The sequence below is a fragment of the Candidatus Clostridium helianthi genome, from assembly GCF_045310795.1.
Classification (GTDB): domain Bacteria; phylum Bacillota; class Clostridia; order Clostridiales; family Clostridiaceae; genus Clostridium; species Clostridium helianthi.
Map to the genome: position 1 here is coordinate 1 of NZ_JBJIAB010000009.1, position 57671 is coordinate 57671.

The 57671-nt window shown below is 29.7% G+C and carries 63 protein-coding genes, 1 tRNA gene, 1 pseudogene and 1 riboswitch (1 of these 66 running past the window's edge); of the genes and pseudogenes, 59 read left to right on the forward strand and 6 right to left on the reverse strand.

Translation table 11 applies throughout. From position 1 onward, the window contains the following. Nucleotides 1-186: 186 nt before the first annotated feature. The 7 genes from ACJDTP_RS09090 (at nucleotide 187) to ACJDTP_RS09120 (ending at nucleotide 8073) form a co-directional block, all read left to right on the forward strand. Nucleotides 187-963 (forward strand): sulfite exporter TauE/SafE family protein, encoded by a 777-nt coding sequence (locus ACJDTP_RS09090; protein ID WP_406760965.1) that lies wholly within the window; start codon nucleotides 187-189, stop codon nucleotides 961-963. A 35-nt stretch (nucleotides 964-998) separates the two neighbouring features. Then, nucleotides 999-1165, forward strand: a riboswitch (Lysine riboswitch). Between the two features lie 145 nt (nucleotides 1166-1310). Continuing rightward, on the forward strand, nucleotides 1311-2180 hold the full coding sequence (gene dapA / locus ACJDTP_RS09095) for a 4-hydroxy-tetrahydrodipicolinate synthase (protein ID WP_017212343.1): 870 nt from the start codon (nucleotides 1311-1313) through the stop codon (nucleotides 2178-2180). Nucleotides 2181-2378: 198 nt separating this feature from the next. Beyond that, nucleotides 2379-4034: a SulP family inorganic anion transporter gene (locus ACJDTP_RS09100; protein ID WP_406760966.1), complete on the forward strand. Its 1656-nt coding sequence runs from the start codon at nucleotides 2379-2381 to the stop codon at nucleotides 4032-4034. Nucleotides 4035-4197: 163 nt separating this feature from the next. Next, the gene (locus tag ACJDTP_RS09105) at nucleotides 4198-5157 is read left to right on the forward strand and encodes a phosphotransferase family protein (RefSeq protein ID WP_406760967.1); all 960 of its coding nucleotides are present in this window, start codon (nucleotides 4198-4200) and stop codon (nucleotides 5155-5157) included. Between the two features lie 294 nt (nucleotides 5158-5451). Beyond that, nucleotides 5452-6696: an ammonium transporter gene (locus ACJDTP_RS09110; protein WP_406760968.1), complete on the forward strand. Its 1245-nt coding sequence runs from the start codon at nucleotides 5452-5454 to the stop codon at nucleotides 6694-6696. A gap of 152 nt (nucleotides 6697-6848) precedes the next feature. Continuing rightward, a complete protein-coding gene (locus ACJDTP_RS09115; protein WP_077838511.1) occupies nucleotides 6849-7187 on the forward strand; it encodes a P-II family nitrogen regulator in 339 nt (112 codons plus the stop codon). Between the two features lie 253 nt (nucleotides 7188-7440). After that, the gene (locus tag ACJDTP_RS09120; protein WP_406760969.1) at nucleotides 7441-8073 is read left to right on the forward strand and encodes an HDIG domain-containing metalloprotein; all 633 of its coding nucleotides are present in this window, start codon (nucleotides 7441-7443) and stop codon (nucleotides 8071-8073) included. Between the two features lie 490 nt (nucleotides 8074-8563). On the opposite strand, the gene ACJDTP_RS09125 is transcribed toward ACJDTP_RS09120, so the two are convergent. Next, entirely contained in the window at nucleotides 8564-10690 is a 2127-nt protein-coding gene (locus ACJDTP_RS09125; protein ID WP_406760970.1) for a sigma-54-dependent transcriptional regulator, read from the reverse strand. 272 nt (nucleotides 10691-10962) lie between these two features. On the opposite strand from ACJDTP_RS09125, the gene ACJDTP_RS09130 reads away from it, so the two are divergent. Next, entirely contained in the window at nucleotides 10963-11475 is a 513-nt protein-coding gene (locus ACJDTP_RS09130) for an Hsp20/alpha crystallin family protein (protein WP_406760971.1), read from the forward strand. Between the two features lie 147 nt (nucleotides 11476-11622). Here ACJDTP_RS09130 and ACJDTP_RS09135 read toward each other — a convergent pair whose 3' ends face one another. Both ACJDTP_RS09135 and ACJDTP_RS09140 read right to left on the reverse strand, forming a co-directional pair. Next, a complete protein-coding gene (locus ACJDTP_RS09135; protein ID WP_264646490.1) occupies nucleotides 11623-13200 on the reverse strand; it encodes a DEAD/DEAH box helicase in 1578 nt (525 codons plus the stop codon). A 223-nt stretch (nucleotides 13201-13423) separates the two neighbouring features. After that, nucleotides 13424-14146 (reverse strand): lysophospholipid acyltransferase family protein, encoded by a 723-nt coding sequence (locus ACJDTP_RS09140; RefSeq protein WP_103698986.1) that lies wholly within the window; start codon nucleotides 14144-14146, stop codon nucleotides 13424-13426. A gap of 230 nt (nucleotides 14147-14376) precedes the next feature. Here ACJDTP_RS09140 and ACJDTP_RS09145 point away from each other — a divergent pair, with 230 nt between their 5' ends. Both ACJDTP_RS09145 and ACJDTP_RS09150 read left to right on the forward strand, forming a co-directional pair. Continuing rightward, nucleotides 14377-16767: a cation-translocating P-type ATPase gene (locus ACJDTP_RS09145; protein WP_406760972.1), complete on the forward strand. Its 2391-nt coding sequence runs from the start codon at nucleotides 14377-14379 to the stop codon at nucleotides 16765-16767. A gap of 303 nt (nucleotides 16768-17070) precedes the next feature. Then, a tRNA-Arg gene (locus ACJDTP_RS09150) sits at nucleotides 17071-17145 on the forward strand. 125 nt (nucleotides 17146-17270) lie between these two features. Here ACJDTP_RS09150 and ACJDTP_RS09155 read toward each other — a convergent pair. Together ACJDTP_RS09155 and ACJDTP_RS09160 are read right to left on the reverse strand one after the other, a co-directional pair. Then, nucleotides 17271-18443, reverse strand: coding sequence for a tyrosine-type recombinase/integrase (locus tag ACJDTP_RS09155; protein WP_406760973.1), 1173 nt, complete (start codon nucleotides 18441-18443; stop codon nucleotides 17271-17273). A gap of 252 nt (nucleotides 18444-18695) precedes the next feature. Further along, nucleotides 18696-19583, reverse strand: a complete 888-nt coding sequence (locus ACJDTP_RS09160; protein WP_406760974.1) for a helix-turn-helix domain-containing protein — start codon at nucleotides 19581-19583, stop codon at nucleotides 18696-18698. 142 nt (nucleotides 19584-19725) lie between these two features. On the opposite strand from ACJDTP_RS09160, the gene ACJDTP_RS09165 reads away from it, so the two are divergent. The 26 genes and pseudogenes from ACJDTP_RS09165 to ACJDTP_RS09290 all read left to right on the forward strand — a co-directional run bounded on the left by ACJDTP_RS09165 (nucleotide 19726) and on the right by ACJDTP_RS09290 (nucleotide 36089). After that, entirely contained in the window at nucleotides 19726-19929 is a 204-nt protein-coding gene (locus tag ACJDTP_RS09165; protein WP_406760975.1) for a helix-turn-helix transcriptional regulator, read from the forward strand. Nucleotides 19930-20169: 240 nt separating this feature from the next. Beyond that, complete coding sequence (locus ACJDTP_RS09170; RefSeq protein WP_406760976.1) at nucleotides 20170-20463, forward strand: helix-turn-helix domain-containing protein; 294 nt, start codon at nucleotides 20170-20172, stop codon at nucleotides 20461-20463. A gap of 129 nt (nucleotides 20464-20592) precedes the next feature. Next, nucleotides 20593-21372, forward strand: coding sequence for a hypothetical protein (locus ACJDTP_RS09175; RefSeq protein ID WP_406760977.1), 780 nt, complete (start codon nucleotides 20593-20595; stop codon nucleotides 21370-21372). 8 nt (nucleotides 21373-21380) lie between these two features. Then, nucleotides 21381-22751: a replicative DNA helicase gene (locus tag ACJDTP_RS09180; protein ID WP_406760978.1), complete on the forward strand. Its 1371-nt coding sequence runs from the start codon at nucleotides 21381-21383 to the stop codon at nucleotides 22749-22751. Nucleotides 22752-22763: 12 nt separating this feature from the next. Then, nucleotides 22764-22970 (forward strand): hypothetical protein, encoded by a 207-nt coding sequence (locus tag ACJDTP_RS09185; protein WP_406760979.1) that lies wholly within the window; start codon nucleotides 22764-22766, stop codon nucleotides 22968-22970. Continuing rightward, nucleotides 22967-23101 carry a hypothetical protein gene (locus ACJDTP_RS09190; protein ID WP_406760980.1) on the forward strand — a complete coding sequence of 45 codons (135 nt, stop codon included), beginning with the start codon at nucleotides 22967-22969 and terminating at the stop codon, nucleotides 23099-23101. The genes ACJDTP_RS09185 and ACJDTP_RS09190 overlap by 4 nt, the downstream gene beginning before the upstream one ends. A gap of 108 nt (nucleotides 23102-23209) precedes the next feature. After that, complete coding sequence (locus tag ACJDTP_RS09195; RefSeq protein WP_406760981.1) at nucleotides 23210-23521, forward strand: hypothetical protein; 312 nt, start codon at nucleotides 23210-23212, stop codon at nucleotides 23519-23521. A 28-nt stretch (nucleotides 23522-23549) separates the two neighbouring features. Then, nucleotides 23550-23693, forward strand: a complete 144-nt coding sequence (locus ACJDTP_RS09200) for a hypothetical protein (RefSeq protein WP_406760982.1) — start codon at nucleotides 23550-23552, stop codon at nucleotides 23691-23693. A 70-nt stretch (nucleotides 23694-23763) separates the two neighbouring features. Next, on the forward strand, nucleotides 23764-24690 hold the full coding sequence (locus tag ACJDTP_RS09205) for a hypothetical protein (protein ID WP_406760983.1): 927 nt from the start codon (nucleotides 23764-23766) through the stop codon (nucleotides 24688-24690). A 121-nt stretch (nucleotides 24691-24811) separates the two neighbouring features. Beyond that, nucleotides 24812-24976 (forward strand): hypothetical protein, encoded by a 165-nt coding sequence (locus ACJDTP_RS09210; RefSeq protein ID WP_406760984.1) that lies wholly within the window; start codon nucleotides 24812-24814, stop codon nucleotides 24974-24976. Between the two features lie 63 nt (nucleotides 24977-25039). Continuing rightward, nucleotides 25040-25180: a hypothetical protein gene (locus tag ACJDTP_RS09215; RefSeq protein ID WP_406760985.1), complete on the forward strand. Its 141-nt coding sequence runs from the start codon at nucleotides 25040-25042 to the stop codon at nucleotides 25178-25180. 167 nt (nucleotides 25181-25347) lie between these two features. Next, a complete protein-coding gene (locus ACJDTP_RS09220) occupies nucleotides 25348-25500 on the forward strand; it encodes a hypothetical protein (RefSeq protein WP_406760986.1) in 153 nt (50 codons plus the stop codon). 71 nt (nucleotides 25501-25571) lie between these two features. Continuing rightward, nucleotides 25572-25736, forward strand: a complete 165-nt coding sequence (locus tag ACJDTP_RS09225) for a hypothetical protein (RefSeq protein WP_406760987.1) — start codon at nucleotides 25572-25574, stop codon at nucleotides 25734-25736. A 25-nt stretch (nucleotides 25737-25761) separates the two neighbouring features. Continuing rightward, nucleotides 25762-25920 (forward strand): annotated as a pseudogene (locus ACJDTP_RS09230) (antA/AntB antirepressor family protein); the annotation flags it as partial. 503 nt (nucleotides 25921-26423) lie between these two features. Further along, a complete protein-coding gene (locus ACJDTP_RS09235; protein WP_406760988.1) occupies nucleotides 26424-26873 on the forward strand; it encodes a hypothetical protein in 450 nt (149 codons plus the stop codon). 228 nt (nucleotides 26874-27101) lie between these two features. Further along, nucleotides 27102-27746: a recombinase family protein gene (locus ACJDTP_RS09240; RefSeq protein WP_406760989.1), complete on the forward strand. Its 645-nt coding sequence runs from the start codon at nucleotides 27102-27104 to the stop codon at nucleotides 27744-27746. Nucleotides 27747-27935: 189 nt separating this feature from the next. Further along, nucleotides 27936-28085 (forward strand): hypothetical protein, encoded by a 150-nt coding sequence (locus ACJDTP_RS09245; protein ID WP_406760990.1) that lies wholly within the window; start codon nucleotides 27936-27938, stop codon nucleotides 28083-28085. Next, complete coding sequence (locus tag ACJDTP_RS09250) at nucleotides 28082-30046, forward strand: phage protein (RefSeq protein WP_406760991.1); 1965 nt, start codon at nucleotides 28082-28084, stop codon at nucleotides 30044-30046. The genes ACJDTP_RS09245 and ACJDTP_RS09250 overlap by 4 nt, the downstream gene beginning before the upstream one ends. A gap of 18 nt (nucleotides 30047-30064) precedes the next feature. Next, the gene (locus tag ACJDTP_RS09255) at nucleotides 30065-30550 is read left to right on the forward strand and encodes a transposase (RefSeq protein ID WP_406760992.1); all 486 of its coding nucleotides are present in this window, start codon (nucleotides 30065-30067) and stop codon (nucleotides 30548-30550) included. 8 nt (nucleotides 30551-30558) lie between these two features. Next, nucleotides 30559-32007 carry a phage terminase large subunit gene (gene terL, locus ACJDTP_RS09260; protein ID WP_406760993.1) on the forward strand — a complete coding sequence of 483 codons (1449 nt, stop codon included), beginning with the start codon at nucleotides 30559-30561 and terminating at the stop codon, nucleotides 32005-32007. Between the two features lie 22 nt (nucleotides 32008-32029). Further along, entirely contained in the window at nucleotides 32030-32305 is a 276-nt protein-coding gene (locus ACJDTP_RS09265; RefSeq protein WP_406760994.1) for a hypothetical protein, read from the forward strand. A 13-nt stretch (nucleotides 32306-32318) separates the two neighbouring features. Beyond that, on the forward strand, nucleotides 32319-32543 hold the full coding sequence (locus tag ACJDTP_RS09270) for a hypothetical protein (RefSeq protein WP_406761053.1): 225 nt from the start codon (nucleotides 32319-32321) through the stop codon (nucleotides 32541-32543). A 291-nt stretch (nucleotides 32544-32834) separates the two neighbouring features. After that, complete coding sequence (locus tag ACJDTP_RS09275; protein ID WP_406760995.1) at nucleotides 32835-33491, forward strand: hypothetical protein; 657 nt, start codon at nucleotides 32835-32837, stop codon at nucleotides 33489-33491. Then, nucleotides 33484-34713 carry an FYVE zinc finger domain-containing protein gene (locus ACJDTP_RS09280; protein ID WP_406760996.1) on the forward strand — a complete coding sequence of 410 codons (1230 nt, stop codon included), beginning with the start codon at nucleotides 33484-33486 and terminating at the stop codon, nucleotides 34711-34713. Before ACJDTP_RS09275 ends, ACJDTP_RS09280 begins: the two co-directional genes overlap by 8 nt. Before the next feature lie 21 nt (nucleotides 34714-34734). Further along, nucleotides 34735-35505 (forward strand): TatD family hydrolase, encoded by a 771-nt coding sequence (locus tag ACJDTP_RS09285; RefSeq protein ID WP_406760997.1) that lies wholly within the window; start codon nucleotides 34735-34737, stop codon nucleotides 35503-35505. 269 nt (nucleotides 35506-35774) lie between these two features. After that, on the forward strand, nucleotides 35775-36089 hold the full coding sequence (locus tag ACJDTP_RS09290; RefSeq protein WP_406760998.1) for a hypothetical protein: 315 nt from the start codon (nucleotides 35775-35777) through the stop codon (nucleotides 36087-36089). A gap of 458 nt (nucleotides 36090-36547) precedes the next feature. On the opposite strand, the gene ACJDTP_RS09295 is transcribed toward ACJDTP_RS09290, so the two are convergent. Then, nucleotides 36548-36889: a winged helix-turn-helix transcriptional regulator gene (locus ACJDTP_RS09295; RefSeq protein ID WP_406760999.1), complete on the reverse strand. Its 342-nt coding sequence runs from the start codon at nucleotides 36887-36889 to the stop codon at nucleotides 36548-36550. Between the two features lie 112 nt (nucleotides 36890-37001). On the opposite strand from ACJDTP_RS09295, the gene ACJDTP_RS09300 reads away from it, so the two are divergent. The 23 genes from ACJDTP_RS09300 to ACJDTP_RS09410 form a co-directional block, all read left to right on the forward strand. Then, nucleotides 37002-38129, forward strand: a complete 1128-nt coding sequence (locus ACJDTP_RS09300) for an NADH:flavin oxidoreductase (RefSeq protein WP_406761000.1) — start codon at nucleotides 37002-37004, stop codon at nucleotides 38127-38129. Nucleotides 38130-38535: 406 nt separating this feature from the next. Further along, on the forward strand, nucleotides 38536-39000 hold the full coding sequence (locus ACJDTP_RS09305) for a DUF3888 domain-containing protein (RefSeq protein ID WP_406761001.1): 465 nt from the start codon (nucleotides 38536-38538) through the stop codon (nucleotides 38998-39000). 82 nt (nucleotides 39001-39082) lie between these two features. After that, on the forward strand, nucleotides 39083-39541 hold the full coding sequence (locus tag ACJDTP_RS09310; RefSeq protein WP_406761002.1) for a DUF3888 domain-containing protein: 459 nt from the start codon (nucleotides 39083-39085) through the stop codon (nucleotides 39539-39541). A 215-nt stretch (nucleotides 39542-39756) separates the two neighbouring features. Beyond that, entirely contained in the window at nucleotides 39757-39957 is a 201-nt protein-coding gene (locus ACJDTP_RS09315) for a helix-turn-helix transcriptional regulator (protein ID WP_406761003.1), read from the forward strand. Between the two features lie 194 nt (nucleotides 39958-40151). Next, nucleotides 40152-40325, forward strand: a complete 174-nt coding sequence (locus ACJDTP_RS09320) for a hypothetical protein (RefSeq protein ID WP_406761004.1) — start codon at nucleotides 40152-40154, stop codon at nucleotides 40323-40325. After that, entirely contained in the window at nucleotides 40315-41253 is a 939-nt protein-coding gene (locus tag ACJDTP_RS09325) for a hypothetical protein (RefSeq protein ID WP_406761005.1), read from the forward strand. Before ACJDTP_RS09320 ends, ACJDTP_RS09325 begins: the two co-directional genes overlap by 11 nt. 478 nt (nucleotides 41254-41731) lie before the next feature. Continuing rightward, on the forward strand, nucleotides 41732-42565 hold the full coding sequence (locus tag ACJDTP_RS09330) for a rolling circle replication-associated protein (RefSeq protein WP_406761006.1): 834 nt from the start codon (nucleotides 41732-41734) through the stop codon (nucleotides 42563-42565). After that, a complete protein-coding gene (locus ACJDTP_RS09335) occupies nucleotides 42562-42810 on the forward strand; it encodes a hypothetical protein (RefSeq protein ID WP_168982669.1) in 249 nt (82 codons plus the stop codon). Before ACJDTP_RS09330 ends, ACJDTP_RS09335 begins: the two co-directional genes overlap by 4 nt. Before the next feature lie 475 nt (nucleotides 42811-43285). Next, nucleotides 43286-43834 (forward strand): hypothetical protein, encoded by a 549-nt coding sequence (locus ACJDTP_RS09340; RefSeq protein WP_264646459.1) that lies wholly within the window; start codon nucleotides 43286-43288, stop codon nucleotides 43832-43834. A 601-nt stretch (nucleotides 43835-44435) separates the two neighbouring features. After that, a complete protein-coding gene (locus tag ACJDTP_RS09345; protein ID WP_406761007.1) occupies nucleotides 44436-44639 on the forward strand; it encodes a hypothetical protein in 204 nt (67 codons plus the stop codon). Between the two features lie 62 nt (nucleotides 44640-44701). Further along, the gene (locus tag ACJDTP_RS09350; RefSeq protein ID WP_406761008.1) at nucleotides 44702-45262 is read left to right on the forward strand and encodes a hypothetical protein; all 561 of its coding nucleotides are present in this window, start codon (nucleotides 44702-44704) and stop codon (nucleotides 45260-45262) included. Nucleotides 45263-45476: 214 nt separating this feature from the next. After that, nucleotides 45477-46190 (forward strand): hypothetical protein, encoded by a 714-nt coding sequence (locus tag ACJDTP_RS09355; protein WP_406761009.1) that lies wholly within the window; start codon nucleotides 45477-45479, stop codon nucleotides 46188-46190. Nucleotides 46191-47202: 1012 nt separating this feature from the next. After that, a complete protein-coding gene (locus tag ACJDTP_RS09360; RefSeq protein WP_023974945.1) occupies nucleotides 47203-47895 on the forward strand; it encodes a response regulator transcription factor in 693 nt (230 codons plus the stop codon). 4 nt (nucleotides 47896-47899) lie between these two features. Next, on the forward strand, nucleotides 47900-48952 hold the full coding sequence (locus ACJDTP_RS09365; protein ID WP_406761010.1) for a HAMP domain-containing sensor histidine kinase: 1053 nt from the start codon (nucleotides 47900-47902) through the stop codon (nucleotides 48950-48952). Between the two features lie 203 nt (nucleotides 48953-49155). Next, nucleotides 49156-49290: a transcriptional regulator gene (locus tag ACJDTP_RS09370; RefSeq protein ID WP_168981389.1), complete on the forward strand. Its 135-nt coding sequence runs from the start codon at nucleotides 49156-49158 to the stop codon at nucleotides 49288-49290. Further along, a complete protein-coding gene (locus ACJDTP_RS09375) occupies nucleotides 49280-50446 on the forward strand; it encodes an alpha/beta hydrolase family protein (RefSeq protein ID WP_087702648.1) in 1167 nt (388 codons plus the stop codon). The genes ACJDTP_RS09370 and ACJDTP_RS09375 overlap by 11 nt, the downstream gene beginning before the upstream one ends. A gap of 175 nt (nucleotides 50447-50621) precedes the next feature. Beyond that, the gene (locus ACJDTP_RS09380) at nucleotides 50622-50894 is read left to right on the forward strand and encodes a DUF2326 domain-containing protein (RefSeq protein WP_406761011.1); all 273 of its coding nucleotides are present in this window, start codon (nucleotides 50622-50624) and stop codon (nucleotides 50892-50894) included. A gap of 1251 nt (nucleotides 50895-52145) precedes the next feature. After that, complete coding sequence (locus tag ACJDTP_RS09385; RefSeq protein WP_406761012.1) at nucleotides 52146-52625, forward strand: hypothetical protein; 480 nt, start codon at nucleotides 52146-52148, stop codon at nucleotides 52623-52625. A 16-nt stretch (nucleotides 52626-52641) separates the two neighbouring features. Then, on the forward strand, nucleotides 52642-54369 hold the full coding sequence (locus ACJDTP_RS09390; RefSeq protein ID WP_406761013.1) for a hypothetical protein: 1728 nt from the start codon (nucleotides 52642-52644) through the stop codon (nucleotides 54367-54369). A gap of 19 nt (nucleotides 54370-54388) precedes the next feature. Then, a complete protein-coding gene (locus tag ACJDTP_RS09395; RefSeq protein ID WP_406761014.1) occupies nucleotides 54389-54562 on the forward strand; it encodes a hypothetical protein in 174 nt (57 codons plus the stop codon). After that, on the forward strand, nucleotides 54559-55014 hold the full coding sequence (locus ACJDTP_RS09400; protein WP_406761015.1) for a hypothetical protein: 456 nt from the start codon (nucleotides 54559-54561) through the stop codon (nucleotides 55012-55014). Before ACJDTP_RS09395 ends, ACJDTP_RS09400 begins: the two co-directional genes overlap by 4 nt. Nucleotide 55015: 1 nt before the next feature. Then, nucleotides 55016-56572, forward strand: coding sequence for an AAA family ATPase (locus ACJDTP_RS09405; RefSeq protein WP_406761016.1), 1557 nt, complete (start codon nucleotides 55016-55018; stop codon nucleotides 56570-56572). A gap of 748 nt (nucleotides 56573-57320) precedes the next feature. Then, a protein-coding gene (locus ACJDTP_RS09410; RefSeq protein ID WP_406761017.1) for a DUF4179 domain-containing protein crosses the window boundary here: on the forward strand, nucleotides 57321-57671 show its beginning. It continues 600 nt past the right edge of the window; only the first 351 of its 951 coding nucleotides appear in the window; it begins with the start codon at nucleotides 57321-57323; its stop codon lies beyond the right edge, outside the window.

Below are 57671 nucleotides of genomic sequence, written 5' to 3' on the forward strand. Positions count from 1 at the left end.
ACAGGAAAGTTAAGGTCTATAGCGCCGATGGTACTGCATGGGAGACTGTGTGGCAGAGTAGGACGTTGCGAGGTAAGCAAAAGATAGTTGTAATAACTATCTTTTTTATTTTAGTTTTATTAAGGTCGTAATAAGTTAATTATTTTTATAGAAGATATAATTAACTTATTGTCGTTAGGAGAGGTTATGTATTCATATAATATAACATTGCTCATCATATGCCCATTAGTATTTTGCGCAGGTTTCGTGGATGCTGTTGCAGGTGGAGGGGGAATAATCTCTTTGCCAGCATATATTTTTGCTGGAATGCCAATACATATGGCATATGGAACCAATAAGTTTGCAAATGGTATTGGAACATTTGCGGCTTCCATAAAATTTTTAAGTAGTGGTAATATAAAAATTAAACCAGCATTAATTTCAGCTATAGGTGCTATTATAGGATCTTGGTTTGGAACGCAATTAGTATTGTTACTGGATGAAAAGTATTTGCAATACTGTCTTATTATCATTTTACCTATTGTTGCAATTTTTCTTTTGTTTAACAGAAGAATTGGAGTAGAAAATAACGAAAAGAAAGTAGAATATAGGAAGTTTTATTTAGTGGCAGGAATAATAGGTTTACTAATAGGAGCTTATGATGGATTTTTTGGTCCGGGAACAGGAACATTTTTAGTTTTAGCTTTCACATCGTTTTTAGGATTCAATCTTATAACTGCGTCTGGTAATGCTAAGATAGTGAATTTGGCATCTAATTTTGCAGCACTAATAGCTTATATATTAAATGGCAAGGTTTTATTTATGATAGGTATACCTGCAGCTATATGTGCTAGTTTAGGAAATTATTTAGGGGCACATTTTGCAATTAAAAGTGGAGCGAAGATTATAAAGCCGATAATAATATTAGTAATAATTATGTTATTTGGCAAAGTGATAGATGCTATTTTATTTACAAGTAGTTAATTAAATGATATAATTTTAATAATATAATAACGAAAACCTAAGGTAGAGGTGCTATTAATAAAGAGTATTTATTATGAGTTGGCAAACGTTGACTAATAAAGAAAGGTATTATAGCCGAAGATTTAGATTATGCAAAAATTTATTTCTGGGTATGCATAAAATATATGCATAACTGTCACGAAAGTGGAGAGCTACAAGGATTTGGTGAAGCTATAGATAATAATGTTATAGTTATGATATTATTATGTTTTAGTTTTGTACAAGTTTTATGCGGTTAACTCTACCCGTTGGTATATATGCTAACGGGTTTTCTTATTTAATAAAATAGATTTGAGGAGTTGGAGAAGTTGGCAAAGGTTGAAGGAGTTCTAGTACCATTATTAACACCATTTAAAGATGGAAAGGTAGATTTTAAATCTTACGAAAGAATGATTAATCATTACGTAGAAGAAGGAGTAAATGGAATTATACCACTTGCAACTACAGGAGAATCACCTACAATACTAGAGAATGAATATGAAGAAATTTTAGAAAAAACTGTTGAATATAATAAGAATAGAGTTCCAGTATACGTAGGATTAGGCGGCAATAATACAAGTGAAGTAATTAAAAAGCTAAAATTAGTAGAAAAGCATAAAGTGAATGGAATACTATCAGTTACACCATATTATTCGAGACCAGATCAAAGAGGTATTTATGAGCACTTTAAAAGTATATCAGAATCAACTGATTTGGATATAGTACTTTATAATATACCATATAGAACTGGAGCTAATATTGAAAATGAAACTGTGCATGTATTATCTCAGTTAAAAAACATAATAGGAATAAAAGACTGCTGTGGAAGCATGAAGCAAACAACTGAACTATTAATGAATCCTCCAAAAGATTTTTCCATCTTAACAGGTGAAGATATGTATTTTTATACGACGCTTATGCTTGGAGGACAAGGCGGAATAATGGCATCAGCACATTTAAATACTAAAGATTTTATTGAGGTATATAACTTAGCTAAGGCTAATGATCATCAAGCTGCACTAAAAAAATGGAATTCTCTATATAAAATGATACCGCTATTATTTTCAGAACCAAATCCAACACCTCTTAAGTACAGCCTAAAGAGACTAGGTATAATAGATTCTGATGAAGTTAGATTGCCATTAATGAATATCACAAAAGGATTAGAAAGTAAGATAGATAAAATATTAAGTATTTAACATAACTGTGATAAAAAAGTATAATTATATTATAGATAATTGTTATAAGTTAAATGAATTGGCTTCAATAAAAAATCACTTTAGATTAATTTCTCTATAAATTCGTCTAGTAATGTAGCAATGACATGGGTATTTTGACTACTTTAAAATTTAGGAGTAAGATAGAGACTGACAAATTTAATAAGGAAGTGATTAGAAATGATGCCTAAGTTCTTTTCTATGATTAAGAACAAGGAAATTACTAGAGAGCAAGTTATGAAGGATATTATAGCTGGCGTTATTGTAGCTGTAATAGCATTACCGTTGTCAATAGCACTTGGAATATCATCGGGAGTATCTCCAGAGAAAGGGCTTACGACAGCAATATTTGCAGGATTTATTATTTCACTCTTAGGTGGAAGTAAAGTTCAAATAGGTGGACCTACAGCGGCTTTTGTCGTTATAATTTATTCTATTATTCAAGAGTATGGTATAGGTGGACTTGTTGTAGCAACGATAATGGCTGGAATTATATTAATAATAATGGGGATTTTAAAGTTTGGTTCATTAATTAAGTACATACCCCAGACAATAACAATAGGATTTACTGCTGGTATAGCAGTAACGCTGGTATCCACTGAAGTCAAAGATTTTTTAGCATTGAACATTGAAAATGTTCCAGCAGAGTTTTTTGCAAAATGGAAAAGTTATCTTACCAATATAGGAACGCTAAATAGGTGGTCGCTAATAATAGGTATAAGCTGTATTTTTATAATGATATTTTGGCCTAAAGTTAGCAAGACAATACCTGGATCAATGATTGCGCTAATTGTCGCTACTATTTTTGTGAAAATATTTAATATACCAGTAGAGACTATAGGAAGTAGGTTTCAAGAGATATCATCAACATTACCAATGCCCATGTTCCCAAAGATAGATATGGATGTAATAAATAAATTGATTGCTCCATCTATTACTATTGCTATACTGGCAGCATTAGAATCACTATTATCAGCAACCGTAGCGGATGGAATGATATCAGATAAGCATGATTCAAATATGGAACTCATAGCTCAAGGTTTAGCTAATATTACATGTGGAATATTTGGTGGAATACCTGCTACAGGTGCGATTGCAAGGACTGCTGCTAATGTAAAATCAAATGGAAGAAGTCCAATATCAGGGATGGTACATTCTATAACATTGTTAGCTACTATGTTAATTTTGATGCCACTTGCAAGGATGATACCAATGTCCGTACTTTCAGCAATTTTGATAATAGTTGCTTATAATATGAGTCAATGGAAAGTGTTTAAATCATTATTAAAGGCACCTAAAAGTGATGTTATTGTATTATTACTTACATTTACATGTACGGTTATATTTGATTTGGTTATAGCAATAGGAATTGGAATGATTATGACTATGTTTTTATTTATGAAGAGAGTATCTGATACTACTGAAATTAGAGATTTGGTAGAGGAGAAGGTTTTCGATAAGGATACTAATACTGTACTAGAAAAAGCAGATGGAAGGATACGCGTATATCAAGTAAATGGTCCGATGTTCTTTGGAGTAGTACATGAGTTTTTTGATAAAATGAAGGAAATTGAATCTTCAGTGGGGGTTGTAATTTTAGACATGAGACATACTCACGCAATAGATGCATCTGCAATAGATGCATTAACTAGATTACTTAAACATTGTAATGAGTTGAATATAAAACTTTGCTTAACACATGTACAAAATCAACCTATGAAAGTACTAGATAAGATGGGGTTTGCAGTTAAAATTGGAGTAAGTCATATATACGAAACTAAAACAGAAGCAATAGAGAAAGCTTATGATTATGTAAAGGAATTAGAAGCATCCTAGTGGATTATTTCCAAGGAAATAGTAAAAATATATTGTTTAGATATTGTCGTAAATTTTAATATTTTACTTAAAAGGAATTGGACTTATAAAGAACTTTTGTTTGAGAATATTTTTATTTAATTTTGATTATAAGCAATAAGCTGAATAAATAAAGAGGTAAGGCATGGAATATAGATGGGAAAGAACATTTCCATTTTTGGAAGTTAGTAGTGCAACGATTAAAAAGTTATTTAAAGGTATATTGAAAGAGTGTGACATTAATAATATTATACCAATAGATTCTGGGTGCAGGACTACAAATTATATTGTTGAATCTAATAATCTAGAAAAAAAATATATATTAAAAATATTTTTTATAAAGGGGCAAGATTATAAGAAAGAAATTAAATTATTAAATTTCTTAAAAAACTCTAAATTCGTACTTGTACCAGAAGCATATAGAGTAAGTGAAGATGAGGATATTGGAAACAGAGAATATGCCATTTATGAATATATTGAGGGACAAACCATAGGGCAAGCTATAAGAGAAGGTTATAGTTTAGAGGATAGTTTTGTTAGAGACGTTGCAAGGGCTTTAGCTAAAATACATAGCTATAAGTTTTCTAAGGTTGGGGCTTTAGATGAATGCTTACATATAAGAGAAGAACTACCACCACTTGTTTCCAGCTATGAAAGCTTCATGGGAGATATAGCTAAGAAGCGTTTAGGAAAAACTATTATAAATAGCATTAATCGTGTGATTAGGGAGAATGAAAAAGCATTAAGAGATTTAGATAAAGATCCTAGGCTTGTTCATGGCGATTTTCAGGGCACTAATATAATAATAAAAAATAAAATACTAGCAGGTATATTAGATTGGGAGCTTGCAATGGCGGGGCACCCTTTAGCAGACATAGGACAGTTCTTTAGATATGAAGAATATTTTAATAGAAATTTAGTTGAGGCATTTGAATATGAGTATAATAAATTTTCAGATTATAAACTTACTCAAAATTGGTATAACATAAGTAAGTTAAGAGATCTCGTAAATTTAATTCAATTAATAGGAACAAATGAGGAAATGCCAATTAAACATGAAAACATAAAAAAAATAATAATTAATACCTTAAGTGTTTTTGATTAGATGTTAAACAAAATTAAATCTCCTTTGAAAAAAATGTTGACAATTTTATATGGAGATAATATACTATCAATAAGAACAATGGTGTTTGAGAAATATAATCGTAAGTATATTTCTCAAGCACCTTTTTTCATTTATAAAAATTATAATTATAATTATAAGAGAATATTAAATTCATTTTTAGATAATGTGCGCAGTTATCTCTCTATTAACAGTTATTTGAAAAAATTTAAGTAATTTCAAGATGTTAATTAGCAATTTATATCTTAAACTTACTATTTTTAAGGGGGATTTTTTATGGAAATTAATTTTGGCGATAGCAGTTTTATATTGATTTGTTCAGCACTTGTACTTTTAATGACACCAGGACTTGCATTCTTTTATGGTGGAATGGTTCGTAGAAAAAACGTTTTAAATACGTTAATGTCTTCATTCTTTATTTGTGGATTAGCATCTGTAATGTGGGTTTTAATAGGCTACTCACTATCATTTGGAGATAATATTGGAGGAGTAATAGGAGGACTTAACTTTTTTGGATTTAATGGAGTAGGTGGAGATCCTTCATCGTATGCACCTACTATACCACATGAGCTTTTTGCAGCATTTCAAATGATGTTTGCAATAATCACTCCGGCTCTTATAACAGGATCTTTAGTAGGAAGAATGAGATTCTCAGCACTATTTATATTCATAGCATTGTGGTCAATTTTAGTATACTACCCACTAGCACATATGGTGTGGGGTTCAGGCGGATTAATAAACTCTTTAGGAGCAGTTGATTTTGCTGGTGGAGATGTAGTTCATATAAGTTCAGGAGTTTCAGGACTTGTAGCTTGTATTGTATTAGGTAAAAGACGTGGATATGGTATGATGTCATATAAGCCACACAATATTCCATTTGTAGTTCTTGGAGCAGCATTACTTTGGTTTGGTTGGTTTGGATTTAATGCAGGTAGTGCATTAAATGCTGGTCCACTTGCAGTTCATGCTTTCATGACAACAAATACTGCGGCAGCGTCAGCACTACTTTCATGGATGCTAATTGAGAAAATAAAACATGGAAAGCCAACAATACTTGGAGCTGCAACAGGAGCAGTTGTAGGATTAGTTGCAATAACACCCGCGGCTGGATTCGTTCCTCTTTGGAGTTCAATTATAATAGGAGCTATAGTATCTCCAATATGTTTCTTCTTCATGACTGCAGTTAAATCTAAATTCGGATATGATGATGCATTAGATGCCTTTGGATGTCATGGAATTGGAGGAGTTTGGGGAGGTATTGCAACAGGTCTATTTGGACAAACAGCAATAAACTCTGTAGCACAATGGAATGGTCTTTTCTTTGGAGATATTAAGCTTTTAATAGCTCAAATAGAAGGTATAGCAATAACAATAGTTTTTGCAGCGGTTATGACATTTATTATCTTGAAAGTTATGAAGTTATTTATGACTATTAGAGTTGAAAGTGCAGAAGAAGCTGATGGTCTTGATGTCGCTGAGCATGGTGAAACAGCATACCCAGCGTTTACTGGATTAGACTAAATATTAATTAATATATCCATGAAACTTTATAGTATTGTGTAATGTATATATTGTAATAAAGTATTTGTATAAAAATTAGTTGTATAATTTTTAGATATATATTGTTAAAATAATATTATACATTATATAGATGATTAGGGAGGAAGTATATTATGAAAAGAGTAGAAGCTATTGTAAGACCTTCGAAGCTTGAAGAAGTTAAAGAAGCATTAAAGAATAAAAATATAAATGGTGTTACTATAAGTCAAGTTATGGGATGCGGACAACAACGTGGCTGGAAGGAATATCATAGGGGTACTGAAATAACAACAAATGTATTACCAAAGATAGAAGTTAAAATAGTTGTAGAAGATGACAAGGTAGAAGACGTAATTGAACTTATTACTTCAATTGCTAGGACTGGTGAAGTTGGAGACGGAAAAATATTTATAATTGATATTGCAGATGCTATAAGAATTAGAACAGGTGAGAGAGGAAATGCAGCTTTATAGAAATAAAGTATTCACCAATTAATATGGAATCTAACTTGCAGTAAGCAATAAGAATAAAATATATAGAAAATAGTAGGTTGATCTGTTTTGATATAGATTTACCTACTATTTCTATATATAAATAATGTATTAATATTGAAAGTAGCTTTTTAAAAACTTTTGAGTTTAATAATTTTGATATTAGATATACTAATATTGTTGAATTAAAATAAAGTTTATTGGTTCAGTAGAAAATGTCTAATAGGAGTATATTATGAATGAAAAAGAAATTTTTTTAAATATTGAGGAGCATTTAATTAGCGATGATAAGCCATCTATTTACTTAGAGAATGCACTAAAAAATCATAATCTTGATAATTATCCATTTTCAATGATAAGTGACTTACGAGATGTTGATCAGAATCCTAAATTTCATCCGGAAGGGAACGTCTTTATACATACAATGATGGTTATTGATCAAGGGGCAGTAAATAGAGAAAGAAGCAGAGATAAAAGAGTATTTATGTGGGCACTTCTATTGCATGATATAGGTAAAAAACCTACTACTAAATTAAGAAAAGGAAGACTAACATCTTATAACCACGACAGTGTAGGAGCTGAAATGGCTAGAGAATTTCTTACATATTTTAATATGGAAGAAAACTTTATAGATGAAGTAAGAGGGCTTGTAAGATGGCATATGCAAAGTTTATTTGTAACTAAAGATATGAAATTTCAAAATATAGGAGACATGCTAAGAGATGTAGATATAAATGAGATTTTCTTAGTTTCTCTTTCAGATAGGTTAGGTAGAGGTAATTTAGATCATATAGAAATAAATAAAACAAAAGAGGAAGTAAGAAAGTTTAAAGAAAAAATAACTGATTTCAAAAGAAAAAATAAATAATCATCTGAATGTAAGTGATTAAATTTGTTAAAAAAATGTAGATTAACTACATTTTTTTATTCTAATCAACTATGTGAGATTGAACACCTGAAGGTAAAAATTGTGTTAATATATGTTCCAACTAGATTACCTATATCCTCACCTGATTTAAATATAACTATGTCTACATTTTTGAGTACCGAAAATCATTTCTGCTGATTTGATAAGCTTTTTTTGAGAAATTTTTATAAATGTCTATAATTAATGAAATCACTACTTTACCACCTTTTAATTACTATTTAGATACTAATATATAGCAATTAACATCCTCATTAGTGTGTCAGAGAACATTGAATACTGTTGAAGGATACAGTTTGATTATATTTAATAAATTGAAATTTTACAAGAGCAATACACTATATAAATATTTTAATACACTTTGTTTTAGGAATAATATATATTCCAGTATTTACAAACTGATTTTGATACTAAATTCAGAATTTACTAAAGTTTAGTATTCGGTAATAACATTATTTGCATATCCTTTAAAATCATTAACTAGATAAGAACAAACAGAGTTTAAATCTGTATTGCAGAGGGAACATGTTCTAACAGCCTCTAGAACTAGTTGTGTTGATACCATATCTAAAATTTTAGTATTAATGTTAGTACGTTCATTTATAACATCACTCAAGCTATTTAATGATCCCATATCTACTAAAAGCAATACTCCTTTGCCTTCATCGGCTATTTTGACTTTTTCAGTAATAACTTGTAACATATCACAAGGCATCATTTCAAGAGGTATATCTACAGCTAAAATATTATCAACATCAAAGAGCTTTCTAGCAACAGCAACCATACTTGTTGCTGTACTCGAGCCATGAGAAGCAACCAATATGCCAACCCTTTCTTGGTGAGCGGATTCTTGTATTGAAGCCAAAAGCAATGCTAGATAATCAACCTCAATTGGAGGAATAGTCATATTATAACGTTTTTGGGTCAACTGATGAATTTCAGCTGCAACATCATATTCTTTATTGTTAATAGATAATTGTAGATCAATATGTGATGAAAAGGAATCATTTTTTTTCTTAATTCTATTAAACAGAGCGCTAAAATGTAGACTTGTTGCATAAATAAATCTTTCATTTAATTTTCTATTTAATCTGGATTCTGCCAGAGCTTTGATCTCTTCAACAAATTCAACAATATCCTTATTAACAATTTTTAATAAGACTTCACGACGATGTGTATCGTTTTTAAGCCTAGAATAGAATTGCTTTAAATGAATATTGATATCAGTAGTTATAAAATCTTTTATATAATCATCGCTCATACCTTCTTCATGAAGAGCAGAAGTTTTATCCTCAATAATGTTATAAATATTAAAAGGTGGTTTATAATCATCAGTTTCTAAGAAAGTTTTATCACCATCGGGTTGAATTGTAATTGTGTTAGGGATTATATCCAATTCTGTTACATTAACCTTTTCTTTATTACTAAAAGTTAAAATTTTGTTTTTTATATTAGATGGGAATAAGTTTAAATTTATATCAATACATTCATCTGTATTAATACAGTTTAAAAATCCTTTTGCACACGCTGATTGGATATTCAATTTAAGCTGTCCAACATTTCCGTAAGATGTACTTCTTATTAAAGCTTCAATAGCTTCAGCTGAAATCTTAATAGTTTTGTTAACTCTTTGGGCTTCATTTGATAACAAATAGTGTATCAACTCAATTTGATCATCAATTGGTCTTTCTTCAAAACTTGGAATAGTTATAGTTATTGGGATTTTTCTTGTGAAAGTATTAAGTAAGGTGGAATTGGGATCTTCCGTTGTGGAACCTATTAATAGTATACTAGCTCTTCGAGTGCTACCTGTTTCGCCAAGTTTATTGTAAGTTCCTGTATCCATGAAGTGAAATACCATTTCTTGAGCTTCATGTGGCAATCTATGTATTTCATCAAGGAGTAAAATGCCTCCATCGGCTCTTGAAACAATACCGTCTGTCTCTTTATCGGCACCTATAAAGGAATCTTTGATGTGTCCAAAAATATATGATAGAAGAAGTTGTGGATTATTAGCATAATCAGCACAATTAAAAACAACGAAAGGAGCATCTTCTGAGAGCTTTTTTATATATTTAGAGTATTCATACATTATGTTAGCAAATAAACTTTTACCAATGCCTGTACCACCAATTATTAATGTATGTAATCCGTTTGGTGGGTACATCAGTGCAGCTTTGGCTTGTTCAATTTGATTTTTTAAACTTGTATTAGCACCAATTAGATAGTTAAAAGGTGACTTATTCTCAATAAATGCATTTGAAGGAGAAGAAAGTAATATATTAATATCTAATATTTCATCTAAGTCTTGAGGTAGCTTTATAGATAGTATATTTTCAAGGCAACTCCTATCAAAATACATAACTGGCCTATTTTTTATTTTAATAATTTTCTTCTCTCTACAGAGAATATTAAGTTCTTTTGAAACATTATTTCTTAGTATATCTAATTCTTCGCCAATTTCTTGGGCGCTAAACCCCTTTTGATCTAAAAATTTATCTTTATTAAAGTTCTTAGAATTTTTTAAAATATAGTTATAAATCTTATCAATGCGCTTCATTATAGTATCCTCCTATATATAATAAATATTGTAATATCTTATATGGAATTAATCAATAGTGTATTGATACAAATTTTAAAAAATTAATACTTTGGAATATGAGCGTATTAAAAAAGCGATGAGATTATATAGCTTAAAAAATTAAGTAATATTTAGAAATGGATACACTAATTAAAGGTTAAAAACACAACTAAAATTAAGATAAATGATTTAAACAAATTGGAAGTTTATAAATATTATATAAGTGTTAAGAAATATATTGGGAGGAAGATATGTTTAAAATTTTTACTTTTGGATTTGATAATGTTTTTAATCCAAACAATATAGAAAAGATAAGTGGAATTATGCATTCATTTTTAGATAACTTTGATATAAATGAATTTGCTAAAAATAATGAAGATATTTCTTCTAGTGAAGGAAATAGAGAAGAATATAATGATTTTATAAAACTTAATCGGTATGATGATATGTATCATCTAATTATAGATCTAAAAGGTATTGATCTTAGAGAATTAAGCATAAGATATGATCCAGGAATATTAGATATAAACCTAAATAGATTAGAAATTAAAAAAAGTGGATTTGGGATATTTTCTAATACTGCTCTTGTTAAGAATGCTTATAATAAAAAATTTAATGATATTGAGGATATAGACACAAATCAGATACTTAAAAGTATTGATAATGGAGTTCTTAGTATAATAATGCAGAAAAAGTATTCGTTAGAAAATACAGCGAATATAATAGATGTGGATTCTTATCAAGATGATGCTGATATACAGTAATGTATAAGGAATAGCATGAAATGTTTTAATGTTATTTTTAGAGTAGTTATTTTTATAATAAAAGCAAAAAAGGGAGGATAAGCTCTAGGCATTATACCTAAATTTAAATCTTCCCTTAAGTAAGAGTATTAAGAATAAAAAGTTTTATTATCTCTTACGCTTATTAGCAACTTCAACATTAACCTTCTTCTTATTAATTTTTCCACCAGGACAATTTTTTAATATTTTAGAAGATATAGACTCATCAACAGTTACAAATGAGAAGTTTTCCATAAGGTCTATTTGACCAATTGCTGAAGCATTAACTTTTGTCATATCTTTAATATAATTAATTAATACTTTTGGAGTCAAACCGTCTCTTTTGCCGACAGAGAAAAATAAACGAACATCTTCTTTTTTTGGCGCTTCTAATTTGTTTGAACTGTAATCAAATACAATTTCATTTTCAAACTTCATTTTCATTAGGGCTGAAATAACTGATACTGCATCATAAGATTCAGTCAATTCTATTGCACTTGGTATAAACTTAGTAAGCTCACCAGCTTTAATAGTACTCTCAACTTCTGACATCATGTCCTTAAATTTTTTATTATTAATTTCTTCTGCAGTTGGAACTGGCTTTTGTGTGATTGAACTTTTAGTAACATTTTGAATTTGTTTAAGCATTGAAAAATCCTTTGGAGTTACTAAAGAATAAGCTGTACCGCTTTTATTTGCTCTACCAGTTCTACCAATTCTGTGAACATATGATTCTACATCTTGAGGTAAATCATAGTTAAATACATGAGTCACACCTTCGACATCTATACCTCTAGCAGCAACATCAGTAGCTATTAATAGATTTAGTGTACCTTCTTTAAATTTATTTAAAGTAGTTAATCTGTGAGCTTGTGTCATATCTCCATGCATACCTTCAACCATATAACCTTTTGATTGTAGCTCTTGTACAAGCTCATCAACACCTCTTTTAGTTCTGCAGAATATTATAGCCGAACTAGGATTATCTAGATCAAGTAACCTACAAAGAGCTTCTAATCTATGCTTATTATTAATCATAAAATAACTTTGCTCAATTTTAGATACAGTTAATGAACTCCTCTTAATACTAACAAGTTTAGCATCTGGTTTCATATACTTTTTAGCCAACTTTGCTATTGGATCAGGCATTGTTGCTGAAAATAACAAAGTTTGTCTTTCAGATGGTGTATGACTAAGAATTTCTTGAATATCATCGATGAATCCCATGTTAAGCATTTCGTCAGCTTCATCTAGTACTAGAAATTCTATACTTTCTAAATGAAGGCATTTTCTTTTTACAAGATCTAATATTCTACCAGGCGTTCCAACGACAATATCGACATCGCCTTTTCTTAGTGCTCTGATTTGTCTTTCGATTGAATCTCCACCATAAACAGCTAGAGTTCCAATTTTCTCATATTTAGAAAGTCTTTGTATCTCCTCATTAACTTGAACAGCAAGTTCTCTTGTTGGTGCTAAAATAAGAGATTTGATTCCCTTATTATCACTCATCTTGGTGATAATTGGTAAGCTGTAAGCTGCAGTTTTTCCGGTACCAGTTTGTGCCTGCCCTATTAAATCAGCGCCACTAAGTGTTACAGGGATACTTTGTTCTTGTATTTGAGATGGTTTTGTAAAACCAAGGTCTGATATTGCCTTAACAATACTCTCTTTAAGACCTAATGTAGCAAATTGATTATCATTCATTAAATATCCTCGTTTCTTTGTTTCAAAATTAGTTATTTTTGTTTCGATAACTTATATTAAAGTTTTATATATAAGTCAAATGAATTTATTATAACACAATAGATAAATTCATGTCAAAAGATATTATAATCTAAATATATTATTAGCAGCATTTAGTATAAAATATACTTAAATTAATGTATAAAAATAAGCTGCCTAATTTAAGGCAACTTGCTTTTTTATATTAGTGTAGCTTGCAAGCACTAGATATGATAGAATGAACGGTTTCAGGCAGCTTTTCTAGCTCGTCTTTATTTAGGGTAGCAACATCTATTAAAGGATGTATTACTAATTCTATATCAGCACTTTTTATTGCGTTATTATTTTCCTCCATGAGTTTATACGTTCCGTTTATAGTCAGTGGAACTATAGGACATTTGGATTTTGTAGCTAATTTGAAGCTTCCACTTTTAAACTCGTCCACAGATTTACCTTTGCTTCTAGTACCCTCTGGAAATATTACCATTGAATAACCAGACTTTAATAAATTAACACCTTCAACTATTGATTCAGCAGATTTTCTTAAGTTATCTCTATCCATAAAAATGCAATTTATATATTTCATCCAAGTACTAATAAGAGGTAGCTTTTCAAGTTCCTTTTTTGCAATAAATCCTTTTGGAATGTCAATGCAGCTTAGAAGCAACGGAATATCAAAGTTACTTTGGTGATTAGATACAAATAATACAGTTTGATCTTTTGGAAGATTATCCAAACCGACAACATTAATTTTTGCACCCGATATTTTCATTATAAATTTTGCCCAAGAATGGCTTACTTTATGAATGAACCATTTTCTTCCTTCAATATCTCCTTTATTAGTTAAGATTTTTATCCTAATTCTATAAATAGATGAAAATATAAGACTTATTATTAATCCGAGATAAAAATAGATAGTTCTTAACATTAAAAATTACACACCCTTAATATATTAATTTTTACACTAATCAGTATAGTATAAAAATTAACATATTGAAAGACTAAATAGATTACATACCTATTAAAAATTCAATAAAATTAATTTAAAATTAAGTAAATAATTAGGGTAAAATAATATTAAAAAATGTATAATATATAAGACAATGATAATTCTATGAAATAGTATAGCAAATAATTTACATAGGCAGGAGAAATTTGATGAATTTAAATAATAATACGTTGAATATGAAGGAGAAAGATGCTGAAGCTATAATTGGTTTAACATCTGAAGAAGTTAAGCAGAGAATTAAAGAAGGAAAAGTGAATCACATTCCGAAAACGCCATCAAGAACTATGCCTCAAATAATAAGAGCTAATTTGTTTACAAGGTTTAATGCAATAAACTTTGTGCTTGCAGCAATAATTATTCTAGCAGGATCACCTAAGAATGCTATATTTGTAGGCGTTATAATAGTAAATACATTAATTGGAGTGATTCAAGAAATTAAAGCTAAGCGCACATTAGAAAAGTTATCAGTCATAAGTTCTGCGCATGCAAAAGTTCTTAGAGATGGTGAAATAAAGGAGATTGCAATAGAAGAAATTGTATTGGATGATGTGATTTATCTAGAAACCGGCATGCAGGTATTGGCGGATGGAGAAGTTTTGCATAGTAACGGATTAGAAATAGATGAGTCTATGTTAACAGGAGAAGCCGATGCAATATCTAAAAATTACAAAGAGACATTGTTATCTGGAAGTTTCGTGGTATCTGGAGAGGGATATGCGATTGTTACAAAAGTAGGTAAAGAAACATATTCATCTACTCTTGCTGAGGAAGCTAAACAATTTAAAATAATAAATTCAGAGCTACAAGCAGCAATAGATAAAATTTTTAGAGTAATAATATGGATTGTACCTCCTTTATCTGCATTATTAATAGTAACTCAACTAAGAATACCAGGGAATACGTGGCAGGATGCATTAATAGGAGCAGTATCAGGAATTGTAGGAATGATACCAGAGGGATTAGTATTACTAACGAGTGCCACATTTATAGTGTCAATTATAAAGCTATCTAAATATGATACTTTAGTTCAAGAACTAAGTGCTACAGAAGTATTAGCAAGAGTTGATGTACTTTGTTTAGATAAGACAGGAACTTTGACTCAAGGAGAGTTAAGATTGTCAGAAGTGAAGAATATTGGTTCTAAAAGTTCTGAAGAGATAGATCATGTATTAGCGGCATTAATAAATAATTTGCCAAGCAATAATCCGACTCAGAAAGCTATATTAGAAAAATATAAGGAATATGATAAGGAAATCAAAGTTTTAGACAAGATTGCCTTCTCATCTAAAAGAAAATGGAGCGGAGCTACTTTTGAAAAGCTTGGGACATGGGTACTTGGTGCACCAGAAATAATATTGGGTAAGGAATACCAGTTAATAGAAGAAATAGTTAAAGAAGAAGCTAGAAAAGGAAAAAGAGTTTTATTACTAGCAAATCTTCATAACAATTTGAATGAAAAATTAGAAGGTAAGGTAGAAAGTGTAGCACTAGTGCTAATTGAGGATATCATAAGAGAAGCAGCACCTGATGTATTAAAGTACTTTGATAGTCAAGGCGTAGTGGTGAAAATTATTTCTGGAGATAGCCCTATTACTGTTTCAGAGGTTGCAAGAAGAGCAGGCTTAAGTGGCTGGGAAAAATATGTGGATGCAAGAGAGTTGCCAGAGGATAATGAAAAATTGAAGGCTTTGATTCAGGAAATAACTGTTTTTGGAAGAGTTACTCCACATCAAAAGAAAAGAATCGTTTTGGCTCTTCAGGAAATGGGGCATACTGTTGCAATGACAGGTGATGGAGTGAATGATGTACTTGCTTTAAAATCATCTGACTGTGGCATTGCAATGGCAAATGGTTCCGATGCAACAAAAGCTGTAGCGCAATTAGTATTAATGAAATCTGATTTCACTGCACTCCCTAAAGTTCTTGAAGAGGGAAGAAAGCAAATTAATAATTTGGAGAGAGTATCAGAATTATTTTTATCCAAAACTGTATTTTGCATAATTCTATCATTTGTATGTTCAATATTATTTATAGAGTATCCAATACTTCCAATACAGTTGTCATTAGTGGGAAGTTGTGCTATAGGAATTCCATCATTCTTTTTGGCGTTATTGCCTAGCACGGGTGGAGTTAAAAAGGGATTTTTAACAAGAATATTAACTGTTAGTATTCCTAACGGGATATTACTTGCTATATTTATACTTATAACATTTATTATATCAATGCAAATGAATCTCCCAATGGATTACAGTAGAACTTTAGCAGTACTAATGTTTTCTGGAATTAGTATGGTGGTATTGCTTAGAGTCGCAAGACCGTTAACTAAGTTTAAAACGATAATGTGTTTATCTATGTTTGGGATAATAGTGTTAGGGTTCTTAACACCAATAGGAAGATATATATTTAGCTTAACTAAAATACAATTAAGTCATTGGCTCATATCGCTAGCAGTAATAATAGCATCCAGTCCTCTGATAACTAAAATTGTAGATATATTTAGAGTTAGAGTTAATAAAAAATTTAAAGTTAAAACAATTTAAAACTATGAAGCTTAAATACATATAGAGGGTATTTAAGCTTTATTTTTACAGTTTTAGCTTAGTATATTCAGGTTTTTTGTTTATTAGTTTATATGGAGCTAGAAGAAGGATAAGTTACAGTATTTACATTTTATCAAGTATTTATGGAAAAATTTATTTTTTGAAAGGTTAGTAATAAGACATTTAATATCTAATATAATTTATTTTTTTATGTAAAAATAAATTATTAATTTGACAATGACAAATAATTGTAATAAAATTTATAAGTACAAATTAAACAAAAAAAGAATATTTAAGTATTATGCTCCTATAGTTAAATGGATAGAACAATCCCCTCCTAAGGGATAGATGTGGGTTCGATTCCCGCTGGGAGTACCAATGTACAAAGAAGAATGGCTTAACTGCAATGGTTAAGCCATTTTTATTTATTAAAAAAGTGACGAAATGATGACCAAAAGTTTATACGACGTAAAAAGATGACTAAAAGTGACCACAAATTAGAGTTATTTATTATCATCATTAAGAGGTTTATATTTAAATATATTATCTAGTAATGCAGCAGTATTATCTCTCATATCATCCATAACATGAGTATAGGTATCTAATGTTTCAGATATACTCTTATGCCCAAGTCTTTCGGATACAACTTTAATATTTTCACCATTAAATATTAATAAAGTAGCATGGGTATGTCTGAGGGCATGAAATGTTATCTGCTTTAAGGACCTATAATTTCCTAGATCTTTATTAGGCTGTGATTTCATTTTATCATTTAATGAATCCTTATATTTTGAAATCTCACCAGTAAAATTCATAGATAAGTTTCTAGGATTGCACATGGATCCTTCACGGCTTAATATAACAAAATCAGTTTTAAGAGCTTCTCCTTTGATACTTTGTAAGTGATCAATTAATATTTCAGGTAAACTCATTTTTCTATGACTTGTCGGTGTCTTTAATTTATCTGTAAATATTAACTTTTTAGTGGTTCTATCATATATGACCTGGTGGGTAACAGTTAAATATTTCGTTTTAAAATTAATATCACACCAGCGTAACCCACATAATTCACCAATTCTTAATCCTGTAAATAGTTCGATTAGAATTGGAGTATAAAGATAGGTATCTTTTATTTCATTTAAGAAAAAGTCAATTTCATCTTTGCTCCAGAATTCAACTTTAGGCTTTTCGGTTTTGACTCTTTCAATATCTGTTGGTAAGTTATATATAAGTTTATTTTTTTGTGCGTACTTTAAACAATTATTTAATGTTTCCATGATTTTTTTGGCACTGGAAGCCTTAGCGCCTTCGTTAATGAGGCTATTATAAAAATCTTGAACAATCATATTAGTAATTTTATTTAGTTTGTGATGACCTAATTTAGGGATTATATGAGTATCTATTCTTGATCTATAATTAGTTATAGTGTTAGTGCTAATTGTATTTACTTTATATTCGTTAAACCATTTATTTATAAAATCTTTAAAAAGTACATTACTCTCTGTAGAGGCAATATAACCTCTATTCTTTTGTGCTAATGTTTCTGTAGCAAATTTTTCAGCATCTTTTTTTGTTTTAAATCCTTGTTTTATAACTCTTTGTCGTTTGCCGTTCTCATATACTAAAGGGATATCTACTTTCCAATTATACTTGGATAATTGCTTATAACTTGCCATAAATACCACCTTTCCTAAATGGATTTTAACTTAATCTGATATAAGCTTTTAATGTTCTGAAAACCTTAAGGACATATTCTTGATACTAATATCAGTATTAAGCGTTAATCTATTAATTTTTAGTATATCGAAATCCTTTTCTAAATATTGTTTTAGTATTAACTAATGCATTGTTTGTGGTTGCTAAGATTATTGATAAAGTAACCACATTTAATATGGGAATGTTATTTCGTAATCACTTATAACTTTAAGTTATTCGCTTTCTTTATTTTCAGCATACACAATAGACTTTATATTACTCAAAAGCGCACTATTATAAGAATTGTAGTTTTCAATTTCAGAATTAAGAGCATCCATGCTAAAGCTCAAATCATTAGGATCTTCTTTTAAACTTTCAAAACTAGCATTAACTGCAGACAATATATATTTTCCAGCATCATTTGTAATTAAGGCCGCTAATTGTTCTATATTATCAAATTTAAGTTTATTAATTAAATCTTGAATTGAATTAGTATGATATTTAGAGATAAGTACTGATAATACAAAGCTGTAAAGTAAAGAATTTTGCACTATTCTATTAGAAACTAAAACATTTTGCATTCGTTCCTTGGGACATGTTTTTATTTTATTATCTTCATCTAAAACTCCTTTTAATTTGAGTCTTTTTAGTATTTCATCACAAGTTTGTGCACAAATAAGGTAATTACTATTAATTAAGTTTTTGTTTTCTATGTAAAAATTAGTAAATAAATCAGGATTATCATTATAAATAATGCTTATCATTTTTGAAAGATAACTTTCTGAGATATCTTCATTATATTTTAAAGCTTCATCAATTACTTCAGGATCTATGTCTGCAAGCTCGCATATTAACTCTAAAGTATTTTCAGCATCAGCATCAAAATTTATTTCTAATGTCCTTATGATTTTATTTGTCAATGTTTCTTGGGTCTCTATTAAATAAGAAAGTGGAATATTTAGAGCAGTAGCTATATCACTTAAAACAACAATGCTAGGGTTTGATTTTGGATTTTTCTCTAAATAAGAGATATATTGGCCGGTTTTATTAATTCTACGTCCTAATTCCCTTTGGCTTATGCCAGCGGCTTCACGTGCCTTTTTTATATTTTCATTTACCATAATAAATACCTCCTAAATATATTATGAAATAACAAATGACATTTGTCAAAAAGTTTTTATAAAGCATAGCATTGACAAATGAAGTTTTGCAAAGTAAAATTTAAATAACAAATGACATTTGTCACTAGCAAGGAGGTGCAAAATGAAATATAGAATTAAAGGTTTAAGAGTAGGCGCTGGATATAAGGCAGGGGTGTTTGCTAAAGAAATTGGTATTTCAAGAGAATATCTTAGGCTTTTAGAAAATGGGAAAGCTCAAAATCCAAGTATTGAATTAATGAAAAAGATTTCTAAGAAATTAAACGCTTCAGTAGAAGAATTATTCTTTTCAGATGAAGAAAAATAAAAATATTTTTTATTTAATGCTATTTTTATAAAAATCGAGTTATGCTATGTGTGAATTTAGAAAAAATATAAATTCAAAATTTTTTTAGAAAGTTTTTAACAAAAGTAACTTTTCGAGTTAGACTATAAAAATCAATGAATCAAGTCTATTCAATTCTAAAACTTGAAATGTGCATATCTAAAAATATCACATCTAAAACAGGCGCAATGTCTATAGGAAATTATGTGGAGGTATATAAAAGTGAACAAAGCATTAGTTTATAAAGTTAGCGAGGTTGCAGAAATAATAAATAAGCCATCTGCAACAGTGAGAAACGAAATAAGAAAAGGGAAAATTAAAGCAGTTAAAAGTGGAACGGAGTATTTAATAGAGAAATCAGAGATTGATAGATATTTAGGAATTGAGACCAATGATGGAAGTCTAAGAAAAGATTTGGAGATAGCAGAGCTAAAAGGCAAAATTAAATCATTGGAAACACAAATAAATGCATTTAAACAAGTGGCAAGCAGTCTAAATCACATAATAGAAATGTAAAGGAGAATTATTGCATATGAATTTAAGGCTAATAGATCAATATATTTGTGTTTGTAAAATGTTTAATAAGCAACCAACATTTGAGGGATTACGGTTCTTTAAGAAAGCATTCAGATAGTAGGTGGTTGCTTGAATGGAAATGAAAATATATTCTTTAGAAGGTTTGATGGAACAGTAAGGAAGGTATTCTTTGATGATAAAGATAAATATATGGTTCTTTCTTGGATTATATTTAAAACTAATTATCAAGATGATTACCAAGGTCTAAAAAGAAATGAATGTTACTTTAGTTATTCAGTTGTTGAAAATGAATGTAATGTAAGTAGAAGGAAGTTGCAGAGAATATTGTTAGATTTAGAACGTGAAGGCTTTATCGCATGGATTCATAGAAGCAAAGCAAAGAACCAAAAAAGCATAATATTTTTAATAGAAACAGGATACGGTTCAGAGAACGGTTTGGGATACGGTTCAGAATACGGTAAAAGCATGAGAAATACTGATATCATAGACAATCAAGATACGGTTGGGGATACAGTTGGGGATACGGTTAAGGATACATCATCTAGAAATATATCTAAAAATATATCTAATAATATATATAGCCATTGGAACAGTAAAAAAATAATAGTACACAAATCTTTAAATAAGGATATTGAGAAAGCAATAGAAAATGCTTTAAAGAAATATTCGGAAGAAGAAATTGTACGAGCTATAGAAACCTATAATGAGATTCTGAAGGATGATGGATATTACTTTAATTACAAATGGGGCTTAAAAGATTTTCTTAGCAGAAGTAATGGAATAAGTACATTTATGAATGATGGTAGTAATAAGGTTAACTACGAGGATCATAAGAAGAAAAGCATACAAACTAAGAAAGTGGTTAACTACGATAGTTATATAGATTAGAAGGTGATATGTTGAATATTAATATAGATTTACTTAAGAGCCATGAGGTAGAGCAATCTGTACTAGCAGGAGGTATGACAAGAGACGGAGTTATGATTCTCGAAAGTCTCCAAGTAAGGCCAGAAGATTTTTATTCCAATAGGCATCAGGTGTTATATAAAGCAATTAGTGATACTTATAAAGAAAAAAATAACATTGACTTATTACTTCTAGTAGAATATTGCAAAAAGAAAAAAATACTTGATAAGGTCGGTGGTACAAGTTATATAACAGAGGTTTCAGGGTGCTTAATAAGTATTAGTCAACTAAACGCTTATGTAAATATTCTAAAGAACTACAGACTTAAGAGGGACGTTGTGGGGATATCTAAAATCATAGAATTAAAACAGGAACTAGAACCTAAGGAACTTCTTAATTTAGTCCAAGAGCAGATATTGTCGGTTCAAAAAAAGACGGATATAGAAAGAACACAAGAAGAGTGCTTAAGGGGATATTTAGAAGCAAAAGAAAAGTTATATATCGGAGAGAATGAAGAAGATAATGCTATTAAAACTGGACTGTGGAAGTTGGATGCTGCAATACATGGATTTTCAAAAGCAGAATTGATAACAATCTTTGCATTTTCTGGAGTAGGAAAGACAACTGTAGCTGGGCAATTAGCCTTGAATATAGCAAGGCATAGCAAAAAGAAAGTAATGTATTTCAGTTTGGAAATGACATATACGCAAGTTATGGACAGGCTAGTATCTAATCTAACTGATATAGAACATAGGAAAGTAAAATATCTAAATAAAGGTGAATTGTTAGATGAACAGTTAGTAAAAATCCTTACAACAGCATCTCAAATAAATCAGTATATATCAATCTATGATACTAGGAATCTAGGTGACATAATATCTAAAATACAGGTTGAAAAAATAAAAAGTAATGTGGATATTGTTTTTATTGATTATATATCGCTAATACAAGGTGTTAATGCAAACGAGGAAAGGATGAGAATAGCACAAATAACTCAAAAGTTAAAGGCATTAGCCAATACATTGAACTTGCCTATAGTAATTCTTGCACAAGCGACGCAGGCAGCAGAGAAGAGAAATTCAGATAACTATAAACCATATGAAAAATTATCAGATACAGACATTGCAGATAGTGCCAGCGTGTTTAGGGATTCTGATACCGTGCTAGGAGTGTATAGAAATACAATATTAGATGATCCAGGAGCACAACAAGATATTAAAGTAGATTATAACTCAAAGGACGCTACAATAAATCCAAAGTGTGTAAATATATTGATTAAGAAATGCAGAAATTCAACTAAAAAAACATTATCTTTCAGATGGGAGGGCAGTAAATTTAGGATTAGTAATTATGAGCAATAGGGGGTGTGAAAATTGGCATTAGATGAATTAGATGATATTCAAAGAGAAGTGAAAGCAGGTTACATGAAAACATTAAACAATATACAAAACTATTTCGGAAGTGAGATTAAGTACTTTGAGATCAAAAAAGATTCTATAAAGTTGGCGGCGGAAATTTTCGAAGAAAGCCTAAGGATGATTGAAGAAGAAAAAATGAAGATTTTAGGAGGCGGTATATGAAAGAAAATGAGAAATTAGAATTTTTAATATTAAGAGTAGGAGATAAATACTTAAAAGCACAAATCCAAGTGAAAATAATTGTAGGAAAGGTATTGGCAGGAGATATAAAGTTAAAAAAAAGCGATGAATAGATACTTGAACATTCATCACAGTGGTATTGTTATAAAAATTTAACTTCGCAACTTAAATTTTATAGCAATACCTCCCAAAAAGTCAAGAGAATTTAGGAGGATATGTATATGAGAATGGAAAAAATGAGGAAATTAATAAATAATGTTATAGAAAATGAATTTAATCATATTCAGGAAGATAAAGAACGTGATGAAGTATGTGCTGATAGTGAATTAAATTTATTGAGAAAGACTTTATTTGAGTCAATAGATGAATTAAGTGAGGCTGTACCAAATCAGGTAGAATTAATAGATAAATTGGATTCGGAATTTACAAATTATTATACGGCGCTCTGTAGGTATTATTTCAAAAAGGGTATTATAGCAAGCGCAACTAATCTTAAATTCTTAGAAGATGTTCCATTGATAGTTCTTATTTAGAATCAATAGTATAAGGATGGTGTTAAAAATGGTGAAGCTACAAATTAGTTATGAGATAGAAAAAGAAAAGGATAAAATTATTAAAATATTATTGGAAACATCAACAATCAAAAAAATAAGTAGACCAGCTAAAAGTGGTAGATATTATAGAGTTTATTTAGATGTAGAATAAAGATTTTAATTTAAGAGAGGGGATTGGGATATTCAGTCTCCTTATAAATGGAATAGGAGCGAATGTTATTATGATAACAGAGTTTAAAAGTAAAGAACAATTAGCAGAAGAAAGAAGTAAAAAAACAGAAGAGGAACTTAAGGCGTTTTTTTCTGATAAGGATTATGGAAGAATATGTAGAGTTTTTAATGATGAAGCAAAAGGAAACGATAGACTTGTTATAAGTAACAGTGTCATAAAGGCAAAGTTTAAATTAAGAAAAATATATGTAAAGTTAAATGAGTTATATGAAGACAGGAAAAGAACTAAGAAAATGTTAGAACTAAATTTAACAGCAGATAGAAGACAATATTATGAAGACTATTCAGAGGTACTAAATGAATATATAGAAAGTTTAGAAAAAGAGATATTTCATTATGGAGCTTTGTTGATTCATTCATATATTCCATTGCTAGATAAATATTTCTCAGATCATGAAATAATTCAGATAGTGAGCGGTTCAGAAAATAATGCTAAAAGAATAAAGCATTGTTGCGACAGAAAGGAGAACGGACAAAAATCAATAACTGATAGATTTATAATACATCATATAGAATACAGATGGAAAAAAGGAAGGTGCAGGGATTTCATGGACTGTCCGGAGTGGGAAATGCCATTGTTCAACTGTGTGAGTTCTTATATATGGAAAGCAATTGATTCTAACCCAAAAGCAAAAGCGGATATGGATAATTTCTTTGAGGAAAGTTTTGGCGATGCAATGATATATACCGTACTTGATTCTAAGGGCAATATTATAGGGTCGGAGAAAGTGGTTCAAACTTTAACTCAAAATGAACTTATTAAAGGTTATCAAGGAAGTTTCATAAATGAGTTAAAAAAGAAGTCTACATTTGATGAGGTGACTATCTATAGCGTTAAGCGTGTAGACAATAGTGTATACCATGTTATTGGAGAAGATAAATGCGTTATAGCAAGTATTTATAAGAAAGTAATGTAAATCTTAATAAAAATTATATTAATGTAATAATTACAATGGTGACCTTTTATGAATATATATCCAGTAAGTGAAGATAATAACTCTTAAGTTAGTATTATTTAAGGAGTTAGATAAATGAGATATGGCAAAACGAATTAATTATGATGAATTCACAGTAATATGTAATGGAGCTCCTAGTGAACAGGCTCTAATGAATTACTATAGCATACTAATTGATTTTTTAGTTGAAAGGTATGGAACGGATCCTGTAAGAATAGCACTAGAAGAACTAATAAGTGAAATGTAAAGATCTAATTAAGATAAGTGGATGATTGATAATAAACAGATAAATAGTACAGAGGGCGTTTATATGCATTACGGAATTCGATGTGAAGTAACTAATGAATTAAAAAAAACTAGTTGCACGAAACCTGCTTATTTTGTACGAAAATACAAAGATGACGAAAGGATATTTACTAAAAAGGAAAGCAAAGAAAAATTAATGAATTGAAACAGTTACTAAAATATCAAGGGCTCTAAACATTCCTATTAACGAACTTTTGAATAAGGAGGAAGAGAATGAAGAGAGTGATTCTTAAAATTAAGAAAAAAAGTAATGATAGTAATACAGTAACAAAATAATTCACATTATGTGTGGATAACTTATGGAGGTGAAATATGTCTAAAGTATTTTTAGTTCTACCATCTACTAAAGAGGGAAAAGAAGAAGTAGAAAAAAAATATTCTCGTATATTAGCACAAATAGTATACAAAAGATTGACTTTTGAACAAAGAGAAATGTTAATCGAAATGCTAAAAAAAGAAGAATAATAGAGATAAATTGAATAATTTTTTTTAAGTTAAACACTATTTATGTAAGCTAGATTAAGGAGACAGATAACATGCCTAAGAGAATTAATTACAGAAATATAACTGTAACTTGTAACGGCTCTCCAAGTAAAGAATCATTAACTAATTACTACAATTTATTAATTTATTATCATATAAAGAAATATGGTAAAAAGGCTGTAAAAAAAGCATTAGAAGAATTGATTAGCGAGGGCTAAGGACCAGCAGTATAATAAATTTAAAGGCTATGGCTTTACTGAAAATGACGACTATAGAGAACTGTGTACAAAAATACACACATCTAACGGAGCAGAACATGATGCTACAGATTATGAAATAACAGTAGATACGGCAAAGGAACTTTCGATGTTACAAAAAAGTGAAATATATAGTCATAAATAATTGAGCATGCTTACTAGAAAATTATGAATCTTCCAGTAGGCATGCTTTTATTTATTAATGGCTTAAGATCTGCGCATTAAATAAATGGTATTTCCAGAGGTTTACAAAGGTATACCCGAGATTTCCGATGCCTTAAAAAGAAAAAGTGATATTATTGTATAATTTAAGATACTTATGAAGTAGTTTTATATTTAATAATTCCAATAATGGTATGCTTACTGTTGATGCTATATTTATATATTAGTATTTCAAAGATATTTTAAAGTATATAGAGTATATAAAATATATTTAGTTATAACTTCTACATGTGATTTTGCCTATTGTTGCTAGCAATATCTAATCTAGTAAGGATACCTTTGATATTTATGAATAGGTCAGTTGTATAGTAAAAGTACCTATGTTAACTTAGAGTATTTTTTATTGGAGCCAGAGTTAAAGTTTACAATAAAATATTATTGTAAACATATAGTATATATGGTAAAAGTATATAGAGGTGATATTATATGAAGAAAAATATTTTAAAGTTTTTATGTGCATTAAGTATTGGAATTAATATTTTACTATGTAATTTTCAAACTACATACGCACAAGATAAAGTGGCATGGGATTATAGGTTTACAAATAATTATACTACTTCAAAGTATGTAGATTCTTCTAGATGGTCTTATAATCAATATGATAAAACTTGGAGCGTTAGTACACCAGATTTTGATCAAGTTGAAGTCAACTCATGGGTACTAACCAATGGAAAATGGTATTTTATTAATCAACAAGGCGTTATGGTAACTAATTGTTTAGTTCGTGATGGTTCAAAACAATATTATATGCAAGATGACGGTTCATTATTAACTAATGGATATTGCAAATATGGTGTACATACATCAGTTATAACAGCATATGCAGATGCAAATGGAGTATTAACAGACATTTCATCAGTAGATGAATCAAAATAAGTATAATAATTAAAGTGATAGATTGATCTATCACTTTTTTATATTGTATAGAAAAGATGGCGTCTATAAATCATATGATTTAATAAACAGAGAAAAATAAAGAAAAAGAGAGAAAGAATCCTGATAAATAGGTATAATTATTTATAAGATATGTCTACGATATTTGAATGTGTTTTTATAGACATATATAATAATATCATAAATAAATTGTTAGAGAAGGTTTATGATATGGTATTTGGATATATGAGAATCAGTACACAAAAGGAAAGACAAACAACAGATAGACAACGAATAACACTAGAACAGTATGCAATAACAAATAAATTTAAATTTGATAATTTAATTGAAGAGAGAATAAGTGGAACAATTCAAGCAGATCGTAGGCCTAAGTTTAATGAACTAAAAAGTAAATTAAGAAGAGATGATATACTAATTATTACTGATATTGACCGACTCGGTAGAAATGCTGACGATGTTATAATTGAATTTAAAACACTCAAAGCTGATGGAATAAGAGTTATTGCACTAGATACACCTTATCTCAACGAGTGGGATAAGATACAAGATTCGAGTTTGTATAATATGATAGCAGATATATTTATTACATTAAAAGCACATATGGCTCAGCAGGAGCGTGAAAAGATAGTTCAACGTATAAATCAAGGTTTAGAAGTTGCAAAAGCAAAAGGCAAGATTTTGGGTAGGCCAAAAGTACAATTACAAAAGGATTTTATAAAAGAATATAAGAAATTTAAAGCAGGTGATTACGGAGATATGTCAGCAATAGCATTTGCAAAGATGCTAGGGATTGGTAGAAGTACATTATATAAATATATTAAGTTATATGAAGAGAATTCTAATATAAAGAGTTAATTATGTAGTTAGATTATGTTATAATAGATATAAAGATAAAAATAAATATTTAAGTACCCCATCATATGATGGAAAGCATTAAGAATTTAATGGCTGCGGGAAATATTTAGGTTACAGACCAAAAGTACTGAACCTATTTATTACCGTGGCCTTTTTATTTTGTAAATTTGAATCAAGGAGGATTAAAAAATGGATGAAAAAGTCAGACAGACAAAAAGAGAGTATATGAGGGAGTGGAGAAAAAGAAATAAAGATAAAGTTAGAGCAGCCCAAGAAAGATATTGGGAAAAGAAAGCAATGGAATCAACAAACAACAAGGAGGGAGGGATAAGAGCATGAGTATACAAGAAACTGTATGGAAATATTTAAGATCAAAAGGAGTATCAGAGAATAGTACAGCCGCAATAATGGGGAACATTCAACAAGAAAGTGAGTTCAATCCCGATGAAGTTGAAGTAGGTGGGGATGGATTTGGGTTAATGCAATGGTCGTATGATAGAAAAATACAACTTAAGGCATATGGAACTGACTTAATACATCAATTAGAATTTTTTTGGTCAGAATTAACAGGAGAAAATACAAGTGCAACTGGAGCTGAATACCAATGGCACGAAAACAATAAGTATCTTTCGCATAGTGAATTCATGGCAGGTAGTGGAAGTGTAGATAGATTGGCAGAAGCGTTTTGTGTATGTTTTGAAAGAGCAAACGCACAATTAGCAAATTTAAGCAATAGAATAACTTGGGCAAATAAGTATTACAGTCAATTTACAGGAACAATAGGTGATAGTGCCAATAGTAATTCTGAACAATTAACCATTGAAGCAACCAATTATCAAGTTGTCGCCAATAGTGAGAAAAAAGGAGATATCTTTTTTGGAAGAAGATACAGGATAACAGTTGTTGATAATTCTGGTAATGCCTTAGATGTTTCAGATTTACATTGCACATTCAATATAGAAAAAACTATATTAATGCAACCTAATTCAAGTGCTATTACTATTTATAATTTAAATGCAGTTACTGAGAATAAGATTATGATGTCTGGAGTTAGAGTAACAGTAGAAGCAGGTTATGAAGGTTCTCAATTCGGATTAATATTTGATGGTGATATTCTTCAGACAATTCGAGAAAAAGAGAATGGTAATACCTATAAATTAACAATAGTAGCATTAGATTCAGATAGGGCTATAAACTTTGAAATCGCTAATTATTCTATAGCTAGAGGACAAACTGCAAGAGATATAATTGAACATATAGCCAGCAATGCGAGTATACCAATTCCACTTGGAAGTATTTCTGATAAGTTGAAGGGACGAACATTAACAAGAGGAAAAGTTATGTTTGGGAAAATAAGCGATTATATACAACAGATAGCTGAAAGTTATGACTTACATTTTTATATGGATAATGGTGTATTAAATCTAGTAAGCATGGATGAGCTACCAGATGGCGAGATATTCGAATTGAATCCAAGTTCTGGCCTCATAGGAGTACCTTCACAAACAGATTATGGATTAACAGGACAATGCTTATTGAATCCTCAAATTAAGCTTAATAGCCTTATTCATATAAATAATAGTTTGGTTAGAGCTAAGCAGATTGAAATTAACAGCAACAATTCTGCACCAAGTGCTTCAACAATCAGTACTGATAACAGTGAGAATATGCCAAGTGTAAACAGTACAAGGCAAGCAATTATTGCAGAAGCTAAAAGAATATGCGATGATCCAAATGTTAGATATAGTGAAGAAACAAGAGGTCAAACAATAGGAGGAATAACATATTATGATTGTTCCTTGTTTGTAAAGCACTGTTATGGAGTAGCAGGATTAGACATATTAGATATAACAACAAACCAATGGCAACAAGTAAAAGCGCAAGGGTTATATAATATAGATCTTCAAGCAGCTATAGCTGGAGATATTGTATTTTGGTTTAACGGAGATGGTAAGTGTTATCATGTAGCTATATATGGCGGTAACAACGATATATATGCAGCAAGAACAGCTAATAAAGCAGGTGATGAACAAGTATCTTATGGACCTATTTATGGTGACTATGTTATAGGTAGACCAAGGCCACTTATAGATGCGGATGGTGGAGAATTACCAAGTGTAACTAATGATACAAATTCTAATACAAATAATTCTCAGACTTTATTTAGATCCCTTGATAAAGATGGAATCTATCGTGTTATAGCTATGACGTATCAAGGTGATACAAGAGGAAATGATTGGTATATAAATTTTCAAACAATTACTCAAGAAGGTGGAGTAATTCCATCTGTTGCAAGTTAGAGGTGGTGATTATAAAATATGGCTAAATCAAAATACGAGGAATTCGTAAAAGGTAAATTAATATTAGTTGAAGGATGGGCAAGAAATGGATTAACCAATGAACAAATTGCACATAATTTAGGAATAAACCCAGATACACTTTATGAATATAAAAAATTGTATCCAGAGTTTTCAGAGGCATTGAAAAAGGGTAAAGAGATAATAGATATTGAAGTAGAAAATGCATTACTTAAGAGGGCATTAGGCTATAAATATATAGAAAACACTCGAGAGGTAGATGAAAAGACCGGAGAACTAATAATAACTAAACAGGTTGAAAAAGAAGTACAACCAGATACTACAGCGCAAATATTCTGGTTAAAGAATAGAAAACCATCTGAATGGAGAGATAAACAGGAGATAGAGCATACAGGAGAAACTAATATAAATATGATAACAATCACTCCAGAAGAAAGACAAAGACGTATAGATGAACTTAAAAAGAAATTAAATGAAAATGAATAGGTGATGCTATGCTTACAGATAATGAATTATTAGAGTTAGAAGAACTTTTAAAATTAGAACAAATAGATAAAGCAAGGGGGAACCTAATTGACTTTACTAAATGGACTTTCTCTAATTATGAAATAAGTGACCATCATAGAAGATATGCTAATGCACTTGATAAGTTTTCTAGAGGTGAGATTAAAAACTTAATGGTATTTATGCCACCTCAGCATGGCAAATCAGAATTATGCAGCAGAAGATTACCAGCAAAACTCTTAGGAGATAATCCTGAGCTAAGGATAGCATTAGCATCTTACAATCATAGTTTTGCTAGTAAATTTAATAGAGATGTACAAAGAATAATAGACAGCGAAGAATATAAACGAGTTTATTTAGATACTAGGCTAACAGGGAAAGGCTTTAGAGGTGAGAATAATTGGTTAAGAAACTCAGAAGAATTTGAAGTTATTAATCATAGAGGAAGTTTTATAACTGTTGGTGTTGGTGGTGGATTAACCGGTAGACCTGTTGATATAGGAATAATAGATGATCCTTATAAAGATGCAGCGGATGCATGGAGTCCAACAATAAGACAAAATGTGCAAGATTGGTATGATACAGTATTTAAAACTCGTCTACATAATGATAGTCAGCAGCTTATAACCTTAACCAGATGGCACCAGGAAGACTTAGCAGGAACAATATTAAAAAGAGAATCTGAAGAATGGTATGTTGTTATATTCCCTGCTATTAAAATAGGACCACCAACAGAAGATGACCCAAGAGAAGAAGGGACAGCATTATGGGAAAGCAAACATAGTCTTAAAAGATTGCTATCAATTAAAAAGCAAAATTCCTATGTATTTGAATCCATGTATCAACAAAATCCGAAACCAGCAGAGGGATTATTATTCCCTATAGAGGAACTTAATAGATTCACAATGGCGGATATTAAAGATAGGAATAGTGATGGCATTATAGCGGCAATTGATTTAGCAGATAAGGGTGAAGACTTCTATTGTATGCTTATTGGTTCAATTATAGATAGAAAAGTTTATATTATTGATTGTATATTTACTCAGGAACCGGTTGAAAAGACAGAACCTTTAACAATAGCAATGCTTGATAAATATAGGCCTAATAAATGCAGAATAGAAAGTAATGGAGCAGGTGAAATGTACTGTAGAAGCTTAAAAAACAAATGCAGAGAGAAAGGTTTTTATGTACGTTTGGATCCAGTATTTACTACAGCCAATAAAGAGACTAGAATGTTATTATCGAGTGGACAAATTAAAGAACATATGTATTTTCGTTCGGATTATACGTACAACAGTCAATATGGAAAGTTTATGGATAACTTAACTGGATATACATTGCAAGGGAAAAATGAGCATGATGATGCTCCGGATACTGCTACAGCATTAATAGATATGATATTAAAAAGTTCATACAGACGAAGAACTGATATTAAATAAATTTAAAGGGAAGGTGTTAATAATGAAAAATAAGATGATTAATACAAAAGCCAAAATACATTGCCATAGTTGTGGAAAGGATTTTAATATCTATTGGGTAGGGTTAAATAAAATAGATTCGTGTCCTCATTGTAATGCAGATATAGATGAAACAATGTGGGAATCAATTTTAAAATCAATTGCTCAGGTACAACAGACTAATCAAGATTTTTATAAATATAATCTCGAAAGAAAAGAGCCAATGTTTACTATTAGCATTGAAGGATTATGTACAGAACTGGCAGAAGAACAAGAGTAAATGTGTGAATATAATGGAGAAAGAGCATAAGTATATAACATTTAATCAACTGGGAGTTGTATTGTGTAATGCAAAGACTAAACGTAAGCTAATAAGTCCAATTTATGACAAGGCATCTTTTTATACAATAGAATTTTTATATCATGTAGGATATGTATTAAGAGATGCAGATAATCCTAAGAAATATTATTCAGTAGAAGAAATTAAAGAAAAATTAAAATCACTTGTTTTACTCTAATTAGACGGTAAAATAATTTGGATTGAAACTCAAAACTTGCCTATGAGTAAATTAAAAGAAACACTAGATAGTTATTCTATGATATAAAGTGATTTTGTTGAGGGCAGTATTGAGATTAATTTCTCTGTGTTATCATCATATGTTCTCTAATTTTTCATATGAAATTGAAATGTAGAGTTTATTTTTGTTGTATATATTTAAAGTATAAGAAATAAAAGGAATTTAATGAAATATGTAGAATATTTAAACCTGTTTAGAAATTCTAAATTTGAAAATATGGGAGGGGAAAAAGTGGGATCATCTACTAGAAAGATACAACAAAAAATAAAGAAGATAATTTCTGATTCAAAAGGCGAATTAGATGATACATTACCTAAAGTAATTAATGAAACTATTAGAATGAAAAAAGCAAAAAAGTACTTTGGTGATAAAGATTTTGGAAATCTTGTTACCGGAGGAATGTCTGGAATATCAGCTTTAAGTTCTGGAAAGTTTGGAAAGGATTATGGCATTGAATATGACATTAATTTAGAAGAAAGCATTATAAAAGACAAGATTAAAACGGAACAAATTATTGAAGCTATTTTAGACAAAGTTGAAGAAAATCAAGAGATAGAAAATGGGCTGATTTTAGCAGCATTTAAAGCGACTATGGCTGAAATTATACTGAATAATTTATTGAATAGTGAAGCCTTCTTAAAAAAGTTTATGTGTAATTTATTGTATTCATTAATAATGGAAAATATAAATGAAGCATTAATAGAAATTTATGATGATATTCACACGAAAGACTTCAGAGATAGAGTAAAAAAATTTGCTAATGATACTATAGAAGAATATATGTCTAAGCCAATCAAGGATTATATAGAAAAAAAGATAGATTTAGCTGTTATTATTGAAAAAGTTAGTAAATTAAACGAAAATATTAAGGATAATAATTTTGAGTAATCCCAATAAATACATTAGCGAAGACTTATTGATTGGTGACAGCTTTTTACCATCTCAAATATTATTGAATGGAAATGGCTTAGAGAATATAAATGATGAAATTTTTTTGGACTTTATAGATGTAGCAGCTAAAATATTCATAGAAGATGTAAGAAACAAAGTTAACTCTAAAGATGAGCCACGGAACATAAATGTTATTGTTCCTGTAACTAATATACATACATGGAGCAGTCAAAAAGTACTATTGGGGAAAATAGGTAATTTTCTATCTGGAGATAAGTGGAATATTGATTTCGTTAAATGTGATTCGAAATTACCTAAATTTTATGTGAAATCATTCATCACATCTCCAGAATTTGATAATGTAACATTACTTTCGGGAGGATTAGATTCGTTTTGCGGTTCATTTGTGAATGTTGAAAATAAATTACAATCATTGTATTGCGGTTATAAAATTAATAAATTTGAAACAAAAGGACTTAATGATATACATAGCATATTAAATCAAAAATATAAAGGGATATCAAAGCGTTTCAATACATTAAATATAAAAAAGGAAGAACATACTCAAAGAACAAGATCACTGCTATTTTTTGCGTTAGCATGTGCTACGGCTTCAATGTATAATGTTAATGAGATTTTGTTATATGAAAATGGGGTTTTATCATTAAATCCTGAATTGGATTCAAGAAAAACAACCAAAACAACTCATCCTAAAACTCTATATCTAGTAAATCAGCTGTTATCAAATTTAAATTTGAATATGAGAATAAAACATCCTTTTCTATTTAAGACAAAAGGACAAATAATCAATGGTCTGTCAGATCAGTTCAAAGAGGATATAAAATTTACAAATACATGTGGTATTGCTAGGCATAATCGTAAAATTAAAATTAAGAGTGGGCATTGTGGATTTTGTATTCCATGTATACTAAGAAAAATATCTATGGCTGCATATGGAAATGAAAAATATGATGTCCAATATAATGCTCCATATGGTACAAATTTGGAAAATTGTGATTTATCATTTAAATCTGAATTTAAATCATCAAATGAATATTTTCGTGTATTTAATGAAAAAATTAAGGATGGAAGCATATTTAATGAATTAGACTTACGCTCAAAATATTATAAAGAGAAAAATTATCTAGAATTGACAAAGAAAATGTTAGATATATTTAGCGAGGAAGTTGATACGTTTTATTCAAAATATCCATTATAGAAAGAGAGGTTTTAACAAATAATGAACTATATTGATTTTCATGTTCATATGGATTTCTATAAAAATCCACAGGAAATAATCAACATTTATGAAAAAAAACAAATATATTCATTATTCGTTACTAATTTACCGGAAATTTATGAAGCGCATTTACCTAAATATAATGGATTTAAATATATTAGATTAGGATTAGGATATCATCCAGAAATGGTAGATTATTATGACTTTAATAAAGATATATTTAATAAATATTTTGATAGTACGAATTATATTGGAGAAGTAGGGATAGATGGCAGTAAAAAATATACCCATAACATTGATACACAAATACAGGTTTTTGATTATATATGTAGTAAAGTAAGTAATGAAGCTAAAATCATGACTATCCATTCTAAAAAAGCTGAAGGTATTGTGTTGGAAAAATTAAAAAAATACAAGATAAAATATGCTGTTTTTCATTGGTATTCAGGAAATTTGAAAACTATTAAGGATATTGTAGATAATGGTTATTACTTTTCTATAAACCCGTCAATGTTAGAATCTCAAAAGGGAAAAGAAATACTAAAGAATATTCCTCATGACAGAATGTTGTTTGAATCTGATGGACCATTTAGTAGGTATAGGAAAATTACTACTGATCCGAGATATTTTAAGGAGATTTTTAGAGAGTTTAATGAGTTTTATAAAATTGATGATTTTGAAAAAGTGGTATTTAATAACTTAAAAAAACTTTTAGTAGAACGACAATTCTTAGAGCAAAAAAGTAAAATATTAAAGAAAATTATTGAGTAAAGGTTATAAAAAAGTAAGCGGTGGCTAGTAGAGATCCAGCTACTGCTTACTTTTTTATTTATAATAAATTTGAAAATATCTGCAAATGTTTAGAATAATATTACAATTTCTTATAGCGGGAGCGATAAGGATGAAAGGAAGACATATATTTAAGAATGAAAGTTTTCTTGGCATACATAATAAATATAAAAAATTTAAAAGTGAGAATATTGAAGTCGAAAATATATATGAAATAATAAAAAAGGAATACATACAAAAGATAAAAAATAATGAATTTAATTTTATATTTAGAGAGAATTTATTTAAAAATAAAGATTGGTTGGAATTTGGACGAAGATATAAAAGCTATTTTAAATATGTTTCTAGGTATTAGCACTGGAGTTATTGGTACATTATTTCAACAGGAAATGAAAACAAGTCAAAATATGACATTCAGTATAATAGGATTTTTTGTATCATTAGTTGTGGGTGTTTTCATATTTATGTTGATTAATGGAAAGACTTTTAGAAGAGAAAAGAATGAAAAGATATATTATAGAGTATGCTTAGAAGTATTAGAGGAGATAGAAAATGAACAGGAATAAGGATAATTGATATTGTATAAGCGAATAGCCAGTAAGTTGAAGGTAGATTAGGTAGAAATACTCAATCTACTTTTTGTTTTAGTATAACAATTCCTATAAATCAGATAAAAATAGTATTGTATAATTTATGAAATTATGTTATTATAATATTACACACAAAGCTAACAGCGATAGTAGATAGCGTTAGACTCCCAAGATAATTATTTAGAATTAAGTCCTGTAGGGTAGTAGAGAGAAATCTTTATTACCCTTATTTTTTTGCGTAAAAATAGAGATAGCAAAAATCAGGTGAATGACAGTAAAGCTATCTCTTGGGATTAATTAATATTATATTTTAGTTATTAACACCACTTGTAGATTTGACGCAGTAAATAAAAAAATATGTTCTTTGAAAACTGAATAATGTGATGTTTACAATTTGTATTGCAACTGGTTTAGAATAGTAATATTCATGTGACTTAAACTTCGATATCATTTTTAATAGACATGTGCTCATCTCCCCATTTGCAGAGTAATTTCATTATAGGAATAAGAGATAAACCTTTTTCAGATAAACTGTATTCAACTTTTGGAGGAATTTGTGGGTATTCCTTGCGAATGATAAGCCCATCTTTTTCTAATTCTTTTAATTGATTGCTTAACATTTTATGTGTTACACTTCCAAGAGACTTTTTTAATTCTGTATATCGTAGAATATTTTTTCTCGAAAGAAAAAATAGAATATGCATTTTCCACTTACCTTGGATTAAAGACATCGCATAATCAAACGGTTTACTACCCAGTTCTTCATTGTGAATCATATTACACTCTCCTTTTTGATAGTATCTACCGAAAAAGTGCATACTTTTGCTTTTTCTCATATCATCATATAATAAAAAAATAAATAGTACAAGAAAGAAGGAAAAATTATAAATGAAGAATTTATTTGATATAACCACAGTAAATGGAATGAAATTAAAAAACCGGTTTTTTAGAGCAGCCATAGGAGAAGGCTTAGCTGATGATAATGGACATATTACTGATGAACTGTTTAGTGTGTATAAAGAACTTGCTAAAGGAGGTGTTGGTACAATCTTTACAGGAATAACACGTATTGAAAAAGATGAGGTTCCAGATCAAGGGGCGATGGCTATTTATGATGATAGCTTCATATTAGAATATAAAAGGCTTACCGACATTATTCATAAATATGATAGCAATGTTGTTATGCAAATTGCCTATGGTGGTTCACATAGTCACTCACCTCATTTGAGTTCAAAAATATGGGGACCTTCCGCTATAAAAGAGGAAAGTAGTGGAATTGTACCAACAGAAATGACTAAAACAGACATTAAATATCTAATTGATTCATATACAAAAGCTGCTGCTCGCGCTAAGGCAGCTGGATTTGACGGAGTAGAGCTTCATGCGGCACATGGTTATTTACTAAGTCAATTTCTTTGTCCTCACTATAATAATCGTACAGATGAATATGGCGGAAGCATTGAAAATAGGGCAAGAATTATCTTAGAAGTCTATACTGAAATTAGAAAAGAAGTCGGACCAGATTTTCCTATACTTATTAAAATAAATTCTGAAGATTTTATGGAAGATGGATTAACCAAAGAAGAAAGTATTACTGTTTGTAGGATGTTGGCGGAAGTGGGGATTGATGCTATAGAGGTTAGTGGTGCTAATTCGTCATCACCGAATGTTATTGCTAAAAATTTAGGAAGTGTGAGAACAAAAATAGCGGGCTCAAAAGAAAAAGAGTCCTATTTTAAAGATCATGCGATACAATTGGCGAACGAAATTTCTGTTCCAATTATTCTTACAGGAGGAAATAGACATATTGAAGTAATGGAGGACATTCTGAAAAATTCAAATATTTCTTACTTTGGATTAGGTAGACCGTTAATATGTGAACCTAACTTGATAAATATATGGGTGGAGACAAATGAGAAGTCACCAAAATGTGTTTCATGTAACAAGTGTTTTGGAACTTACGGGAAAACATGTGTTTTTAATCAAAGAAAGCAAGATAATATTATATTGAAATGAATCAATGAATTCTAAAATCGTATTATTCAAGAAAGATTGAATTTGCGATTTTTTTAATGCCGTAATTCTAATAATGGATGAAATATAAAAAACTAGAAGAGGAAGAATAAAAAGATTTGAATTTATATTCTCCCCTTACTATGTAAAATTTAATCAAAAGCGTTATCTTAGACCACATGTCCCCATTAGTACACGAAAGATTCCAAAAATGAATTTTTGCATATACAGAATATGTAGAGAATATAGTGTAGATAATTAAATATTACTTATAGTATTTTACCTGCTACTTTTCTATATAAATATAACTTAAATTACTATAAAAATAGTTAGAATAATTAAAGTAATTAGAGTAAAGGTGATTATTTTGCATAGACTAATTAAAAACATAATGGAGTGTGAAGCTAGAGTGAAAAAAATAACATTAACATTAATTTTTGTATTATGTTTATCAGGTATCTTTTATATAGATAAATCTTTTGCTTTAGACACAAAACAACCATCCAAAGAAGAAATATATAAATTGGATGAAAATTCAAAAGAGAGGATATATGAAGATTTAATTATTTGCTTATTTATTCCGTACATACAAACAGAAGTGAACAATTACTATCAAAAATATTTAACTGAAATGCCAACAGTTTTTCCAGATAGCGTTGATATAGTAAACATTAAAAGAGAAAGTGAAGGTGGATATCTAATTAAATCAGAACTTATAGTTCGTCCATTCGTCGGACCTTACAATTATGTTGGAGATGACAGAATAATAATTGAAACGGGAGTGGATGGATATTTCAAAGTTATTAAATTTGAACATCTTCAAAGTTATCAATTGCCATGGAATTGGCAACATATAGTGAAAAAAGCATATTAAAATAATTAAATTATATAAATGTTTTTATATAAATCCAGCGATAAGAAATACTATTTATATAAGTTCTTTGGAGGTGATACTCTTGAAAAAAATTGTGTTTGCAATAAGTATTTCAATTGTAGTAACATCATTTATATGTCCATTTTATGCATATGCAGCAGCTATAAAACAACAATCTTCAATAACAGATGATTCAAAAGAAATTATTTATAGAGATATAGTTCTTTCGTTACTTATTCCATATATACAAAAAGAAATTAATAATTATTATAAGGAGTATTTAACAGAGTCTCCGACAATTGCTCCATATAGTGTTGATATAGTAAATGTTAAAAGGGTAAGTGTATATAGAATCCAATTTGAGGTGATTGCACATCCCTATGTTGGTCCTCATATTACTGTTGGTGATGATAGAATGATAATTGAGACTGCAGCAGATGGTTCGGTTGAGATAAAAAAATTTGAACACATAAAAAGTTATGAGTTACCGTGGAATTGGAAACACATAATAAAGAAATCACATTTAATACGAAACCAGTAGATATTCCTGGTGAAAATAGTAAGAAAAAATAGCAGAAAATATATAAAAGAGATGGCTGGGAGACTGAGTAATTGCTATCTCTTTTTGTATATTTTAATTTGGACATTTATATTATTTTTAGAATATTCAAGATTATGTATCAAGAATATAAGTTATTATATTTTATTTATTGATAATTGTATGTAATTATTTTACAATTATATAGAGGTGGTATTGTGGGGGTAAAAAATAAACTTAAAGAAATAAGAATGAGAGAATATGCGGAAGATCCAAAAGATTTTGCTGAGAGATTAAAGGTAAATATAAAGACTTACTATGTATGGGAAAGTGGCTCGGCATTGCCAAGCAGTATAAAAATGTTAGAAGTAGCAAAAAAACTAAATAAAAAAGTAGAAGATATATGGTGGCTAGAATAATAGTCATCATTTTTTTATATCTAATTTCTATTATTTTTAGAATTATTTTTAAATAATTGGAAACTTTTTAAGATTATTTGAATACATATATAACATAGCAATGAGAAAAGAGATATTGCTTATCATTTCTCTAATTGGCTATTCTGCCACAACAAATTAACGCCAGTTAATATTAAGATAAAGGATGATGATACATGTTTGGATTAGATATTAAATTATTTAATTTGTTATTTAGTTATTGTTACAAGTTGGGAAGTGCATTTGATCTTGGAGCATTTGAAGGGTTCATAATTTATCTAGGTGTAATAGCATTAGGTTTAACAGGATCATTAAACCAAATTCAAAGGAAAAAGAAAAATGATTACTGAATTAGGATTAGCTATTTTAGGTACTTATGCTTATAACTATTTAAACACATGGGAAGAGCAAAAAATAAAACATAAATTCAAGAAATTCATAGAGGAAAAGGAACTAATGAATAAATCCAGTACGAATAAAGCAAAAGTTAAAAATGTGCAATTATTTGATTACGGATTTAGAACAACTTTAGATATTAGTGGAGTATGTGGATTTGAAGAAATAGAAAAACATCAAGATTATTTAAAACAGTTGTTTAGAGCTGATGGAATTGATATTAAGAATATTAAGGGCAGGGCAATAATTGATGTAGTTATTGATAAAGTAACAGGATTAGAACACAAGAGAGTATTATTACCTCAAACAACATTATTGTTAGGTTATAAAGATACAGGTGAATTACTTACGGTGGATATGCTAAAAATGGCACATATAGGCATTGTGGGGTTATCTCTTAGCGGTAAAAGTAAAATGGTAGAAGTTGCTTTGAATAATTTAGTTGGAGCCGATATTGTTCTTTTAAATGTATTCAGGAATGATTTTAAGAGCGTAAGAGCAAGACGTATCAATGGAGATGAAAATATATTATTATTCCTCAATTCATTGCTACAACATCCATATGTAAGAGATAGGCCTTTATATTTGGTAATAGATGAACTGAATTTATTGGCAGATAACAAGGATATAAACAAAGTTATAGGTAATTTACTAAAGGCGGCAAGGCACTACAATATTTATCTTATTTGTATGGCTCAAGACATGGTAAAAGAAAGTGTTAAATTTAAGAACCTCTTCAATATAAGAATATGCTTTAGATGCGTGGAGGAAAGTTCATATAGGGCATTTCTAGGGGTTACTGTACCGGAAGGCAATTTATTACCTAGAGAGTTTTATTGTCTTAGCGACGGTCTATATAAAGGTTATACCTATACTATATAACTGGTTCAACAACTGGAAGTGGAAATTTAAACAAAGTCTTAAATTTTTACTGGAAGGCGTTAGCAGCAGGAGGAGAGAAAAATTAACTTACAGAACATTATGGGCTAAGGAAAAAACTAAGTTCAGGGAGTTTACGAGCGTACCACCAATGTCCGAAGCAACTCGCCCTCACCCTCGTCTCTCGCCCGGGAGAAGCTCGCTTCGACAAGAGGGCGAGGGTGAGGTGCGTGTTGCGAGTGGGGAGATGTAAAAGACCATAAATTATGTTTTTTGGATTAGGATTGTATGTTCCAAGCACATTATGTAAGCCTTTAGGTTTGCATAATGTGCGGTAAGATAGCAATAAAAAGGAGTGTTTATAATGCTTAAGTATATTATCATTCTTTTGTGGTTTTTGGCTTAATTTTATTAACTTGTTAGTAGAGGGATAATTCATACACTTATCACATAACAAAAGCAATCAGATAAGGTGAAAGCGGTGTACAACCTTAAAATCATTCAAAGTGGAGATAGAATAGAAATATATAAGATTAATAATTATGTAGTCAATGAATCTAAAATTGATGAAGGACACAAATTAATAGACAAACTAGTGGACGAACTAGATAATATCGAAGCTGCAGAGGATGATTCTAAAGAAAAACAATCCATAAAAGATAGAGTTAGAAATTTAACTGATGCTAGGAATAACATTATAAGGCTTATTAAATGTAATCCGGATATGCAGACATTCATTACTCTTACATTTGCTGAAGAACAGGATTATAAGGAAAGTAAGGCAAGTTTAAATAATTTCTTCAATAAATTGCGTAGGCATTATCCAGGGGTTAAGTATCTTTGGGTATTGGAATATGGAGAATTACACAATAGGCTTCATTATCATTTATTAGCGAATATCCCAATTAAAATAAAGCTTAGTAGCAGCAATGAAAAAAAGTCGGATCAACATAAAAAACTAGAGCAGAATTTTCAGAAGAAATACTGGAACCATGGTTGGGTAGATATTAGATCACTGAAGCAAGAGGATAATACTAATATTGCTTTATACGTAGCAACCTATATAGTGAAGAGTTTAGAAGATTTAGACTTAGAGGGTTATAGAGTTTATGGATATAGCAGAAAAACATTAAATAAGCCTCTTCAGGAAAAGGTATATACTACTGACAATATAGAAGATATTTTGAAGAAATATAGCGAATATGATATAGAATTTAGCAATAGCTATGGAATCGGATATAGGGATTATAAAGGTAAGCATATAGGAACAGTTAGTTATTTTGATTTAATTAAAAAAGGAGAGATTATATTATGAGAATAAATACAATGGCATTAGTTACCAAGGTAGAGGCAAAAAAGACAAAAGATAACTCGGATTATATATTACTATCCATATTAGATTTATCAAGTGGAGATAATTTTCAAATTACAAGTAAGGAATTAGAGCATATGAAATTAAGCCCGATGACTAAATATAATGTTACTTTGAATTTAAGTTCAAGCAAGTACGGATTAAAGTTAGATTTGGAAGAGGTCGGAGAAGGATTAGGAAGTATATAAACTTGATTCAATTTGAATTATTTAAATGGCTAGACTTACGACTTTTTAATTAGCAATTCTGTTAAGATGTGAAGAAAAAGCGATTCAAAAAACGCTTTTCTTATAGGTATGGCCCCAGATCATGCTCGAGCATTTCTCACCTCTATTCATATGAATTGCAGTAAATAGGCACTTTATCTTATAAAATAGTAAATTATACGATAATATAGTCAATATTGCTCTAAAATCGGAATTTAGAAGTTAAAGAATTAGAATTAAGTAAGATATTAAAAAAAGCAATTTCTGAAACGCTTTCTTATATGGTGTCGATTTGGTATACAAGAAAGAATTAAAAAAAACTTATTAAAAGGTTTGAAAATTAGGATTAAAAATTGAAATAGAGATAGAAAAAACTATAATATAGACAGTTAGTTTTATTTATTATAAGCAGGAATTTTATTTATAACTTAATAAAAGATAATAGGAGGCCTGCTTTATGGCAAAAGTCAATATTTTAAAAGAGTTAGACCATTTGGGTAATTTGTGTAAAGAGAGTAGCGCAAATGTAATAATTTTTACAGTTAAATACAACAATGTTAATTTTAAATGTATTTATATGAACAAAATAAATGCAATACTACTGGCAGCAGAAGATTATAATACGGGTTTTAGTATTAGAATAAATACTAAGGGACAATTAGATAATTATTTTCCGAAAGCTAATTATGAAATTTTAAAAACAATATATAAAAATAGCGATTTTAAAACAAAGATATTATGTAATAGAATGTTAGAAGAAATAAAACAATTAAAGTTAACAGATATTAAAATTAATTCACATTGTTATTCCAATAAAAATAATATAGTTTTATTGGAAGATGATGATAAGATTTATTTTAAATGTTGGGCTCGTAATAGAGTTAGGAGCGTTCGAAGTAATAACTTAGAAAAGACTAGAAAACATTTTGGTCGAGAAGTGTATGAAATATGTAAAAAGTGTAATATCAGTTCCAGGTGGAGTAGTAAATTTAATGATAAGAATTAAGTTTAATTGAATAATAAAAAGGTACAGGCTGCCTATACCTTTTTATTAATTATAGTTATGTATATTTTGTTCAGTACTCCAATTAAGATTTAAGCTATACAAACACATAGTTTAAAAAGAACATTTATGGAAATGTGAGGGATTTTTCATCATACAGTTATAAAATTGGTAGTAAATGTACCGCAAAACGGTACATAAGGCACAGACTTAGAATTTAATATCTAAGTCTGTGCCTTTTTCTATTTAAGACTATTATGGAGTTAATTATATTTTATTTCTAACTTAGGATTGGCTATAGGATAATTTCTTATCCTATAGTCTAATTACTTTGACACAATGACTAAAGTAATTAGTATTAGTCCTAAATAGATTAATACCATAATAGTACTCCTCCTTAAATATTTAATTATTTATCATTCTAGCCAAAAGCTTTGAAAATATACAAAAATCAAATTCTGAAAAAAATTATCAAATAGGACATATAGGTTGGATTTGGAATAAAGGGAAATTGATTAAAGTATAGAATAATGTAAGTTATATTAGGTGTTATGTAAAAGAAATTAGGAGTTAATTTAGTCAAATATAATTATGGAGTGTTTATATGTTTACTGTTGAAGAATATATTGCAAAAAGAAAAAAAGAAGATAACTTAAATGAATTTAATAAAGATAAGAAAATTGAGAACATAAAGAGCTGTATAGATTACATATTTGAATATTATAATAATTATCTTGAAATTAATAAAATAGATGAAAGAACTGTGCTTGATAATAAAAAAATTGAAAAGTTCCGTAAATATGTGTGAGTGCTTACAATAAAGAAGTTCAGGAATGGCTAATTGATATTTTTGATAAGCACGATAATAATATGAATATTATTATCAAGCATATAATTGAAAAGAATGAGTTTTTCTTATTGTGTAGTACAGATGCAGAATTCAGAAAGGAATCATACGATTGTTATTCAAAGTTAGTAAAAAAGTATCCATATTTAAAAAATGAGACAGAAATGTTATTTTCATTTATTAAAGATTATCATAGAGTAATTAGCAATAAAGAAATTGACATTCCAAATTTCTCTGATAAAATGTCAAAATGGATAATGGATACAAAAGAAATTTACGGTGTCAATATAGTAGCTTTTGTATATGATTACATGAGTGATTTCCTTTTTGAGGAAGATAAATGGCCTAGATCACACAAAAAGAGAGTTCAGAATTCTTATAATGATGAATTGAAATATGAATATGATTATAAAAAGAAAAGCAATTTATTTAACTTAGATTTACTATATCCTAAGATTTCTAATAAGCCATTTATTAAAGGTAAAAAACAATATATAGAAGTATTGATGATGAATTATTGGATAAGTGAAGAAGATGAAGAATATTTTCAGGAATATTTAAATAAGGTATTTGGAGAAGTTTAGATATATAGAAGATATCTTATATCAGTTAAAAATAGGAGATTGAATTGGGATGAATAAAATTCTCCTTTTTTATATTGATCCTAAAATAAATTATGAATATACATATATAGGTTAATAGAAGTTTCAATATTATTGCTGTTGAAACTGAACAAATTTGGAGACAATAATTAGCAAGAGAATTATAAATCTAAATTTGTTAGGAGTTGAGAATTTCATGCAGCTAACTATTAAGAATACTCATATCTTTGATATAAAGGTACAAGATGAATTTAGAAAATTTATTGTACTACATAAAGAAAAAATTGATGCAAGCAAGATTTATGAATTAAAGATAATATATAATTCCAATTCGGTATTAGATAGATATGAGGATAAGTTTTATTTTGATAACTCAATATATAAGACTATCGAATTAAAATTTAAGAAGCAAAATAAAAAAGATGAAGCAATAAATATACAAATAGATCAATGCATAGGCATCTTAAAGGATTATGGAATAGAGTGCTATAATTCTAGGATTGAAGGACATAAGTTGAATAATAATAATATTGAAATAATATTAGAAGAAGATAAATCAGAATTATTAGATATGGAAAGGAAAATAAGTAAAGGAAAAATAGGCGTAACAGTGATAATACCTAATATTAGTTATGCGGAGAGAAAAATGGGTGAGTTATGCGGTAAAATGGCAGCTCAAACTTATCTTGATTTACATAAAAGTATTGGCAATGAAATGATGTGTGAAATTTTGGGTATGCAGAATACAGGAGATGACAGTATAATATGGGAGACATTTATAAAAGAGTATGGCGATTTATTTTTTTCAACTGAGGATAAACACAAGAAATCAAAAGAAAAGTTTTTAAATAGAGTTAGTACGTTGATAGAAATAGAACGTAAAAAAGGAAGAGGACATGATAATGTATAGGATGACCATAAGATGACCATTTTCTAATCTAGAGGTTAAATCTACATAATTTAATGAACCATTTTTATCAACTATAACTTAGTTAAATCAATACTTTGCATAACATTATGGAAAATTATAAGATTTGCTAAAACATAAATAATTGCTCCCGCTGGGAGTACCATAAAAAACCTGCAGTTAATTGAATGAATAGGCTGCAGGTTTTTAGTATATTTATGATAAGATAAATATTAAGTCAATGGTGCAATGATGGTGCAGTAGATTGCACTAATTATAGAAAATAATAAGTCACAATTAAAAATAGAACTGATAAAATTGCTTAAATACTAATATTTACAGAATAATGTATACTGAATAGAAAATGAGTTAATCGAATCCAGAAATCGTAGGTTATAAAAGCATCTATAGAAAATATAGGTGCTTTATTTTATGTGAAGTTTATATATATTGCATATACAAGCAATACAATTATTTGGAACAGAACACAAAACCATAGGAATATTTATATAGAATTTCCAACTTTTAGATTGGCCCAACAAGCAAAAGTTAATTTAAGAATTAGTTTGTTATAACATCTTTCTATGATGTTATATTTTTTTACTTAAAAATTTAATACTTTTTTGAAACCATGAAATAAAATAAGTATCTAATTGAATATTAAAAAAAGAGTGCTATACTTTTTATATAGGGTACCATGGTACTTTATTTGAAAATCCCTGGAATATATATAAGTAATCCTCGGCTCATTAACTGTATTAGTCATTGTATTTATTGGTGTTTATGTCAATATATTATGGTGGAATTATGCTGATTCAAATGAGAAAAATGACATTCGTAAATCAATTGGAACAATTATAACAAGAGCAGATAATCATAATGAGATTTCACTTTCGTTAAATACTACTCCTGAAAAGGCATTAAATTTATCATCCTTGATAATTATAAATGAGATAGTATTGTGTGGAAGGCCTGTGGAAGAGAACGTTTATTGAAGCAGATTGGAGGTGCAAAAGTGCAAAAAAAGATATTAGTTATAGATGACGATAAAGATATAGTAAAACTTATAACAAAGAGTTTAAGCTATGAAGGATTTGAAACGATTTCGGCATATTCTGGGAAAGAAGCCTTATGTGTATTGAAAGAAAATAATATTGATTTCATCATTCTTGATATAATGATGCCTGATATGGATGGCCTTGATGTCTGCAGAAGCATCAGAAAATCTTATAATGCTCCAATTCTGTTTTTAAGCGCCCGGGATAAGGATATTGATAAAATCGTTGGGCTCGAAATAGGTGCAGATGATTATATGACAAAGCCCTTTAGTATTCAGGAGCTTAATTCCAGGATAAGGGCCAACTTCAGGAAAGTCGACAGGCTGTTTAAAGAGTGGAATGAACTTAGTCCAAATAGAGAAAAGATTGATTCTCCTCTCATTTTGAATGATAAGACTTTTGAAGCATTTCTAAATAACAAAAAGCTTAACTTATCAACAAAGGAATTTCAAATATTGTCCATGCTCATGCATAACCCCAATAATGTATTGACTCGTGAGCGGATATATGAATATGTCTGGGGAGACGAATACGGAGAATTAAATACTGTAACGGTTCATATAAAAAATATCCGTAAGAAACTTGGTCCTGAATATGATTTTATTAAAACAATTTGGGGAATTGGATATAAGTACAAGGAAAGAGAGTGATAATATGAAACTGAAAATAAAGCTTCCTTTACTATTTCTGGTTATGTTTATAGTTTTTATGGCTTCAATTGGAATCTATTTGAAGTTTATCTTTGCAGAATATTCACCTATATCTAGTTCATTACTGGATCCATCATATATAGTATTACTCCTTCCCATATTTGCTATTGCCTGTTTCATCTTTATTATTTTAATTATGCATATCCATTTTTGTATAGAAGAACCAATAAGATTACTTAATTCCAGACTAGAAAGAATAAATATTGTGCATCCATTGCCGCCACTTGCGCTAAGGAGTAATGATGAAATTGGAGACCTTTATAATCATTTTAATAATATGGAAAAGAGGCTCCAACTAGCACACAAAGAGCAAATGGATATGATTGCTGCCATTGCTCATGATCTAAAAGCACCATTAACATCTATTAATGGTTTTGCTGAACTGTTAGCCATGCAAAAGGGTCTACCAGAAAATGAAAAGCAGGAATATTATGAGTTGATTCAAAAAAAGTCAAAATATATGGCTGAACTCATCAACGATTTTGTAAGCTTCATCAAAGAGAAACTGAATTTAGAATCCATGACCGTGAAACCCGTTAATGCATCAAAATTATTTGAGAACATTGCCCTAGAATATGAACATGAGCTATCAGGATTTGACTATGAGCTTATTTACAAACATTTATTTAAGGAAAATATGATGCTTATGGTCAATGAGATTATGATAGGTCGAGTCTTTGGTAATCTATTCAGTAATGTTGTAAGATATGGTGGAAAAAATGAGTTGAAAGTGTATATGACTGGATACTCACAAGGGGCTTATGCCTATTTTGAAATTGAGGATAATGGGATTGGAGTACCGGATAAGGATATATCTTCACTATTTCTTAAATTTTTCACTGTGGATAAATCCAGGCAAATTGAAAATGGTGGGATAGGACTTGGACTAGCAAGCTGTAAATCAATTATTGAATATCATGGTGGAGAAATCTATGCATATTCTTCTGAATATGGTGGCCTGGGTATAAAGTTCAGCCTTCCACTTGTACAACACTAATTTTATTTCTCTAAAATAAATTAAAGGCCACTGTTGGTTGAACGTAGAGAACACCGGCAGTGGCTTTTTTGCTTCCTAATACTTTATAATTTTTTATATTCTCTTTATAAAGATTTATTTTCCTTTTAGGGCAACTTTATTTTTATATCGTAAAATTTACTTGTAGATTAAAAACTACAAGTAAATTGATAGGAGGAAATGATATGGTAGAGAATCAAGTTTGTGGCACGGACATAGATAGGTGCCGCTATTTCGAAACATGTACTCTTATGCTTAATCAGAGAAGGATGGAAGTAATAAATATAAATAGAGAAGGAGGATACTGCAATGTCAATTGAATTTAGCCGTTGGCCAAACAACTATATGATGTCATATCAAGTAACTAAAGCTCTAGGCTTGGCAAGTCTTGGTGCTGCTGACGTCACCGAGATTTATGAAGCATGCAAAAAAATAGATCCAAATGATAAGGAAACATGGCATAGGGAATGGCTCATAACAGCAGATGCTTTGGAAAGGCATGGTAAGGAGGCAGAAGCGGTTGGAAACTGGTATACAGCACGTAACTGTTACATTCGTGCTTGCAATTACCACCGAATCGCTGAATATGCTGTGATGGATAATGATGCCGAGAAACTCCGTATATTTAGGAAAGTAAATGAACTCTTTGAAGCTGCTGGAAAGTACTTTGATGTAAAACCAGAGAAAATCCAAGTAGATTATGAGGATGTCAAGTTGGATGGGTACTTTTTCTCACCTCCTTGGATAAAAGGTCCGAAGCCCACAATTTTGGCCCTCAATGGTGGTGATGAGTGGTCAATTGAGAACTATTTCTGGTTAGGACCTGCCTTTATTTCGTGTGGATATAACTTTATGGTCTATGATCAGCCTGGAACTGGTCTTTCAATGTACGAAAAAGGAAAGGGCAGAAGAGCTGACAGCGAGGCTTTTCATTCAAGAGCAATTGACTTTCTTCTAACTAGACCGGAAGTGGATACTAACAAGATTATTGTTCATGGTGAGAGTTTTGCGGCATATGACTCCCTTAGATTTGCTGCATTCGACAACAGGATTGCCGCCGTCATCTCTGACGGAGGAACCCACGCGTTCGACTGGGAGGCAATGCTAAAATGGATGCCACCAAGTTTAGCTGCTCACGGCATGAGAATTTTGGGTGCAAAAAGCTTGGATGACTTTGCTGGAAATCCTCGTTTTGCCTACAATCTTGAGGGCGTGCTTCACCAGATAGAATGCCCACTTCTTGTGATGCACGGTGCGGAAGAGATATTGGTTCAGCCAAATCCGCTAACACAAGCTCTTAAAAATTACGAGCAGGCTGGTTCGAAAAACAAGACGTTCTTCGCCATAGAGGATAGAAGACTTGGCGGATTAGAACACTGCCAGGTAGACAACATAAATGTGCTGCATGAGGTAGTACTGAATTGGCTTTGTTCTATTGGTCTTGGACCTTCTGCACCTAGACCAAGTGATTTCTAGGATATTTTTAAGTTAATTAGAAGGTGGAGCTTATGAAACTTACATTTATACAGGTGGAACCGTGCTTGTTAGAAAGCATATAGCGAGATATTTTAATTTAAGGATACGGAAGCTATTAAAGAAAATTTAGATGATTATTTTGAAGAATTAACTAATGTAGTAGTAGGATAGCCATTTGCCACTGTATTTAAAATATAATGATGATGAAATTCCTGTTAAGATAATTGGAATTAATGGAAAGCCTGGAACTGGAATAAAGAAAGCAATGATCACTTGTTTTTATTTAGTTCATGTTAAGTTAATTATAAATAAGGTATATCATATGCCAATTTTTAAAATTCATGATAAATTAGAAAATATTGATTTAATGGAGTTAAGTAATATCGTTAAGGAAACACGTAACTTTGAGGGCCAGTACATATTTCTAATTCTGAATGATGGAATTTAGAAACTTGGAATAGAAAGAGGAAGAAGTTGTATTAAGGCTTTCGACAGAAGAAAAATTTTTTGGAGTGTAAGTTAGTATATATTAGTGAATTAAAAAATATAATCAAATATATATTACAATTTGGTATAAAAGGAATACTTAGAGTAATAGGAACTTTTAGTATTCCTTTTTCTATTTTGAAGAGATACTAACGATGATGAAATTATATAAAAAGGAAGAACTAGAGGAACTAAAATAAAAATACTCAAAGTAAATATTAAATTAAGTAGAGGAAATAAAAATCATGTTAGGCGAAAAAGAAATAGAGCTTAAAATTGTACTACAGTTGTACTATTTTATTTTCAAAAGCAAAAAATAATAAGAAATTATAAAATAATTAAAAGTGTGAAAATGCTGATTAATAAAGGTTTTATAAAACATGATATTATATTTCTGGAAACTATAAGACAAGCGCTATTTCACCCGCTGGGAGTACCATAAAAAGCCTGCAGTTAATTGAATAAATAAGCTGCAAGTTTTTTGCATTATTTATAATAAGAAAGGTGTATTCTTACTAAGATAAATATTAAATCAATGGTGCAATAATGGTGCAGTAGATTGCACAAAATATAGAAAATAATAAGTTGTAATGAAAAAATAGAGTTGATAAAATGGCCTAAATACAAGTAGTTTGATGATAAAGCATTCTGAGTAAAAAATGATTTAATCGGATCCAGAAGTCGTGAGTTGTAAAGCATCTATAGAAATATAGGTGCTTTATATTAGCTGTAACCTTGTACATATCGTATATACAAGCAATACAATAGTACCTACTAGTATTAATGATTATAAGTTAATAGTGATATAAGAACAATATGAACGGCATACAAAAGAATATTAAAATTTATAATTAACCTAAACATATAGCTATATAGGAAGATATCAATATGAACTCCATAAAAAGGTATTCTAATAGAATATAAAGGACAAAAGAACATACTAAGAAATGAAATTTTGGGTATATATGAGTTATAAGACAACAAATCTTATAGTATATAATATGGAATATTATTTTTATTTAGATTATTAAGAAGGGTAAGTTCATTAAAAGTAATTGAATGTTTTTAATGAAAAGTTGCCCTTATTTGTAATTAGTTCACTTTTCAGAAGATATTACAAAAGTATACAATTAAATTATAAATGTGGTTAAATATGTTGTATAATACAAAATAAGTGATGAATATTTTTATTCAATGATAAGGAGGTGGTTAAATGCCAAGGCCAATAATAGCAGAGAGAGAAAGACAAGAACATAAGTTAGAATTAAATGCTGAAAGAGCTGCAAGTACAAAGTTTAATATGAATAAAACCATATTAGAAAAAAGGTTAAGAGTTAAAAGATCAAATGAGTACATGGAAGCAATAAAAAAACTTGATGTCGGTGGATGTGAACAATGTAAAAAGCAATTTGATAATTGCGTAGAGGCAATAAGGAATGAATTCAAGGATATACCAGAAAATAATCTACTAGTTGGATTAGTAGCAAAGTGTTATTTGGGACAACCATATGAGGTACATACACTTGATATGAGTGAAAGTATTTTAGTTCATTATAAGGCTTCTGAAAGTATGCCGGCTTTAATTGAAAGAGCAAGAAGCTTAGCCCTTCATGGAGGGTATGAATATATTGAAGTTTATACAGATTGTTTATGCGCTGTTAAGAGAGATGGAAGCGTTAGTATGGTTAAATAAGGGGGAGTAGATTAAGATGGGAGAACGCGTAATAAGTACTGCTAATTTAAGTGTTATAGAAAGTAATTTAGGCAAATTGGCTAATAATCTGGCTGTAGTAGCTAATAATGTAGAGTCAGTAGCTGTCAGGGTAGATAATGTAGATGGTAAAGTGAATGTTGTATCATCAGAATTAGGTGCTTTAACTGAAGAATTTAGGGCATTTGTTAATGAATCAAAGAGAATAGCTAATTTAGCAGATGCAAAGCAAAATGTAGTTATGTTAGAGCAAGAATTAAAAAAGGAATTTGGAAACTATGAAACTGTAAGGAGGCATACAGTAGGTATACTTCAGGCTGCTGATATAAGTGTAGTTAAAAAAGAAACAATAGAAAATGCTACTGAAGAACTCATGTTATCAACACCAAGATATTGGTTGGCTCCAGCTCTAATAGCATTATCTGCATGGTTAAGTGACAATAAAGAGCTTGCAGATAAAGCACTTAAGGAAGCAATTAGAAGAGATGATGAGAAAACATCTTTACTTTTCTGTCTAATAAGTAGAAGAGCAGGAAAATTAGACGGTTCATTAGTATGGTTGGAAAGATATTTTTCAATGCAGGATCCTGAGAAAATGGAACGTAGAATAATAGTTGTTTTAGATGCCTTTGCTAGTGGACTATTTGGGGGCGATGTAAAAGGTGAATGCTCATCAAAGATTAAGCAGTGGTTAGACGAATTGTCTTCTAAAGCTGGATTTGTTGAGCAACAAAGACAGCAATGGCAAAATGCGCTTCTTGCAAAAAAGGCGAGCATAAATGAAAATGAATTTCCTATATTAAGAAAACATAGTCCTACATGGAATAAACTTAAAGAGGTATTAGAAATAGCAGAAACACATGATGAAATTTATAATTATTTTAGTAATATATTTAATACCAAAGTAGATAATGTAACATCAGTTTCTGCAAAAATCGATGATATTTTGGATAATTTGGTCAAAAATTATGACACTGAAGAATTGCCAATTAGGGCTCAGTTAAGAAAAAATAAGTTAGTAATTGAAGAGAATGGGGAAGTAGATAGAGCAAACAAGAGATTTGATTTAGAATCGAAAGGATATGAGAAATATGATGATTTCTCACAACATTTAACAAATATTGCTTTAGCGCCTGAAGCAACTGGAGCTCTAATCGCAACTCAGAAACTTGCAATTTCATTATCTAAACAATGGATACTAGATGCACATGAAGATTTAACCGCTAAAAGTAGGGCGGAAGTCCCAATTGAAGTTGAAGTTGATATTGACAGTTGGCATGGTAAAACAAGAGATGGAGCAGATGCAGAAGAACTAAGTAATTCATTGAATATACATATAGATAACTTGAAAGAAGAGCAATTAAGTAAATTAAAATGGCCAAATGGTAAGACAATAGCTGCTGGGATAATAGGAGGTATTATCGCCATTTTAGGAATAGGAACTATACTAATTTCGTTAATTGCAATAGCAATAGCAGCATGGGTGATATTATCTCAGAAAAAATCAGTTGAAAAAAGTAGGAATAAGGTAATCACAGATTTTGAGAATTTTAGGCAAACATCTCAAGAGATACTAAACGGATTTTTAGCTGAAGTGGTTGATTATAGAAGATTATACTCTGTGAAGGATAAAGAAAGTGAAAAAGTCGTGGACTTCTTAAAAGAATTATCACCAGAACAGTATATTACAATACAAGGCAATAGTAGAGTAAGACAAGTATTATAGAAAGGTGGATTTGAAAAATATGGAGAATAATAATTTACCAATCAATAGACATATAGCGAAAAATGCGCAAGTTCATGATGATAAAGATAATAATAAAAAGGAAGTAACAATAAATGATTTTGCAGCAGCATTTCCAGAATGGGATTTGACACCACCAGCAGTTGTTGTAAAAAGAGTTAGGAGAGGAATATGAAAAATCCAACTATCTATGCTGAATGGGTTGACTGTTTCGATTTAGCGAAGGAAGGAACTCATGATGACGAAGTATTAAAATGTATTAAAAATGGAACTCTTACATTGAACGCAGGTGTAGGAGGAAGAATTGCTAAACAAATGAATGAAGTTATTCAGTTAAGATTAAAGAAAGCATCTGATAAATTTTCAAGAGCGATGGGATTTAACAACGGGGATATAAATATACTAACTAATTCCTTACTATTATTAAGAAAAGAGTTTAAATTTTTGATTGAATTTGTTAGGATACCAATTTTGCCAGAAGAAGATATTAAAAAATTTGTAGATATAATAAAGAAACAAGCTGATTTAATGCAGGAATCCCTTGAATCAACAAGTAGAAACGATAGAACAGGCATGCTTGCAAGCGTAATACGAAGAAATAGAATTAACAACCTGGAGGATAAATAATATGTATTTTAAAGAATGCATTCTTAAAATCAAGCAATATTCATTAGCTAGAATACCATTTATATCATTTAATACTTTTGAAAAAAGTAGAGCATTAGAAATTTGTAAAACAGTATCAGAAGAGTTATGTTTACCATTTTATGTTCATACACTTTCAAAAGGAATGTATGATATTTCAAATGGGAGAACAGTAAATGATGATAAATCTTTGATGGGTGCGTTAGATTTTATCACAGAACAAATGAAAGTGAAGCAGAATCTAACTTTTATACTGACAGAAGTACCGGATATTGAGAGTGATACAATGACAGCAAGATATCTTCAAGATGTTGTATCATTAGCTGAGGAAAATGGTGGAGTAATCATTGCATTAACTACAACTCCTGTTTGGGGACAATTACAGAGATCAGGTATGTCATTAGCATTAGATTTACCTAATGAGGAAGAAATGCTTCAAATTATACAAGAAAATATTGAGCCATATAAGAGAGATATAACGATAGAATGGGATAATAATGATTATCGAGAAGCTGCTACAATTCTAGCCGGAGTAACTCAGGTTGAGGCTCAGAATGTAATAGTATCATTGGTTGCCAATAAAGCTATTAAGAAAAGCGATTTAATAGAATTAAACTTCGCAAAAAATAAACTATTTTCTAATATAGAAGGATTAGAAAAAATTGATGTTTCACAAAATATTTTAGATGTAGGAGGCTTAAGCGGATTAAAAGAATGGCTTAATAATAAGAAAAAGCTTCAGACTCCAGAAAAAAGAGATGAATTAAGAAAACGAGGATTACAGCCACCAAGAGGGGTGCTATTAGTAGGGGTTCCGGGATGCGGTAAGTCGCTTTCAGCTAAAGCAATAGCAGCTTTTTGGAATTTACCTTTATATAGACTTGATTTTGCAACTGTTCAGGGTCAATATGTAGGGCAAAGTGAGCAACAGCTAAAAGAAGCATTTCAAACGGCCGAGCATCTTTCACCATGTGTATTATGGATAGATGAAATAGAAAAAGGTCTTGGGACATCAGGAAGTGATAGTTCAGGAGTTACGACAAGAATGGTTGGACAATTTTTATTCTGGATGCAGGAGTGCAGAAAATTAGTTTTTGTAGTAGCTACGGCAAATGATGTGTCAAAATTACCGTCAGAATTATTAAGACGCGGTCGTTTTGATGAATTATTTTTTGTAGATTTACCTTCAGAAGCTGAAAGAGAGGAAATAATAAATTTATATGTAAGCAAGTATATAAATATTCAGTTATCAGAAGGTACAATGAAACAACTTGTGGATATTACGGATGGATTTACAGGCGCGGATTTAGAATCATCGCTCAGGGATGTAGCTTATAGATTGATTGCAGATGATGAATTGCAATATTCAGATCAATTAATAATTAACTCACTAGCAAATGTTATTCCATTATCTAAAACAAGTCCAGAAAAAATAGAAGCAATTAGAGAATGGGGAAGAGAAAGAGCAGTACCAGCTTCAGGTCAGCCTATAGGCGGAAACCTGTCTAATAATAAAGTTTCTAGAAGAGTGTTAGTTTAGTTTGCATGCCTAAATTACATTGGTTTGAGGAATATTAAATATAAACGATATTATGAATTAGAAATAAATTATACTTTAATTAATAGAGGTAGATTAGCTTGTATAATATTTAAAATTGTACTACCGTTGTACTATTTTATTTTCAAACATAAAAAAATAATAAGAAATTATAAAATAATTAAAAGTGTGTAAATGCTGATTAATAAAGGTTTTATAAAACATGATATTATATTTCTGGAGACTATAAGACAAGCATTATTTTACCCGCTGGGAGTACCAAGTTAAATGAAGGAACGGCTTAACCATAATGGTTAGGCCGTTTTTGCTTATAGAATAAGGGACAAAATGGGGACAAAAAGTTTTATGGGAATTTACAAAAGAAAAAAATGTAATGCACAATAAGAGTTTTTCTGAATTTAATGTACTATGTGTGCTAATATTTGATATCAAATGCTTACAAAGCATTATCATCTTATATCAAAGAATTTGGATTCAGAAATGTAAAAGAGATGAGGAATCAAGAGATAAGAGATAGTGTTTTTTTCTCAAATCTATCAACAAGATATTTAAATATATGTAATTATTTGTATGAAATAGAAATTGGGTGTATAATTTAATATTATTTACAATGGGAAAGGAGGCTGTCCATAGAAAACGAATGATAACAAAAGATTACTTTTAATTATTATTAAAAGTGGACTTGCAGTGATATCAAAAAAATGAAAAGTTATGTGGGAGGAATAAGATAATGAAAAAAATAAAAGTTGGTTTTCGCAATAAAAAATCTAAAAGTTTACTTATTGGAGCAATTGCACTTATTTCAGTAATTACTGCAGGTAATTGCCAATATTCTAGTGCTGCAGTAGTTAATAATACGTCCGTAATTCAAGATGCTAGCGGAAATTCTGTTTCAGAAAAAGAAAATTATTCAATACCTGAAAAATCTAAAATAGTGATTGGAAAAACTGTTGAAGATAAGGGAATTAAGGTTACTCTATCTGACTGTTATGCAGATACTCATATGCTTACTTTTACAACACATTTGGATAGTAAAGAAAGAGGTGATTATGCACAAGAGTTAAAACCAAGTATATCTATT

Bases quoted from the DNA above. Each gene is read 5' to 3' on its own strand.
- ACJDTP_RS09090 (WP_406760965.1), top strand. From the start codon at position 187: ATGTATTCATATAATATAACATTGCTCATCATATGCCCATTAGTATTT.
- ACJDTP_RS09100 (WP_406760966.1), top strand. From the start codon at position 2,379: ATGATGCCTAAGTTCTTTTCTATGATTAAGAACAAGGAAATTACTAGA.
- ACJDTP_RS09105 (WP_406760967.1), top strand. From the start codon at position 4,198: ATGGAATATAGATGGGAAAGAACATTTCCATTTTTGGAAGTTAGTAGT.
- ACJDTP_RS09110 (WP_406760968.1), top strand. From the start codon at position 5,452: ATGGAAATTAATTTTGGCGATAGCAGTTTTATATTGATTTGTTCAGCA.
- ACJDTP_RS09115 (WP_077838511.1), top strand. From the start codon at position 6,849: ATGAAAAGAGTAGAAGCTATTGTAAGACCTTCGAAGCTTGAAGAAGTT.
- ACJDTP_RS09120 (WP_406760969.1), top strand. From the start codon at position 7,441: ATGAATGAAAAAGAAATTTTTTTAAATATTGAGGAGCATTTAATTAGC.
- ACJDTP_RS09125 (WP_406760970.1), bottom strand. From the start codon at position 10,690: ATGAAGCGCATTGATAAGATTTATAACTATATTTTAAAAAATTCTAAG.
- ACJDTP_RS09130 (WP_406760971.1), top strand. From the start codon at position 10,963: ATGTTTAAAATTTTTACTTTTGGATTTGATAATGTTTTTAATCCAAAC.
- ACJDTP_RS09135 (WP_264646490.1), bottom strand. From the start codon at position 13,200: ATGAATGATAATCAATTTGCTACATTAGGTCTTAAAGAGAGTATTGTT.
- ACJDTP_RS09140 (WP_103698986.1), bottom strand. From the start codon at position 14,146: ATGTTAAGAACTATCTATTTTTATCTCGGATTAATAATAAGTCTTATA.
- ACJDTP_RS09145 (WP_406760972.1), top strand. From the start codon at position 14,377: ATGAATTTAAATAATAATACGTTGAATATGAAGGAGAAAGATGCTGAA.
- ACJDTP_RS09155 (WP_406760973.1), bottom strand. From the start codon at position 18,443: ATGGCAAGTTATAAGCAATTATCCAAGTATAATTGGAAAGTAGATATC.
- ACJDTP_RS09160 (WP_406760974.1), bottom strand. From the start codon at position 19,583: ATGGTAAATGAAAATATAAAAAAGGCACGTGAAGCCGCTGGCATAAGC.
- ACJDTP_RS09165 (WP_406760975.1), top strand. From the start codon at position 19,726: ATGAAATATAGAATTAAAGGTTTAAGAGTAGGCGCTGGATATAAGGCA.
- ACJDTP_RS09180 (WP_406760978.1), top strand. From the start codon at position 21,381: ATGTTGAATATTAATATAGATTTACTTAAGAGCCATGAGGTAGAGCAA.
- ACJDTP_RS09190 (WP_406760980.1), top strand. From the start codon at position 22,967: ATGAAAGAAAATGAGAAATTAGAATTTTTAATATTAAGAGTAGGAGAT.
- ACJDTP_RS09195 (WP_406760981.1), top strand. From the start codon at position 23,210: ATGAGAATGGAAAAAATGAGGAAATTAATAAATAATGTTATAGAAAAT.
- ACJDTP_RS09200 (WP_406760982.1), top strand. From the start codon at position 23,550: ATGGTGAAGCTACAAATTAGTTATGAGATAGAAAAAGAAAAGGATAAA.
- ACJDTP_RS09205 (WP_406760983.1), top strand. From the start codon at position 23,764: ATGATAACAGAGTTTAAAAGTAAAGAACAATTAGCAGAAGAAAGAAGT.
- ACJDTP_RS09210 (WP_406760984.1), top strand. From the start codon at position 24,812: ATGGCAAAACGAATTAATTATGATGAATTCACAGTAATATGTAATGGA.
- ACJDTP_RS09215 (WP_406760985.1), top strand. From the start codon at position 25,040: ATGCATTACGGAATTCGATGTGAAGTAACTAATGAATTAAAAAAAACT.
- ACJDTP_RS09220 (WP_406760986.1), top strand. From the start codon at position 25,348: ATGTCTAAAGTATTTTTAGTTCTACCATCTACTAAAGAGGGAAAAGAA.
- ACJDTP_RS09225 (WP_406760987.1), top strand. From the start codon at position 25,572: ATGCCTAAGAGAATTAATTACAGAAATATAACTGTAACTTGTAACGGC.
- ACJDTP_RS09235 (WP_406760988.1), top strand. From the start codon at position 26,424: ATGAAGAAAAATATTTTAAAGTTTTTATGTGCATTAAGTATTGGAATT.
- ACJDTP_RS09240 (WP_406760989.1), top strand. From the start codon at position 27,102: ATGGTATTTGGATATATGAGAATCAGTACACAAAAGGAAAGACAAACA.
- ACJDTP_RS09245 (WP_406760990.1), top strand. From the start codon at position 27,936: ATGGATGAAAAAGTCAGACAGACAAAAAGAGAGTATATGAGGGAGTGG.
- ACJDTP_RS09250 (WP_406760991.1), top strand. From the start codon at position 28,082: ATGAGTATACAAGAAACTGTATGGAAATATTTAAGATCAAAAGGAGTA.
- ACJDTP_RS09255 (WP_406760992.1), top strand. From the start codon at position 30,065: ATGGCTAAATCAAAATACGAGGAATTCGTAAAAGGTAAATTAATATTA.
- terL (WP_406760993.1), top strand. From the start codon at position 30,559: ATGCTTACAGATAATGAATTATTAGAGTTAGAAGAACTTTTAAAATTA.
- ACJDTP_RS09265 (WP_406760994.1), top strand. From the start codon at position 32,030: ATGAAAAATAAGATGATTAATACAAAAGCCAAAATACATTGCCATAGT.
- ACJDTP_RS09270 (WP_406761053.1), top strand. From the start codon at position 32,319: ATGGAGAAAGAGCATAAGTATATAACATTTAATCAACTGGGAGTTGTA.
- ACJDTP_RS09285 (WP_406760997.1), top strand. From the start codon at position 34,735: ATGAACTATATTGATTTTCATGTTCATATGGATTTCTATAAAAATCCA.
- ACJDTP_RS09290 (WP_406760998.1), top strand. From the start codon at position 35,775: ATGAATTTAATTTTATATTTAGAGAGAATTTATTTAAAAATAAAGATT.
- ACJDTP_RS09295 (WP_406760999.1), bottom strand. From the start codon at position 36,889: ATGATTCACAATGAAGAACTGGGTAGTAAACCGTTTGATTATGCGATG.
- ACJDTP_RS09300 (WP_406761000.1), top strand. From the start codon at position 37,002: ATGAAGAATTTATTTGATATAACCACAGTAAATGGAATGAAATTAAAA.
- ACJDTP_RS09320 (WP_406761004.1), top strand. From the start codon at position 40,152: ATGTTTGGATTAGATATTAAATTATTTAATTTGTTATTTAGTTATTGT.
- ACJDTP_RS09325 (WP_406761005.1), top strand. From the start codon at position 40,315: ATGATTACTGAATTAGGATTAGCTATTTTAGGTACTTATGCTTATAAC.
- ACJDTP_RS09335 (WP_168982669.1), top strand. From the start codon at position 42,562: ATGAGAATAAATACAATGGCATTAGTTACCAAGGTAGAGGCAAAAAAG.
- ACJDTP_RS09340 (WP_264646459.1), top strand. From the start codon at position 43,286: ATGGCAAAAGTCAATATTTTAAAAGAGTTAGACCATTTGGGTAATTTG.
- ACJDTP_RS09345 (WP_406761007.1), top strand. From the start codon at position 44,436: ATGTTTACTGTTGAAGAATATATTGCAAAAAGAAAAAAAGAAGATAAC.
- ACJDTP_RS09350 (WP_406761008.1), top strand. From the start codon at position 44,702: ATGAATATTATTATCAAGCATATAATTGAAAAGAATGAGTTTTTCTTA.
- ACJDTP_RS09355 (WP_406761009.1), top strand. From the start codon at position 45,477: ATGCAGCTAACTATTAAGAATACTCATATCTTTGATATAAAGGTACAA.
- ACJDTP_RS09365 (WP_406761010.1), top strand. From the start codon at position 47,900: ATGAAACTGAAAATAAAGCTTCCTTTACTATTTCTGGTTATGTTTATA.
- ACJDTP_RS09370 (WP_168981389.1), top strand. From the start codon at position 49,156: ATGGTAGAGAATCAAGTTTGTGGCACGGACATAGATAGGTGCCGCTAT.
- ACJDTP_RS09375 (WP_087702648.1), top strand. From the start codon at position 49,280: ATGTCAATTGAATTTAGCCGTTGGCCAAACAACTATATGATGTCATAT.
- ACJDTP_RS09385 (WP_406761012.1), top strand. From the start codon at position 52,146: ATGCCAAGGCCAATAATAGCAGAGAGAGAAAGACAAGAACATAAGTTA.
- ACJDTP_RS09390 (WP_406761013.1), top strand. From the start codon at position 52,642: ATGGGAGAACGCGTAATAAGTACTGCTAATTTAAGTGTTATAGAAAGT.
- ACJDTP_RS09395 (WP_406761014.1), top strand. From the start codon at position 54,389: ATGGAGAATAATAATTTACCAATCAATAGACATATAGCGAAAAATGCG.
- ACJDTP_RS09400 (WP_406761015.1), top strand. From the start codon at position 54,559: ATGAAAAATCCAACTATCTATGCTGAATGGGTTGACTGTTTCGATTTA.
- ACJDTP_RS09405 (WP_406761016.1), top strand. From the start codon at position 55,016: ATGTATTTTAAAGAATGCATTCTTAAAATCAAGCAATATTCATTAGCT.